Source organism: Pseudonocardia sp. TMWB2A (assembly GCF_017312135.1).
This window is the reverse complement of the sequence record NZ_QKQY01000001.1, coordinates 977,904-1,035,574: the sequence shown is the minus strand read 5'-3', so window position 1 is coordinate 1,035,574 and position 57,671 is coordinate 977,904. Positions and strand designations below refer to the sequence as shown.

General features: G+C 57.7%; 52 protein-coding genes and 1 tRNA gene (2 of these 53 cut by a window edge). 23 read left to right on the top strand and 30 right to left on the bottom strand.

Going from position 1 to position 57,671, the window contains the following annotated elements; genetic code table 11:
• Positions 1–182: the 5' portion of a hypothetical protein gene (locus DMP17_RS04775; RefSeq protein WP_337827917.1), read on the bottom strand. It extends 505 nt beyond the left edge of the window; only the first 182 of its 687 coding nucleotides appear in the window; the start codon lies at positions 180–182; its stop codon lies beyond the left edge, outside the window.
• Between the two features lie 129 nt (positions 183–311).
• Entirely contained in the window at positions 312–1,550 is a 1,239-nt protein-coding gene (gene argJ / locus DMP17_RS04770) for a bifunctional glutamate N-acetyltransferase/amino-acid acetyltransferase ArgJ (RefSeq protein ID WP_337827916.1), read from the bottom strand.
• Positions 1,551–1,601: 51 nt separating this feature from the next.
• Here argJ and DMP17_RS04765 point away from each other — a divergent pair, with 51 nt between their 5' ends.
• From DMP17_RS04765 to DMP17_RS04750, 4 genes are all read left to right on the top strand, one after another.
• Positions 1,602–2,201, top strand: coding sequence for a TonB family protein (locus tag DMP17_RS04765; RefSeq protein WP_337827915.1), 600 nt, complete (start codon positions 1,602–1,604; stop codon positions 2,199–2,201).
• 86 nt (positions 2,202–2,287) lie between these two features.
• On the top strand, positions 2,288–2,554 hold the full coding sequence (locus DMP17_RS04760; protein WP_337827914.1) for a hypothetical protein: 267 nt from the start codon (positions 2,288–2,290) through the stop codon (positions 2,552–2,554).
• A 58-nt stretch (positions 2,555–2,612) separates the two neighbouring features.
• Positions 2,613–5,438, top strand: a complete 2,826-nt coding sequence (secA, locus tag DMP17_RS04755) for a preprotein translocase subunit SecA (protein WP_337827913.1) — start codon at positions 2,613–2,615, stop codon at positions 5,436–5,438.
• 113 nt (positions 5,439–5,551) lie between these two features.
• Complete coding sequence (locus DMP17_RS04750; RefSeq protein ID WP_337827912.1) at positions 5,552–5,740, top strand: hypothetical protein; 189 nt, start codon at positions 5,552–5,554, stop codon at positions 5,738–5,740.
• A gap of 97 nt (positions 5,741–5,837) precedes the next feature.
• On the opposite strand, the gene DMP17_RS04745 is transcribed toward DMP17_RS04750, so the two are convergent.
• Positions 5,838–5,912, bottom strand: a tRNA-Asn gene (locus DMP17_RS04745).
• Between the two features lie 74 nt (positions 5,913–5,986).
• Positions 5,987–6,802, bottom strand: coding sequence for an NAD kinase (locus DMP17_RS04740; RefSeq protein ID WP_337827911.1), 816 nt, complete (start codon positions 6,800–6,802; stop codon positions 5,987–5,989).
• Positions 6,803–7,033: 231 nt separating this feature from the next.
• On the opposite strand from DMP17_RS04740, the gene DMP17_RS04735 reads away from it, so the two are divergent.
• The gene (locus DMP17_RS04735) at positions 7,034–8,206 is read left to right on the top strand and encodes an EAL domain-containing response regulator (protein WP_337827910.1); all 1,173 of its coding nucleotides are present in this window, start codon (positions 7,034–7,036) and stop codon (positions 8,204–8,206) included.
• A gap of 249 nt (positions 8,207–8,455) precedes the next feature.
• Here DMP17_RS04735 and mfd read toward each other — a convergent pair whose 3' ends face one another.
• Positions 8,456–11,932 (bottom strand): transcription-repair coupling factor, encoded by a 3,477-nt coding sequence (mfd, locus tag DMP17_RS04730; protein WP_337827909.1) that lies wholly within the window; start codon positions 11,930–11,932, stop codon positions 8,456–8,458.
• 162 nt (positions 11,933–12,094) lie between these two features.
• Positions 12,095–12,382, bottom strand: coding sequence for an FAD assembly factor SdhE (locus tag DMP17_RS04725; protein ID WP_337827908.1), 288 nt, complete (start codon positions 12,380–12,382; stop codon positions 12,095–12,097).
• Here DMP17_RS04725 and recG point away from each other — a divergent pair.
• Positions 12,381–14,516, top strand: a complete 2,136-nt coding sequence (recG, locus tag DMP17_RS04720) for an ATP-dependent DNA helicase RecG (protein ID WP_337827907.1) — start codon at positions 12,381–12,383, stop codon at positions 14,514–14,516. The genes DMP17_RS04725 and recG overlap by 2 nt on opposite strands.
• A gap of 1 nt (position 14,517) precedes the next feature.
• Here recG and DMP17_RS04715 read toward each other — a convergent pair whose 3' ends face one another.
• Positions 14,518–14,910 (bottom strand): PilZ domain-containing protein, encoded by a 393-nt coding sequence (locus DMP17_RS04715; protein ID WP_337827906.1) that lies wholly within the window; start codon positions 14,908–14,910, stop codon positions 14,518–14,520.
• A 73-nt stretch (positions 14,911–14,983) separates the two neighbouring features.
• Entirely contained in the window at positions 14,984–16,210 is a 1,227-nt protein-coding gene (gene tyrS, locus DMP17_RS04710) for a tyrosine--tRNA ligase (RefSeq protein WP_337827905.1), read from the bottom strand.
• Positions 16,211–16,251: 41 nt separating this feature from the next.
• Between tyrS and DMP17_RS04705 the strand changes: the two genes are divergently transcribed.
• Entirely contained in the window at positions 16,252–16,833 is a 582-nt protein-coding gene (locus DMP17_RS04705) for a DOMON-like domain-containing protein (protein ID WP_337827904.1), read from the top strand.
• Positions 16,830–18,038, top strand: coding sequence for an exo-beta-N-acetylmuramidase NamZ family protein (locus DMP17_RS04700; protein ID WP_337827903.1), 1,209 nt, complete (start codon positions 16,830–16,832; stop codon positions 18,036–18,038). Before DMP17_RS04705 ends, DMP17_RS04700 begins: the two co-directional genes overlap by 4 nt.
• Positions 18,039–18,042: 4 nt before the next feature.
• Here the strand turns inward: DMP17_RS04700 and ygiD are convergent, their stop codons facing one another.
• From ygiD to DMP17_RS04645, 11 genes are all read right to left on the bottom strand, one after another.
• Complete coding sequence (gene ygiD / locus DMP17_RS04695; protein ID WP_337827902.1) at positions 18,043–18,855, bottom strand: 4,5-DOPA dioxygenase extradiol; 813 nt, start codon at positions 18,853–18,855, stop codon at positions 18,043–18,045.
• Between the two features lie 164 nt (positions 18,856–19,019).
• Positions 19,020–19,394, bottom strand: a complete 375-nt coding sequence (locus DMP17_RS04690; RefSeq protein WP_337827901.1) for a hypothetical protein — start codon at positions 19,392–19,394, stop codon at positions 19,020–19,022.
• Positions 19,395–19,582: 188 nt separating this feature from the next.
• The gene (locus DMP17_RS04685; protein WP_337827900.1) at positions 19,583–20,761 is read right to left on the bottom strand and encodes a vWA domain-containing protein; all 1,179 of its coding nucleotides are present in this window, start codon (positions 20,759–20,761) and stop codon (positions 19,583–19,585) included.
• 12 nt (positions 20,762–20,773) lie between these two features.
• On the bottom strand, positions 20,774–21,481 hold the full coding sequence (locus DMP17_RS04680; RefSeq protein ID WP_337827899.1) for a glutathione binding-like protein: 708 nt from the start codon (positions 21,479–21,481) through the stop codon (positions 20,774–20,776).
• Positions 21,482–21,501: 20 nt separating this feature from the next.
• Positions 21,502–22,146, bottom strand: coding sequence for a hypothetical protein (locus tag DMP17_RS04675; RefSeq protein ID WP_337827898.1), 645 nt, complete (start codon positions 22,144–22,146; stop codon positions 21,502–21,504).
• A 5-nt stretch (positions 22,147–22,151) separates the two neighbouring features.
• Entirely contained in the window at positions 22,152–22,994 is an 843-nt protein-coding gene (locus tag DMP17_RS04670; RefSeq protein WP_337827897.1) for an AAA family ATPase, read from the bottom strand.
• A 123-nt stretch (positions 22,995–23,117) separates the two neighbouring features.
• On the bottom strand, positions 23,118–23,786 hold the full coding sequence (locus DMP17_RS04665) for a DUF6975 family protein (RefSeq protein ID WP_337827896.1): 669 nt from the start codon (positions 23,784–23,786) through the stop codon (positions 23,118–23,120).
• Between the two features lie 1,222 nt (positions 23,787–25,008).
• Positions 25,009–27,090, bottom strand: coding sequence for an RNA polymerase sigma factor RpoD (gene rpoD / locus DMP17_RS04660; protein WP_443217822.1), 2,082 nt, complete (start codon positions 27,088–27,090; stop codon positions 25,009–25,011).
• Between the two features lie 14 nt (positions 27,091–27,104).
• Positions 27,105–29,000 (bottom strand): DNA primase, encoded by a 1,896-nt coding sequence (gene dnaG, locus DMP17_RS04655; RefSeq protein ID WP_337827895.1) that lies wholly within the window; start codon positions 28,998–29,000, stop codon positions 27,105–27,107.
• Positions 28,997–29,401, bottom strand: a complete 405-nt coding sequence (locus DMP17_RS04650; protein WP_337827894.1) for an endonuclease domain-containing protein — start codon at positions 29,399–29,401, stop codon at positions 28,997–28,999. Before DMP17_RS04650 ends, dnaG begins: the two co-directional genes overlap by 4 nt.
• Positions 29,402–29,607: 206 nt before the next feature.
• Positions 29,608–30,060 carry a GatB/YqeY domain-containing protein gene (locus DMP17_RS04645; protein WP_337827893.1) on the bottom strand — a complete coding sequence of 151 codons (453 nt, stop codon included), beginning with the start codon at positions 30,058–30,060 and terminating at the stop codon, positions 29,608–29,610.
• A gap of 145 nt (positions 30,061–30,205) precedes the next feature.
• Between DMP17_RS04645 and carA the strand changes: the two genes are divergently transcribed.
• From carA to DMP17_RS04620, 5 genes are all read left to right on the top strand, one after another.
• Entirely contained in the window at positions 30,206–31,462 is a 1,257-nt protein-coding gene (gene carA, locus DMP17_RS04640) for a glutamine-hydrolyzing carbamoyl-phosphate synthase small subunit (protein ID WP_337827892.1), read from the top strand.
• Positions 31,459–31,677, top strand: coding sequence for a DUF4177 domain-containing protein (locus DMP17_RS04635; protein WP_337827891.1), 219 nt, complete (start codon positions 31,459–31,461; stop codon positions 31,675–31,677). Before carA ends, DMP17_RS04635 begins: the two co-directional genes overlap by 4 nt.
• 38 nt (positions 31,678–31,715) lie before the next feature.
• Entirely contained in the window at positions 31,716–35,051 is a 3,336-nt protein-coding gene (carB, locus tag DMP17_RS04630) for a carbamoyl-phosphate synthase large subunit (protein ID WP_337827890.1), read from the top strand.
• Between the two features lie 98 nt (positions 35,052–35,149).
• Positions 35,150–35,626: a transcription elongation factor GreA gene (gene greA / locus DMP17_RS04625; RefSeq protein WP_337827889.1), complete on the top strand. Its 477-nt coding sequence runs from the start codon at positions 35,150–35,152 to the stop codon at positions 35,624–35,626.
• 5 nt (positions 35,627–35,631) lie between these two features.
• Positions 35,632–36,291, top strand: coding sequence for a rhomboid family intramembrane serine protease (locus DMP17_RS04620; RefSeq protein WP_337827888.1), 660 nt, complete (start codon positions 35,632–35,634; stop codon positions 36,289–36,291).
• Positions 36,292–36,357: 66 nt separating this feature from the next.
• On the opposite strand, the gene DMP17_RS04615 is transcribed toward DMP17_RS04620, so the two are convergent.
• The 5 genes from DMP17_RS04615 to DMP17_RS04595 form a co-directional block, all read right to left on the bottom strand.
• On the bottom strand, positions 36,358–36,588 hold the full coding sequence (locus DMP17_RS04615) for a DUF4170 domain-containing protein (RefSeq protein WP_337827887.1): 231 nt from the start codon (positions 36,586–36,588) through the stop codon (positions 36,358–36,360).
• Between the two features lie 466 nt (positions 36,589–37,054).
• On the bottom strand, positions 37,055–37,486 hold the full coding sequence (locus tag DMP17_RS04610) for a hypothetical protein (RefSeq protein ID WP_337827886.1): 432 nt from the start codon (positions 37,484–37,486) through the stop codon (positions 37,055–37,057).
• Positions 37,487–37,536: 50 nt separating this feature from the next.
• Positions 37,537–37,902 carry a hypothetical protein gene (locus DMP17_RS04605; protein WP_337827885.1) on the bottom strand — a complete coding sequence of 122 codons (366 nt, stop codon included), beginning with the start codon at positions 37,900–37,902 and terminating at the stop codon, positions 37,537–37,539.
• Positions 37,895–38,479 carry a phage holin family protein gene (locus DMP17_RS04600; protein WP_337827884.1) on the bottom strand — a complete coding sequence of 195 codons (585 nt, stop codon included), beginning with the start codon at positions 38,477–38,479 and terminating at the stop codon, positions 37,895–37,897. Before DMP17_RS04600 ends, DMP17_RS04605 begins: the two co-directional genes overlap by 8 nt.
• A 135-nt stretch (positions 38,480–38,614) precedes the next feature.
• Positions 38,615–39,235 carry a hypothetical protein gene (locus DMP17_RS04595; RefSeq protein ID WP_337827883.1) on the bottom strand — a complete coding sequence of 207 codons (621 nt, stop codon included), beginning with the start codon at positions 39,233–39,235 and terminating at the stop codon, positions 38,615–38,617.
• 323 nt (positions 39,236–39,558) lie between these two features.
• Between DMP17_RS04595 and eno the strand changes: the two genes are divergently transcribed.
• The 4 genes from eno (at position 39,559) to DMP17_RS04575 (ending at position 44,023) form a co-directional block, all read left to right on the top strand.
• Entirely contained in the window at positions 39,559–40,836 is a 1,278-nt protein-coding gene (gene eno, locus DMP17_RS04590; RefSeq protein ID WP_337827882.1) for a phosphopyruvate hydratase, read from the top strand.
• A gap of 147 nt (positions 40,837–40,983) precedes the next feature.
• Entirely contained in the window at positions 40,984–41,295 is a 312-nt protein-coding gene (locus DMP17_RS04585; RefSeq protein WP_337827881.1) for an FtsB family cell division protein, read from the top strand.
• 224 nt (positions 41,296–41,519) lie between these two features.
• Entirely contained in the window at positions 41,520–42,614 is a 1,095-nt protein-coding gene (gene pdhA, locus DMP17_RS04580; RefSeq protein ID WP_337827880.1) for a pyruvate dehydrogenase (acetyl-transferring) E1 component subunit alpha, read from the top strand.
• Positions 42,614–44,023, top strand: coding sequence for a pyruvate dehydrogenase complex E1 component subunit beta (locus DMP17_RS04575; protein ID WP_337827879.1), 1,410 nt, complete (start codon positions 42,614–42,616; stop codon positions 44,021–44,023). Before pdhA ends, DMP17_RS04575 begins: the two co-directional genes overlap by 1 nt.
• Positions 44,024–44,075: 52 nt before the next feature.
• Here the strand turns inward: DMP17_RS04575 and DMP17_RS04570 are convergent, their stop codons facing one another.
• The 3 genes from DMP17_RS04570 to DMP17_RS04560 are packed head-to-tail and all read right to left on the bottom strand — an operon-like array spanning position 44,076 to position 46,956.
• A complete protein-coding gene (locus tag DMP17_RS04570; protein ID WP_337827878.1) occupies positions 44,076–44,771 on the bottom strand; it encodes a TadE/TadG family type IV pilus assembly protein in 696 nt (231 codons plus the stop codon).
• A complete protein-coding gene (locus DMP17_RS04565; protein WP_337827877.1) occupies positions 44,768–45,373 on the bottom strand; it encodes a TadE/TadG family type IV pilus assembly protein in 606 nt (201 codons plus the stop codon). The genes DMP17_RS04570 and DMP17_RS04565 overlap by 4 nt, the downstream gene beginning before the upstream one ends.
• The gene (locus DMP17_RS04560; protein WP_337829756.1) at positions 45,370–46,956 is read right to left on the bottom strand and encodes a Tad domain-containing protein; all 1,587 of its coding nucleotides are present in this window, start codon (positions 46,954–46,956) and stop codon (positions 45,370–45,372) included. Before DMP17_RS04560 ends, DMP17_RS04565 begins: the two co-directional genes overlap by 4 nt.
• A 343-nt stretch (positions 46,957–47,299) precedes the next feature.
• Here DMP17_RS04560 and DMP17_RS04555 point away from each other — a divergent pair, with 343 nt between their 5' ends.
• Together DMP17_RS04555 and DMP17_RS04550 are read left to right on the top strand one after the other, a co-directional pair.
• Positions 47,300–47,956 carry a squalene/phytoene synthase family protein gene (locus DMP17_RS04555; RefSeq protein ID WP_337827876.1) on the top strand — a complete coding sequence of 219 codons (657 nt, stop codon included), beginning with the start codon at positions 47,300–47,302 and terminating at the stop codon, positions 47,954–47,956.
• 101 nt (positions 47,957–48,057) lie between these two features.
• Complete coding sequence (locus DMP17_RS04550) at positions 48,058–48,507, top strand: hypothetical protein (protein WP_337827875.1); 450 nt, start codon at positions 48,058–48,060, stop codon at positions 48,505–48,507.
• Positions 48,508–48,510: 3 nt separating this feature from the next.
• On the opposite strand, the gene trmFO is transcribed toward DMP17_RS04550, so the two are convergent.
• Complete coding sequence (trmFO, locus tag DMP17_RS04545) at positions 48,511–49,875, bottom strand: methylenetetrahydrofolate--tRNA-(uracil(54)-C(5))-methyltransferase (FADH(2)-oxidizing) TrmFO (protein ID WP_337827874.1); 1,365 nt, start codon at positions 49,873–49,875, stop codon at positions 48,511–48,513.
• 88 nt (positions 49,876–49,963) lie between these two features.
• On the opposite strand from trmFO, the gene DMP17_RS04540 reads away from it, so the two are divergent.
• Both DMP17_RS04540 and DMP17_RS04535 read left to right on the top strand, forming a co-directional pair.
• On the top strand, positions 49,964–50,665 hold the full coding sequence (locus tag DMP17_RS04540; RefSeq protein ID WP_337827873.1) for a lysoplasmalogenase family protein: 702 nt from the start codon (positions 49,964–49,966) through the stop codon (positions 50,663–50,665).
• A 104-nt stretch (positions 50,666–50,769) separates the two neighbouring features.
• Positions 50,770–51,210 carry a DUF488 domain-containing protein gene (locus tag DMP17_RS04535; RefSeq protein ID WP_337827872.1) on the top strand — a complete coding sequence of 147 codons (441 nt, stop codon included), beginning with the start codon at positions 50,770–50,772 and terminating at the stop codon, positions 51,208–51,210.
• Here DMP17_RS04535 and gyrA read toward each other — a convergent pair.
• Both gyrA and yaaA read right to left on the bottom strand, forming a co-directional pair.
• Positions 51,201–53,996: a DNA gyrase subunit A gene (gene gyrA, locus DMP17_RS04530; protein WP_337827871.1), complete on the bottom strand. Its 2,796-nt coding sequence runs from the start codon at positions 53,994–53,996 to the stop codon at positions 51,201–51,203. The genes DMP17_RS04535 and gyrA overlap by 10 nt on opposite strands.
• Positions 53,997–54,203: 207 nt before the next feature.
• Positions 54,204–54,995, bottom strand: coding sequence for a peroxide stress protein YaaA (yaaA, locus tag DMP17_RS04525; protein ID WP_337827870.1), 792 nt, complete (start codon positions 54,993–54,995; stop codon positions 54,204–54,206).
• A 221-nt stretch (positions 54,996–55,216) separates the two neighbouring features.
• Here yaaA and DMP17_RS04520 point away from each other — a divergent pair, with 221 nt between their 5' ends.
• On the top strand, positions 55,217–56,437 hold the full coding sequence (locus DMP17_RS04520; RefSeq protein WP_337827869.1) for a hypothetical protein: 1,221 nt from the start codon (positions 55,217–55,219) through the stop codon (positions 56,435–56,437).
• A 201-nt stretch (positions 56,438–56,638) separates the two neighbouring features.
• Positions 56,639–57,671: the 5' portion of a sensor histidine kinase gene (locus DMP17_RS04515; protein ID WP_337827868.1), read on the top strand. It continues 500 nt past the right edge of the window; only the first 1,033 of its 1,533 coding nucleotides appear in the window; it begins with the start codon at positions 56,639–56,641; its stop codon lies off the right edge, out of view.

The following is a 57,671-nucleotide window of genomic DNA, read 5'->3' as shown; positions in this document are numbered from 1 at the left end:
TTCAATGCGATAGGCGTGCCGACTCGCAAGACATTGTCGGTCGATGTGCTGACGATCATCGCGGTTTGCGGTGCAGCAGGTAGCGATGCAGGCACCGGAACCGTGGCTGGTTCTGCGGTTTGTGCGACAACAGATGTTGCACTGACGAGCGCCAGCGCAAACGGCAAATAGCTATATTTCATAAAGTCCCCCTCATTGATGCCAAGATGGCAACGGCAAAGGGATTTACCTATTTTGAAATATTGTCAACTCTTGTCCGTACCATTTTGAATAACCGATAGTAAAATGCGGATTAGAAGAGCGGGATAGGTTCAGCTCCGGTAATCCGCATTGATGCTGATATATCCGTGGGTGAGGTCGCAGGTCCACACGGTCGCGCGGCCTTCGCCAAGGCCGAGATCGACGCCGATATCGACCTCCTTGCCTTTGAGATGCGCGGCCACCGGGCCTTCGTCATAGCCTTCGACGACCATCCCGCCTTCGGCCACAATGGTATTGCCGAAACGGATTGAAAGCCGGTCGCGGTCGGCGGGTTCACCGGCTTTACCGACGGCCATGACGACGCGGCCCCAATTCGCATCCTCGCCCGCAATCGCGGTTTTGACGAGCGGCGAGTTGGCGATGGACAGCGCGATTTTATGCGCGCTTTCGTTGCTTTGCGCGCCTTCGACCGCAACGCTGATAAATTTGGTCGCGCCTTCGCCGTCACGCACGACAAGTTGGGCAAGCTCCAGACACACCTGATCGAGCGCCGCCTGGAACGCATCCGCGCCATCCGAATGATAGCCGGAAATGCGGTGGTTGCCCGCCTTGCCGGTAGCGAACAGCAGTACGGTGTCGCTGGTCGAAGTATCGCTATCGACGGTGATGCAGGAGAAGCTGGAACGGTTCGCTTGCGCGAGCATTTCCTGCAAAAATTCGGGTGCGACTTCGGCGTCGGTGAAAATATAGCCGAGCATTGTCGCCATATCGGGCGCGATCATGCCGGACCCTTTGACGATGCCGACCAGATTGATGCGGGTGCCCCCGATGACCGCACTGGCATAAGCGGCCTTGGGGAAAGTGTCGGTGGTCATAATGGTCGCGGCGGCTTGCTCCCATGAGCAAGGTTCGGCATCCAATACGCCATCCAGCGCAGCCTCGGCCTTGTCGGCGGGAAGCGGCACCCCGATGACGCCGGTGGAGGAGACAAACACCTCTTCGCGCGCGCAGCCCAATGTGCCTGCTACCTTGTCGACAATCGCGTCCACCGCCGCCCGGCCCCTGCTGCCGGTAAAGGCATTGCTATTGCCCGCATTGACGACCAGCGCGCGCGCTTTGCCGTCTTTTATATGTTCGCGGCACAGTTCGACTTCGGGCGAGGGGCATTTGCTTTGCGTTGTCACGCCTGCAACCGCCGTTCCTTCGTCGAGCGTCACAAAGGTGAGGTCATGCCGCTCCCACGCTTTATAGCCTGCGCGCCGCGTGCGCAGCGTGACGCCTGCAATTTCGGGAAGCTCAGGGAAAGAAGTCGGGGCGAGGGGGGATTTATCGGTCATTGCCGCGTCCATATGGTCAGGTTATTGATGTAGGCGCTTTTACACAGGGGAGGAGAATTGCCAATGTCGATCTTGCTGATGCTAGCGATGCAGGCGAACACCGTCGATAGGTCGCGATCAGTCGAACCCATTACCAATCCATCGGAGTGGGTCTTGACGAGCGATTATCCTGCGGATGCGCTGGCGAATAATGAAGAGGGCACGTCGCAAGTTACGCTCGCAGTGAATGGCGAGGGAAAGGTAGAAAGTTGCTCCGCCAAAGGTGAAAGCGAAGCACTCAATATGGCGGCCTGCCTGTTGATCCGCGAGCGTGCCCGGTTCAAGCCTGCGCTCGACAAAGAGGGTAGGCCAACTAACGCCACTTTCACACGTTGGATCCGCTGGCGGATACCCCAGCCACAAAATGGGAGTGCAGTTGACGCTACGCAGGCAGGAGTTTCCACCAAGGTCACGACTTTACGTCTTGTCATTGAAAAAGATGGGAGTGTTTCCGATTGCCGTATAGCTGTAACGCAAGACGGCAAGGATATGCCTGCCTTCAATCGTTGTCCCAGCAGTTTCCGCGAGCGAGGCACGCCGATGATCAATGCCGCGGGCCAACGGATACGCACGGAGGTTGAAGTGCGCACAAACCTCACCCGCAAGCCCTTGTCAGAAAATTAACGTTTCCTTTGAGAGTTTCAGGCGGGAGGGATAGACTTTTTAACCAATCATCCCTATCTCCGCGCCTTGTGGAAAAACATACGTCCATGAAGCTGTTTCTTTACCTTGTCGCGCTCTTGACGGGCGTGGTTGGCGCGCAAAGTGCCGAGGCGTCGCCTGTTGCGGCGGAAACCTCTTATGCGCGTGTGCTGGAAAGTGTGCAGGCGCTGCAACAGGCAGGCCAGCAGGAGCGCGCAAAGGCGCTCGCAATCCGCCCCAAATGGAATATGCGCGCCAATCTGGTGGCCATGTTCCATCCCTTTTCGCTGCCGGTAGCGCCGGGCTATAGCGGCGCCGACCGTTTGCGCGAATAAGATCACTGAATTTGCAAGGGTAGCCGAGGGCTGCCCCGCTGCGCGCGCGGTATCGCCCATGCGCCTGATCGGGACCAATCGCGTTCCGCTTCCACCATTTTTGATTGATCCAAGCGGCCACAGCCAAGCGCCGCCTTATGCTATACAGGGAATTTTCGCCATGCTCGCAGGGCTTGCCAAATCCATTTTCGGTTCGTCGAACGAACGTTATGTCAAATCGCTGGGCAAGATTGTCCAGAAAATCGCTTCTTATGAACCCGCCATTTCGGCCATGTCCGATGAGGAATTGACGGGGCAAACCGCCCTTTTCCGCGAGCGGCTCGCAAGCGGGCAGACGCTTGACGATATTCTCCCCGAAGCCTTCGCCACCGTCCGCGAAGCGGCCAAGCGCACGCTTGGCCAGCGCCATTATGATGTGCAGATGATCGGCGGTATCGTCCTCCACCGCGGCGAAATCGCGGAAATGCGGACGGGTGAAGGTAAAACGCTGGTCGCAACGCTCGCCACCTATCTGAACGCGATTGAAGGCAAGGGCGTTCACGTCGTGACCGTAAACGACTATCTCGCCAAGCGCGACTGCGACTGGATGGGGCAGGTCTATCGCTTCCTTGGCCTGACCACGGGCGTTATCGTCCCCAATCTCAACGAATTTGAACGGCGCGAAGCCTATAATGCCGACATTACCTATGCGACCAATAACGAACTGGGTTTCGATTATCTGCGCGACAATATGAAATATAGCCGTGACCAGATGGTCCAGCGGCCGTTCAATTTCGCGATTGTCGATGAAGTCGATTCGATCCTCATCGACGAAGCGCGCACCCCGCTCATCATTTCAGGTCCGACCGATGATAAATCGGAAATGTATGTCGCGGTCGACCAGATTGTCCGCCAACTGGTCGAGGGCGATTATGAAAAGGATGAAAAGCAAAAGACCGTGACCTTGACCGAAGAAGGTCAGGAAAATGTCGAACGGTTGCTGGAGCAAGCGGGCCTTTTGGAAGGCTCGAACCTGTATGATTTTGAAAATACACAGGTCGTCCACCATGTGAACAATGCGCTGCGTGCCAATATCATGTTCAAGCGCGACATCGACTATATCATCAAGGACGACAAGGTTGTCATCATCGACGAATTTACCGGGCGTATGATGGATGGCCGCCGCTGGTCGGACGGTCTCCACCAAGCGGTCGAAGCCAAGGAAGCGGTCAAGATCGAGCCGGAAAACCAGACGCTCGCATCGGTCACTTTCCAGAATTATTTCCGTATGTATCCCAAGCTGGGCGGCATGACCGGTACGGCGGCGACAGAAGCGGCCGAATTTTACGATATTTACAAGATGAATGTCGTCACCATCCCGACCAACCTGCCGGTGCAGCGCATCGACGAGGATGACCAATTTTATAAAAATACGATGGATAAATTTGCCGCCATTGCAAAGGCCATCAAGGAAAAGGCCGATACCGGACAACCGGTGCTGGTCGGCACCGTGTCGATTGAAAAATCGGAATTGCTGTCGGACTTCCTTAACAAAGAACAGGTCCAGCATAATGTGCTGAACGCGCGGATGCACGAAAGCGAAGCGCATATTGTGGCGCAGGCGGGCCGCCTTGGTGCGGTGACGATTGCCACCAATATGGCGGGGCGCGGCACCGACATCCAGCTTGGCGGTAACTTGGAGTTCCGCGTCGGTGATGAGCTGGCCGATATGCCGGAAGGTCCGGAACGTGATGCCGCCATCGAGCGCATCCGCGGCGAAATCGTCGCCGAACGCGAGCAGGTCAAACAGGTTGGCGGGCTTTTCGTGCTGGGCACCGAACGCCATGAAAGCCGCCGCATCGACAACCAGCTTCGCGGTCGTTCGGGCCGTCAGGGCGACCCCGGCCTGTCGCGCTTTTACCTAAGCCTTGAAGATGATCTTCTGCGCATCTTCGGGCCCGACACCCTGTTCGCCAAGATGATGAACAGCAATCTGGAAGATGGCGAGGCGATTGGCTCCAAATGGCTCTCCAAAGCCATTGAAACCGCCCAGAAAAAGGTCGAAGCGCGCAACTATGATGTGCGTAAGCAAGTCGTCGAATATGATGATGTGATGAACGACCAGCGCAAGGTCATCTATGAACAGCGCGAAGATATTATGGATGCGGACACGGTGGATGACGTGCTGACCGATATGCGCGCCGAAACGGTGAACGCGATTGTCGGCGATGCTTGCCCGCCGGGAAGCTATCCCGAACATTGGGATGTGGTCGGCCTCAAACAGCGTGTCGTCGAGGTACTCAACCTTGAGATGCCGATTGACCAGTGGATGGACGAAGATGCGGTTGACCCCGAAATCTTCGAAGAACGCCTGCTCGCCGCTGCCGACGCGCATGTCGCCGAAAAATCGGGCGCGCTTGATCCCGACCAATGGCATTCGGCGGAAAAGAGCATTTTGCTGCAAACGCTCGACCATCATTGGAAAGAGCATCTGGCGACACTCGATGCGCTGCGTCAGGTCGTGTTCCTGCGCGCTTATGCACAGAAAACGCCGATCAACGAATATAAGCAGGAAGCGTTCAGCCTGTTTGAACGGATGCTGTCCAATATTCGCGAGGATGTGACGCGGATTGTCGCTTATGCCGACTTCCAAGAGCGCCCGCCTGAACTCATCGAACAGGATTTGCCCGAACTGCCCGATTTCCTCACCACCCATTTCGACCCGCTGACAGGCGAAGATAATAGTGGTGATTTCGACGCAGGCTCGGCTGGCCGGATAGCGGGCAATGCCCCGTTCCAGACCGCGCCGCTCGACAATCCTTATGCCGACCAACTGATCAGCCGCAACGCGCCTTGCCCGTGCGGGTCGGGCCGCAAATATAAGCAGTGCCACGGCGCTGTCTGATAGAGCAGACATGTGACAAAATTCACACGGGCGCGCGGGAGAAACTCTGCCGCGCGCCCGTGTCACAAAATGATACTTGTAACTATCGTTTTTCCGAATTAGCGCCTTAATCCATGTTGTTCTTATGGCGTGACCGTAAATATCGTCTCATGAAAGATCGGCGCGACGCCGATGAGCTCATCCGTGCGCACGGTGTGGATGCACTGGAACGTGCGCTTGCCAATGCCAAGGCATGTGAAAAAGGAAGCCGTGAAGAGCGGCACTGGTCGCGCATCGCTAAAGTCATCAAGCAGCGCCGTTAATAAGCGACGGCATTTTTTTATTTTCCGACGAAATTCGCCCATAAAAAAACGGCGCCGACCTTATTGTAAGGTCAGCGCCGTTTTTTATCCGAACGGATGGCTCCCCGAGTAGGATTCGAACCTACGGCCAAGTGATTAACAGTCACCTACTCTACCGCTGAGCTATCGGGGAACGGGTGGCGGTGAACCGCCTGTATCCGTTCGGAAGTGGCCCTATGCCGTGCTTTGGAGAGGATTGCAAGCCCCTCAAACGACAAATTGTTCCGCCGCGATCCGATCATCGAGAGCATGGTGCGGATCGAACAGCAGGGTGAGGTTGCGGGTGCGGTCCACCGCCATCGAAACCGAGCGCACATCGCGGATTTCGCGCTGGTCGGCGACCGCGCTGACCGGGCGTTTGGTGGCTTCGAGCACATTGATACGCACGCGCGAGCGTTCGGGAATGATTGCGCCATTCCAGCGGCGCGGGCGGAACGGACTTATCGGCGTTAGCGCCAGCATCGCCGAATCAAGCGGCAGGATCGGCCCGCGCGCGGACAGATTATAGGCGGTCGATCCGGCGGGCGTCGACAGCAGCGCCCCGTCGCACGATAATTCGGGAATCATCGTGCGGTCATTAATCTGGATTTCCAGCTTTGCCGCCTGCCGCGTTTCGCGCAGCAGCGAAATTTCATTGATCGCCGGAAGCGTGTGGCGCTCGCCGGTCATGGTTTCAATCTCGCCGACCAGCGGATGGATGGTGAAAGCCCTGGCCAAGCCGATACGGTCGAGCAAGCCATCGGTGCGCCATTCGTTCATGAGGAAGCCGACCGTGCCAAGGTTCATCCCGAACACCGGTTTGATCTGCCCCGCATCGAGCATCGAATGCAGCGTTTGCAGCATGAAACCGTCACCGCCGAGCGCGATAACAATATCGGCTTCATTCACCGGCACCCAATCGAGCGCGTTCGCCAACTGTTTTTCGGCTGCCCGCGCGGCGGGCGTCGGCGAGGCGACCAGCGCGAATTTCGCTTCCGAAGGCGGCGGAATCGCTGGGGTCGAAGGAGAGGGGGATGCAGACATTGTTACGCGCTACCCTGTATTACGGCTTTACCCTGTGAAGATATACTCCCGTCCGAACGGGGGCGTCGGGTTGCAACATTGGCTTTCGGGGGGAGCAGGCGCAAGGCAAATCTGTCCGGTCATCGCGGTGCATCACAGGGGATGCGCTGCAAAGCTGTTGGTAATCGTGCAAAGCTATGTAAAGGAAGCCCCGTGTAAAGGAACGGGCGATAACAGAAAGGTCCAGCGCGTTTGTCCATTGCGATTCCCGACCAGCTTGCGCCTTTGGTGATGCTCCTGTCGTTCCGGCACCGCGACCGGCTGGCAGCGACGCTGGAGGAATTGGGCGCGCATGTCGTCGCGGCACGGCGCAGCGAAGCGATTGTTGACCGCTTTGCAGGCTCGGGCGCTGCGATCCTCATCATTGATGCGCGCGATGCGCCGGTCGAAGCCTTGCACGCGGTCGAACAGGTCGGCCCGAAGGTCAAGGAACAGCGCGGCGCACTGGTATTGCTTCTGTCCAAAGTGGACGCCGATATGCTCCCTGCGTTCGAACAAGCGGGCATCAGCCATTTCCTGTCCGCGCCGTTCCGCAATAGCGAGCTTGCTGCGGTTATTCGCCTTGCGCGCCGGTCCGCGCGGCCCTGGGGCTCGCGGTCGGGCGACAGCGAGCGGCAGCGGGCAGGCGAAGATGTGGGCCGTGCGCTCGCCGATGATGAAATCCGCATTTTTTATCAACCGCAATTCGAAGCCGTCACAAACCGGTTGGTCGGGGCCGAGGCGCTGGCACGTTGGAACCATCCGCAATTTGGCGTGATGGGGGTGAACAGCCTGCTTGCGGCGGGCGATCTGACCGGCAAAAAACAGGATATTTCCGCCCGCATCCGCGCGCTGGTCTGCGCCGATATAGCGCGCTGGGACGCACGGCTTTCGGGGATAGGCGTTGCGCTTAATATCATTGCCGAAGATTTGCTCGATCCGGGCTTTTCGGCGGCGTTTTTGGCTGAACTCGACACCCATGCCATCGCGCACACGCGCATGACGCTTGAAATTACCGAGGGCAGTTTCGTGCGCAATTTCGACGAGGCAAGCGATGTGCTGGTGCATTTGCGCGAAGCGGGGGTGCGGATTGCGGTCGATGATTTCGGCACCGGCTATTCCAGCCTTGCCTATCTGAAATCGCTGCCGGTCGATTATCTCAAAATCGACAGCAGCCTGTCGCGCGACATTGCCGGGTCCGACCGCGAACGGATTGTCGTGCAGGCGGTGATAGATTTGGCCCATTCGCTACGGCTGGACGTGGTGGCGGAAGGTGTAGAAACCGAAGAGCAACTTGCTTTGCTCACCGAACAGGGATGCCGCTATTGGCAGGGCTTCCTGAAATCGGGTGCGGTGACAAGCGACGAATTGCTGCAATTTTTGTGAGGGGAAGGGGCGGAGGTTGTCTGAAAGATCCTCCCCGAGCTTGCTCGGGGAGGGGGACCGTCCGGCGTAGCCGGATGGTGGAGGGGTATAGCGATTGCTTTAGCAATCGCGCGCGCCGGTGGCGCGCATAACCCCTCCGTCACGCGCTTCGCGCGCGCCACCTCCCCGAGACAAGCTCGGGGAGGATCATAACATATGAGGCCCGAGACTAGCTTAGAAAGGAGCTTGTCGACAGACAAGTCGGGGCCATCACCCCGCCGTTTTCGCCAGTCCCTTCGACAATTGCAGCGCGCCGTTCAACCGGTGCTTGGCACTTGGCCAGGGCCGGGTGATTTGGAGCTTCATATCGGGGCGTAGTTTCGCGGTGCCTTCCAACCGCGCGACATAAGCGAGGAGGCCCTGCACATTCGGAAATGCATCCTTGAAGAAGCTCACCAGCGCGCCCTTGGGGCCGACATCCAGTTTGGAGATACATGCCTTGACCGCATTTTGCTTGATCTCCATGAGCGTGATGAGGTTTTCGGTCGCTTCCGGCAGTGCGCCGAATCGGTCGATCAGTTCGGCGGCAAAGGCTTCCAATCCCTGACGGTCCTCAATCTCGTTGACGCGGCGGTATAGCCCCATGCGCAGGCTCAAATCGGGGACATAATCTTCGGGAATGAGGATCGGTGCATCAACCGTGATTTGTGGCGAGAAGCCTTCTTGCGGCGCGGCTTGGCCCGCGCCTTCGGCCTTGGCGGCAAGGATCGCATCTTCGAGCAGCGATTGGTAGAGTTCAAAACCGACCTCGCGGATATGGCCCGATTGTTCGTCACCGACAAGATTGCCCGCGCCACGAATATCAAGGTCATGGCTCGCCAGTTGGAAGCCAGCACCGAGCGAATCGAGGTCGCCCAAAATCTTGAGGCGCTTTTCTGCGGTGTCGGTCATCAGCCGGTTGGGGGCGGTGGTGAGATAGGCATAAGCGCGGGTTTTCGAACGGCCTACGCGCCCGCGAAGCTGGTAAAGTTGCGCCAAGCCAAAACGGTCGGCGCGGTTGATAATCATGGTGTTGGCGCTCGGAATGTCGATGCCGCTTTCGATGATGGTGGTCGACACCAACACCTCATATTGGCGGTCGTAAAAGGCGCTCATCCGCTCTTCGACCTCGCTCGCCGCCATCTGGCCGTGGGCGACAACATAGCGCACCTCTGGCACTTCTTCGCGCAGGAATTTTTCAATGTCCGGCAAGTCCGCGATGCGCGGGGTCACAAAATAGCTTTGCCCGCCACGATAATGCTCACGCAGCAAGGCTTCGCGAATGACGATGGGATCCCAAGGCAGCACATAGGTTCGCACCGCTAGCCGGTCGACCGGCGGGGTCTGGATGACCGACAATTCACGCAGACCCGACATCGCCATCTGCAAGGTCCGCGGGATCGGGGTCGCGGTGAGCGTCAGGACGTGAACGTCATTTTTAAGCTGTTTGAGCTTTTCCTTATGGGTGACACCAAAGCGTTGTTCTTCATCGACAATGACTAGGCCGAGCCGTTTGAATTCGACGCTTTTGGCGAGCAATGCGTGCGTGCCGATGACAATATCCATCTGGCCGTTGGCTAGCGCTTCGCGGGTTTCCTTGGCCTCGCGCGCGGGCACAAGCCGTGACAATCGCCCGATATTGACGGGGAAGCCTTTGAAGCGTTCGGCGAAATTATTATAATGCTGGCGTGCGAGCAAGGTGGTGGGGCAGACGATCGCGACCTGCATCCCGGCCATTGCCGCGACAAAGGCGGCGCGCAACGCGACTTCGGTTTTGCCGAACCCGACATCGCCGCACACCAGCCGGTCCATCGGGCGGCCCGCGCCCAGATCGTCCAGCACTTCGCCAATCGCGCGCTCCTGATCATCGGTTTCCTGATAGGGGAAGCGGTTGACAAATTCGGGGAAGGCCGGGTCGGGCTGGGCAATTTCGCCCTGACGCAGCGCGCGGGCGGCGGCGGTCGCCATCAACTCGCCTGCAATTTCGCGGATGCGCTCCTTCATCCGCGCCTTGCGCCGCTGCCATGCCTCGCCGCCCAGACGGTCGAGCATCACACCATCGGCATCCGAGCCATAGCGCGACAGCACATCGAGATTTTCGACAGGCACGAATAATTTATCGCCGCCCGCATAAGTGAGCCACACGCAATCATGCGGGCTCTGGCCGACAGGAATGGAAATCAGCCCTTCATAGCGGCCGATGCCATGATCCTGATGCACCACCAGATCGCCGGGCGAGAGGGTGGCGAGTTCGGACAGGAAAGCATCGGCGCTTTTCTTGCGCTTTTGCCGTCGCACCAGCCGATCGCCAAGCATATCCTGTTCGGTGAGGAGCGACACGCTCGCGCTCGAAAAACCATGATCGAGCGGCAGCACAATGAGCGACACGGTCGAGCCTTTGGCGGCCTCGCCCAAGGCTTGCTGCCAATTATCGACCAGCGCGTTGTTCGATTGTCCATGTTCAGTAAGCAACCCGCGCAACCGTTCGCGCGAGCCGGTTGAATAGCTTGCAATCACGCATTTGCGGCCCAGATGCTGCTGGCCCTGAATGTGCGCGGAAACCGCATCATAGACATTCTGGTTATTCGCACGTTCGGGCGCAAAATCGCGCGCGCCTTGAACACCAAAGTCGATAACGCGCGCGCTGTCCGGTTCGGCAAAGGGCGTGGCGAGATGGACGGGCATATCGGCCACCCGCGCCTTCCAATCGTCCGCCGACAGATACAGCGCGGACGGGGCCAAGGGGCGATAGCTGCCGGGATCGGCGGTGCGCGCCGCCATGCGGTTCTGGTAATAATCGGCAATCGCATCAAAACGCGCGTCCGAGGCTGCATTGACGCCATGATCCCGTACAAAGAGCGTGCCATCGCCCAGATAGTCGAACAAGGTGCCGAGCTTTTCTTCGAACAAAGGCAGCCAATGGTCCATGCCCGCCAAGCGCCGCCCGTCGGACACCGCCTGATAGAGTGGATCGCCGGTTGCCGTCGCGCCGAACATTTCGCGGTAGCGCAAGCGGAACCGCTTGATACTGTCTTCATCGAGCAAGGTTTCGGCGGCGGGGAGCAGCAGAAATTGGTCAATGCGACCGGTGGTGCGCTGGTCCTGCGGATTGAAACGGCGGATCGAATCAATTTCATCGCCGAAAAAGTCGAGGCGCAGCGCCTCTTCCTCACCGGACGGGAACAGGTCGACCAAGCTCCCGCGCACCGCATATTCGCCCTTATCCGCCACCGTATCGGTGCGGACATAGCCATTATCCTGCAAAATCCGGGTGAGCCTATCGCGGTCGATGCGTTCGCCTTTGGCAAGGCGCACCGATGTTTGCCGCGTGCGGAACGGGGTCAGGGTGCGCTGGGTGATCGCATTGATAGTGGTGACAAGCAGTTCCGGCCCTTTGGGTTTGGCCTGCAACGCTACCAAGGTCGCGAGCCGCTCCGACGAAGCGCGCAGCGAGGGCGAGCTGCGGTCATAGGGGAGGCAATCCCATGCCGGAAAGCGGTGGACCAGCAGTTCGGGCGCGAAATATTGCGCGGCCTCTGCCACCGCCTGCATCGCATTTTCATCGGACGCGATATAGACCGCCCGCGCCGCTTCCGCGCCCCCCGCCGCGCGCGCAAGGTCGGCCATGAGCCAAGGCAGAAAGCCCGGCGGCACGGACGATAATGTGAGCGGCTCTGCGCTTTTGAGGATGCGGTTAAGGTCGGTCATGCGGTCTTGGATAGGTTGGAATTGGAAAATCCTCCCTGCTTGCGGGGAGGGGGACCATGCGTAGCATGGTGGAGGGGGCTTTCATATAAACGCAGCGGACCCGGATAGCCCCCTCCGTCTCGTCCTTCCGGACGATCCACCTCCCCGCAAGCGGGGAGGATTTTAAAGTTTCGCAAAACCCTTACGGGTTGGCAAATCGACATAATCGAGCGCGCGCATACTGTCCATCATCGCGCCTTCAAACTCGGCAGGGACGGGCATGGTTCCCATAGCCCAGCCCATAATATCGACATCCTGTTCGTCGAGCAGCCGCTCGAACAAGGCAAGGGCCGCTTCGTCAAGCCCCGCCCCATAATGGTCGAAAAAGCCGCCAATCATCATATCGGCCTCGCGCGTGCCGCGATGCCAGGCGCGATAGCTGATGCGTTTCAAGCGGGTGTCATGGTCCATGGGCTGCAATCCGGCTGCGATCAAGGAAGGCTGGCATAACGATACCAGCGGCGTTAGGAGTGCCTTAGCCATGCGCCCCGAGATACTCAATCCGCTCTTTGCCGAAATGACCAGCCTCAAGGGCGTGGGTCCGGCGCTGGCCAAGCCGATGGGGCGTTTGGGGCTGGAACGGGTGGTCGATGCGCTGTTCCATCTGCCGACCGGCCTCATCGAGCGGCTGCATGTTAAGGAAATCAGCGATGCCGATGTCGGGCGGCAGATTATCGTGGCCTTGACGGCGCAGGACTATCGCGCCTCGGGGAGCGCGCGCGCACCGTTCCGCATCAATGCCTATGACCGCACGGGCAATCATGTGAGCCTTGTCTATTTCGGGCGTAATTCGGGTTGGGCGCGCAAATTATTTCCGCTGGGTGAAGAACGTATCGTGTCGGGCAAGCTCGAACGCTATGGCGATATGCTCCAGATGATCCACCCCGATCAGGTGGTGGAACCGGGCAAAGAAAGCGAAATTGACACGCGCGAGGCGGTCTACCCCTTGTCCGAAGGGATGAGCAATGTGCGGATGAATGATTTTGTCGCGCAAAGTCTGGCGCGCGCACCCGATTTGCCCGAATGGATCGGTGCATCGGTGTTGGCACGTGAAAGCTGGCCGGGCTGGCGCGAGGCTTTGGCGACCGCGCATCGCGAGCCGCAAGAAAAATCCGCGCATGACCGGCTTTCTTATGATGAACTGTTCGCCAGCCAATTGGCGTGGCTGCTCATCCGTCAGGATGTGAAGAAACGCCGCGGGCGGCCCGTGCAAGGCGATGGCCATTTGCGCGACGCGCTCAAACTCCCGTTCGCGCTGACGGGCGCGCAGCGGCGTACCATATCGGAAATTGAAGGCGATATGGCGCAGGCCTCGCCGATGCTGCGGCTACTTCAAGGCGATGTCGGGTCAGGCAAGACGGCGGTGGCATTGATGACCTTATTGAACGCGGTCGAAAGCGGCGGGCAGGGGGCTTTCCTTGCGCCCACCGAAATATTGGCGCGCCAGCATTTTGAAACCCTGTCGAAAATGCTCGCCGGATTGCCGGTCAATATCGCCATCTTGACTGGCCGCGATAAAGGCCGCGCGCGCGAGGCGACGTTGATGGGGCTGGCCGATGGCAGCATCAACATTCTTGTCGGCACCCACGCGATTTTCCAGGAGGCGGTGAATTATAAGGATCTGGCGGTTGTCGTGGTGGACGAACAGCATAAGTTCGGCGTCGCGCAACGCTTGTTGCTCGCGCAAAAAGGGCGTTTGCCGCCGCATATGCTGGTGATGACTGCTACCCCGATCCCGCGGACCTTGCTCTTGTCGCAATATGGCGAGATGGATGTGTCGCGGCTCGACGAATTGCCGCCGGGCCGCTCGCCGGTCGAAACGCGGGTCATTTCTGTGCAGCGATTGGGCGAAGTTGTCGACGGACTGGGGCGGCATCTGGCGACCGGCGCGCAAGCCTATTGGGTTTGCCCGCTCATCGAAGAATCCGACAAGTCCGACCTTGCTGCCGCCGAAGACCGCGCCGCGGTGCTGCGCCAACGCTTTGGCGATATAGTGGGGCTGGTGCATGGCCGGATGAAGGGGCCGGAAAAAGATGCGGTAATGGCGCGCTTTGCCAGCGGTGAGCTAAAATTGTTGGTTGCCACTACGGTCATCGAGGTTGGCGTCGATGTCCCCAATGCCTCGTTGATGATTGTCGAAAGTGCCGACCGGTTCGGTTTGGCGCAACTCCACCAGCTACGCGGGCGCGTCGGGCGCGGGAGTGCGCAATCGGTGTGCCTCCTTTTGCGCGGAGAAAATCTGTCCGAAACCGCCAAGGCGCGGCTTGCCTTGATGCGCGAAACTAATGACGGCTTCCGCATTGCCGAAGAGGATTTGAACCTGCGCGGCGCAGGGGAGATATTGGGGACGCGCCAGTCGGGTGAGGCCGCTTACCGGTTGACCACGCCCGAACAGCTTAACCGCTTGCTCCCCGTCGCACGCGATGATGCGCGGATGTTGGTCGAACAGGATGGTGGGATTGAAAGCGCGCGCGGACAAGCGGCGCGTGTGTGCCTTTATCTGTTCGAGCGCGATGCAGCGGTGCCCTTGCTGCGCGGCGGATAATTTACTGGTCTTGGGGTGTCGCGCCGATGGCCTTTAGCACCGGCAGATAATCTTGCGGGCGGATCGACAGGTCGAATTGCACGCCCACCTGAAGCCCGGCCACCCAGATGACAAACGCATCGGTGCGCCCGATAATCGGGAATTTGATCGACACCAGATCGCCGGTTTCCACCGGCACCGGCGTGTTGAATTGCGCACCATCAGGCGAAATATTGGTGAGCGTGACGATATGCTGGATCATGTCCGGCATGGTGGCGGGCAAGCGCGCATAACAATCGGCGCGCTGCGCAACCCGGCGGTTGGGCAGCATATAGCCGGCGCGTTTGGGATCAATACGGCGTAGCATGGGCGATAGACTCCCGGCCAATTTCTTTAAAAAATTAACCTGCATCATGCGCCCAACCCCTTAAAAATCAATGAAGACGGATGGTTAAATCCGCCTTCATTTCTGCTGGATTTACAAGGCTTTACAGCGTGATAAGGCCGTGCTTTTTGGAGCCGAGACTGACCTTGACCGCATCCGTCGACGGCACAATCTGGTACTGCGGGTCGCGCACCACATCGCCATCCACCTTGACCGCGCCTTCTTCCAACTTACGCCGCGCTTCCTTGTTCGAGGCGACAAAGCCAAGGCCGGTGAGCGCCGCAATAATTGTCAGCCCTTCCGCGCCCGCCGCGACGCTCGGCAAATCGCCGCCAGTCGCGCCTTGTTCAAACACTTGCTGCGCGGTGTCGCGCGCGGCTTGTGCGGCCTCTTCGCCCCGGCACATGGTGGTCGCGGCATCGGCAAGGATTTTCTTCGCCTCGTTAATGTCCGAGCCTTGCAGGGCTTCGAGCCGCTCAATCTCGTCCAGCGGCACATCGGTGAACAGGCGCAGGAAGCGCCCGACATCGGCATCCTGCGTGTTGCGCCAAAATTGCCAATAATCATAAGAGGGGAGCGCTTCTTCATTGAGCCACACCGCGCCGTTCATGGTCTTACCCATCTTGCCGCCATCGGCAGTGGTGATGAGCGGGGTGGTGACGCCATAGACTTCATTGCCGTCCATGCGGCGCGCTAATTCCACGCCATTCACAATATTGCCCCACTGGTCCGACCCGCCCATTTGCAGGCGCACGCCCATGCCTTTGGCCATATGCGCAAAATCATAGGCTTGCAGGATCATATAGTTGAATTCGAGGAAAGAGAGCGATTGTTCGCGGTCGAGACGCAGCTTGACCGAGTCAAAGCTCAGCATCCGGTTGACCGAAAAATGGCGACCCACATCGCGCAGGAACGGGATATATTCGATACCGTTGAGCCAATCGGCATTATTGACCATCAGCGCATCGGTCGGCCCGTCGCCAAAGGTCAGGAATTTTTCAAACACCTTTTTGATGCCCGCAACATTGGCCGCGATGGTTTCATCGTCGATAAGCTTGCGCGCTTCATCCTTGAAGCTGGGATCACCAATCTTGCCGGTGCCGCCGCCCATCAGGACGATGGGTTTATGGCCTGCCTGTTGCAAGCGGCGCAGCAACATGATCTGGACAAGGCTCCCGACATGGAGCGAGGATGCGGTGGGATCAAATCCGATATAGCCCGGCACAATCTGTTTGGCGGCAAGGTCATCAAGACTTTGCGCATCGGTCATCTGGTGGATATAGCCACGGCTCGAAAGCAGGGTCAGAAGTTCGGATTTATAATGTGTCATAGCGTGAGGGCGCTTAGCACCGCTGCCGGAGGGAAGGAAGGGTGAAGATGGAAGCTTTTGAGGATGGTTATTGCGACCCTGTCCAAACCCTGTCGCTGGTGCCGCATCCCGATGGTCCTCCGAGCGCGGTCAGTGAAATCGAGGTGCAAATCTGGGCGGTAGCCGAGCGCCGCTTGCACCTGCGCTACATCGCGACCGGCGATATGGCGCGGGTGGTGTGGCCGGACAATGTTTCGCCGGAGCGCACCGATGGCTTATGGAAACATAGTTGTTTTGAAGCCTTCCGCCGCACGGGCAATGGTCCTGCCTATCAGGAATATAATTTTTCGCCGTCAACCGCTTGGGCGGCCTATGACTTTGCCGCTTACCGCAAGGGGGGCAAGGATTTGCTGTTGGTGGAGCGTCCCCAAATATGGATTGATACAGGCCATGACTGGCTCGCGCTGGAGGTCGAGGTCGCTGCGCCTGCGCTCGCCGCGCCTTGGCAGTTCAACCTTACCGCGGTTATCGAGGAAACAGGCGGGCATAAAAGCTATTGGGCGTTAAAACATGGCGATGGCGCGCCTGATTTTCACGACCCCGCTTGCTTTCTGTTTGAAGTCGGGGCACCGCTCGCAGCATGAATGATAGCATCCTGTTCGGCATTGACCGGTTGATCGCAGACCCCGCCCTTCGCGCGCCCTTAGAAGGCAAGCGCGTGGCGCTTTTGGCCCATCCCGCATCGGTCACGGCGGATTTGACGCATAGTTTGGATGCGCTGGTCGCGAGCGGACTGAACGTCTCGGCGGTGTTCGGCCCGCAACATGGGGTGCGCGGCGACCTTCAGGATAATATGATGGAATCGCCAGATTTCACCGATCCCACATACGGGATGCCGGTGTTCAGCCTCTATGGCGAAGTGCGCCGCCCGACATCGCAGTCGATGGGCACATTCGATGTAATGCTGGTGGATATTCAAGACCTTGGATGCCGTATTTACACCTATATCACAACGTTGCTCTATGTGCTGGAAGCAGCCGCCGAACATGGCAAGGCGGTGTGGGTGCTGGACCGCCCCAATCCGGCGGGTCGTCCGGTCGAGGGCCTCACCTTACGCGAAAGATGGGAAAGCTTTGTTGGCGCAGGACCGATGCCGATGCGCCACGGTCTCACTTTGGGCGAAATCGGGCGCTGGTTTATCGACCATTATGGACTTGATGTGGATTATCAGGTGGTAGCGATGCAAGGCTATGCGCCGGACGCTGCGCCGGGGTTCGGCTGGCCGACCGAGCGTGTGTGGATCAATCCAAGCCCCAATGCCGCCAACGTCAATATGGCGCGCGATTATGCGGGGACCGTAATGGTCGAAGGCGCAACCCTTTCCGAAGGGCGCGGCACCACGCGCCCGCTCGAACTGTTCGGCGCGCCCGATATTGACGCCAAGGCGGTGATTGCGGAAATGAAACGTTTTGCACCTGAATGGCTTACCGGCTGCACTTTACGCGACATCTATTTTCAGCCGACCTTCCATAAACATGAGGGCCAGCTTTGCGCAGGTGTGTTCGTCCATGCCGAAGGCCCGGCTTATGACCATCAGGCATTCAAGCCTTGGCGCGTGCAGGCCTTGGGGTTCAAGGCCATCCGCCGCCTCTATCCCGACTATGATTTGTGGCGCGATTTTCCCTATGAATATGAGTTCGACAAGCTTGCGATAGACGTCATCAACGGCTCGCCCTTGCTGCGCGAATGGGTGGATAACCCGGACAGCACAGCCGCCGACCTTGATGCGATCACCGTGCCGGACGAGCAGGCTTGGGTCGCATTGACCACGCCCTATCGCCTCTATTGACCTGTCAGGAAGCGAGCGATTGGTAGGGCGCGATGTCGGGCGCGAATAAATAGCTGGTCATCGACAGGCTGCCGTCCACATCATTGTTGAACCGCAACAATTGGTCATCCTCGCGCGTAGCACCGAGCGTATAGAGCAAGGGTAGATAATGTTCGCTGCTGTTGATCGCAGCGTCTGCCGCCGCGCCAAGCGCACGGAAATCGGCGAGCGGGGCATAGTCGCGGTCGGCGATCATCTGGTCGACCTCCTGCTGGAATGTGACCGCCCAGTCGGGCTTGGTCCCCATCGTTTGCCGGTAGAGCCGCAAATTATGCACCACATCGCCGCTGCCGATAATGAGGACGCCCTGTTCGCGTAACGGGCGCAGCCTCTCGCCGAGCGCGAGATGCTGTGCGCCGCTTAAGTCCATATCCAGACTGAGCTGGAGGACCGGAATATCGGCATCCGGATACATGGGCTGGAGGACGCTCCATGCCCCATGATCAAGCCCGCGCGCCACATCCTCGCGCACCACGCCTTGCGGGAATAAAGCCGCAATCTGCGCGGCAAGCTCCGGATCGGCGGGGGTGCGATATTCGACATCGAACAAGGCTTGGGGAAATCCGTAAAAATCATGGATGGTTTCGGGCGGCTCGCCGCCATTCACCCACGTCCCTTCGCTCTCCCAATGCGCAGAGATGCACAAAATCGCGCGCGGGCGGGGGAGGAGCACGCCCAGCTTCTGCCAATTTTGCCGCCAGACATTGTCGGTAATGACATTCATCGGCGATCCGTGGCCGAGGAACAGGAGGGGGAAGGGCGGAGATTTCTGCGTCATCGCGCCTAAATGGGGAGCGCTGAGACCGGTGCAAGATAGTATCCTGCGCGTTACTGCCCTTAAATTGTAGGGCTTAAACGGCGGTTTCTTAAAATAGTCCGCCCCGCCAAAGCTTGGGGCCTTGGCGGGGCGGTGGACCATCAGCACATTGGCTTAGGCAAAGCTTAGCGGCGGTTCCAATGGTTACGGTCGTTGCGATCATGACGGTCGTTGCGGTCCCAGCGGCCATTATCGCGCAATTCCTTCTGAACCTTGACGTTCAGCGAGGACAGGCGGCGATTAATATCGGCGCGCTCGCGCTGGGTGTAACGGCGGTCGGACCGCTGATACTGGTTTTCCAGACGGTCGATCTGGTTAAGCTGCGAACGGAAGTTGCGGGCTTCCGAATTGCTGATCTTACCCTGACGCAGGCCGCGGTTAATATCATTCTGGATCTGCGATTCCAGACGGTTGCTATTGCTATAGGGAGCGGCCTGTGCCGCCATCGGGGTGGCGATTGCAGCGATAACAGCGACAGCCGCGAGAATATTCTTTTTCATCTTCTAATCCTTCCGGTTCCACTGGACCATTCCCTCTTGGAACAGGATCAGAATTAGGGGCGGGCTGTGCCGAGCCTGTGCCAACAGACGCAGAAAACTGTCAAAAATTGTCGCAACCTGTCGCAAAAGCTTGGCAAATGGGCGAAATATTTGCGCGCGCATGAACCGCGCGCGCAGGGAAATGAAAGCTATTGCTTGCGGCTCAATTCGCGCATCGCATCGTCCAGCCCTTCGAGGCTGAGGCTATACATCCGCCCGTTCATGAGTTGCTTGATGAGCTGGACCGATTGCGCATAGGCCCAATGCTGTTCGGGCGAGGGATTGAGCCACACGGTCGCGGGGTAGGTATTGGTCACGCGCTGGAGCCACACCGCGCCCGCTTCTTCGTTGAAATGCTCGACCGATCCGCCCGGATGGCTGATTTCATAAGGGCTCATCGCCGCATCGCCGACAAAGATGACCTTATAATCATGGCCATATTTGTGAAGAATATCCCAGGTCGGGATGCGTTCGGAAAAGCGGCGGCGATTATCTTTCCACACGCCTTCATAAAGGCAATTGTGGAAGTAGAAAAATTCAAGGTTTTTAAACTCGCTGGTCGCCGCGGAAAACAGTTCCTCGCATAGTTTGATGAACGGGTCCATTGATCCGCCAACGTCAAGGAAGAGCAGCAATTTGACCGCATTATGCCGTTCGGGGCGCATCTGTATGTCGAGCCAGCCCTGCCGCGTGGTGCCCGCAACCGTGGCGTCAATATCCAGCTCGTCCGCAGCCCCTTCGCGAGCGAAACGGCGCAGACGTCGTAGCGCCACCTTGATGTTGCGCGTGCCTAGTTCGCGCGTGTGGTCGAGATTTTTAAACTCGCGTTTGTCCCACACTTTAATCGCGCGCTTATGCGTGCTTTCGCCGCCGATGCGCACGCCCTCAGGATTATAGCCCGAATTGCCATAAGGCGAGGTGCCGCCGGTGCCGATCCATTTATTGCCGCCCTGATGCCGCCCATGCTGTTCTTCGAGCCGCTTTTTGAGCGTCTCCATAATCTCGTCCCAACTGCCGAGCGATTTGATTTCTTCCATCTCCTCCGGCGTCAGGAATTTTTCGGCAACCGCTTTAAGCCAGTCTTCAGGAATGTCCTGCGCTTCGGTGCCATAGCTGGTTTCGATGCCTTTAAAGACTTTGGCGAACACCTGATCGAACCGGTCGAGAAGCCCTTCATCTTTCACAAAAGTCGCACGCGCGAGATAGTAAAATTCTTCCGGACTGCGCGTGATGACATCGGCGTCGAGCGCCTCCAAAAGGATCAGATGCTCCTTAAGGCTCGCCTGTATCCCGGCAGCGCGCAATTCGTCGATGAAGTTGAAGAACATAGGCGCGCTTCCTCAGTCCGCTCGTGAGGGAATGGCCAGCCCGCGCTGGACGGCGGGACGGGCGAGGCCGCGCTCTAACCATGCGGCGACATGGGGGAAGCCATCGAATCCGACCAAATCGCGCGCTTCGTAAAAGGTGATGAGGTTGCGCACCCAGCCCAAGGTCGCAATATCGGCGATGCTATACTCGTCGCCCATAATCCATGTGCGTCCATTAAGCCGCGTATCGAGAACGCCCAGCAAGCGTCTTGCTTCGGCAACATAACGATCGCGCGGGCGCTTATCCTCATAATCCTTGCCCGCAAATTTGTGGAAAAAGCCGACCTGCCCGAACATCGGGCCGATGGCGGCCATCTGGAACATTACCCATTGGATAGTTTCAAAGCGTTTGGCGGGGTCGGCGGGTAAAAATTGGCCGGTCTTATCCGCCAAATATATCAAAATCGCGCCCGACTCCCATAAGCCGAGCGGCTTGCCGTCCGGGCCATTGGGATCGAGGATTGCGGGTATCTTGCCATTGGGGTTGAGCGAGAGAAATTCCGGCGTCCATGTTTCATCGTCGGAAATGTCGACAAAATGCGCCTCATAAGGGAGGCCCGTTTCTTCGAGCATGATCGACACTTTGACGCCATTGGGCGTGTTCAGCGAATAAAGCTGGAGCCGGTCGGGATGCGCGGGCGGCCAACGCTTGGTAATGGGGTGAAGGTTGATTTTATTCATAGGTAAGGGGATAGGCATATTTAGTGTCGCTCAAAGTTTGAAATATTCGGCGTCACAATTAACTGAACCAATTTTTGCTGACCAGATGATAGCGCGTACCCCCAAAAAAGCGAACCCAATAATAAAATTCCGATTAAGAAAGCTCCCTTTGAGCCATCATTTATTGCTTCACCTTCGCTGCTATCACCTTCTATTGTGCTTCGCGCCCAGTCTTTTGCGATAGTCTCCGCATTAATGCCAAAAAATATTATAACAATTCCCCAATAAATCAAATCGATCATTGGACTGGCTAGCCTCCCATTCGAATTGGTAGCCGACAGCATAAGTAAGTGTCGTACCGGAAGCATGGTGACAGCAACAACGAATATAGAAAGTAGGATTGAAATACAAAATCCGCCTACGGATGACATTAGATAGACTTGCTTGGCAATTAAAGCAGCAATCGATGAAAGGAGAAGCATCAATGCTAGGGCGAGCGCGACAGCCGAAACATCGTCTGCCATCACGTTAACGTTGGGCAATTGAGGAACTGATATCCAGCCAAAAAAGACAGCAAGAGGAGGGATTGCAATTATCAACGTGAGGAATTGAAAGATCAACGTCAACGGTTGCTTGGCAAATTCTCTCCTAATACACTTGAAGATAGAAATTTTGGCTTCATTCATTCGCCTTAACCCTGCCGCCGCGCCATGAAGGCGAGCCGTTCGAACAGCATGATATCCTGTTCGTTTTTGAGCAACGCGCCGTGGAGCGGCGGGATCGCCTTGGTCGGGTCCTGGTTTTGCAGCACGTCGAGTGGCATATCTTCATGCAACAACAGTTTCAGCCAATCGAGCAATTCGCTGGTCGAGGGTTTCTTCTTCAAACCCGGCACTTCGCGCACATTATAGAAAATTTCGAGCGCCTTGGAGACGAGGATTTTCTGGATGCCGGGGAAGTGGACGTCGATGATTTCCTGCATCGTCACCCGGTCGGGGAATTTGATATAGTGGAAGAAGCAACGGCGCAGGAAGGCGTCGGGCAATTCTTTTTCATTGTTCGAGGTGATGACGACAATCGGGCGTTCGGCGGCTTTGACCGTCTCGCCGGTTTCGTAAACGAAAAATTCCATGCGATCGAGTTCCTGCAACAGATCGTTCGGAAATTCGATGTCAGCCTTGTCGATTTCGTCGATGAGCAGCACCGGCAAGGTCGGCGAGGTGAACGCCTCCCAAAGCTTGCCCTTGCGGATATAGTTGCGGATGTCATGCACCCGCTCGTCGCCCAACTGGCCATCGCGCAGGCGCGCAACCGCGTCATATTCATAGAGGCCCTGATGCGCTTTGGTGGTGGATTTGATATTCCATTCGATCAGCGGCGCGCCGGTCGCTTTGGCGATTTCATGCGCGAGGACCGTCTTGCCGGTGCCGGGCTCGCCCTTGATGAGCAGCGGACGGCGCAGCGTTACCGCCGCATTGACCGCGACCTTGAGGTCGTCGGTGGCGACATAATCTTTGGTGCCTTCAAAGCGCATATTTCACTTATCCCTATGCCAGAAAAACGCGTGTCCGGACCTGCGATAGGGTAGCAAAATGCTGCTGGCAAGCGCCGCAACGCGCGCTTTTCGGGGTGCCGTTACGGCAGCCGATGATTGGGTTCAACTATCGCCACGGGCTTCGGCGCGGCTGCGGAGCAAATCCCACAGCCCGCGATGCTGGGTCAAAATCTGTTCGGCCCCGAAATGCATCGCGCGTTCGGCCCCGGCTGTTCCGGAAAGCGCGTTGGCAAGGGCCGCGGTGCGGCGCACATCGGGCAAGGTGCAGGCCGGCGGCACCAGATTGACGCGCTCGGCGGCCATATCCAGTACGGCGCGCACGGTGAGCCAATCAAGGCAGAGCGCAATTGCCGCGCCAATGGCGCAGCCTTTGCGGTCGGATTGGGCGAGCATATCGAGCGCATGGCGCTGCGCTGCCACGGCGGCCTCGCACTGGACCTGCCCCGGCGTGCCGGGAACCGGGCCGATGGCGACCGCAAGGCGTGCGAGATAGGCGCGCTCGCCCGCAAAGGCATCGGCAGCGGTGAGCATCCAGCCGCGCGCTGCGCCATCGGCGGTCTTGGTCGCGGCATGATCGACGACGCCCGGATAACGGCCATGAAGCACACCGAGATAATGGACCGCATCGGCAAGGTTACGGCCCCCGTGCGGCGGGGCGAGCAACGCGCCGGACACGACATAATCATGCGAGCCGGTGCCATCCTGCGCGACCAGAAGGTCCAATATATCGGCCATGCCGGGCTTGGCGTCGAGATGCTGTTGCTGCTGCATGGTCTTTAGTCAAAACCTCTTTGTCGCACGCTTTTGCGCGCCTGATCCGGTGAGGCATCCGCTATAGTTACAAGGCGTAAACAGCCCGTTTACATTGCCGTTGATTTTAGCGGATTTTTTATGAGCCGCACGGCGAGGGACCAAGCCCGAACACACAATATATTGTGCTTGCCAAGCCCATGCAAGAAAAGCCTGTATTTCTGCCAAAAATAGCCTCTTAGATTCGCAAAGTCCGACCTTCTTCGCAATGGCCGGGACCACACTATGTTGATTTTACAAATGCCTAAACGGGTCGCCTAATTATGCTGCGCGCGGATGGTGGGGCGTGTTTTTACGCTGCTTTAACGGAGCGACTCGGAGCGGTTGACTGTTTCTTATGGGGGGCGTGTAGGACAGGGGTATTGATTGATGGGCGGAGGCGGTGGCGAGGTTTTTTGGGGTTCGCGCGGAGGCGCGGAGAGAGCTAGAAGTCGAGAGTAAAGAGGGGGCACGCAGAGGCGCAGAGGAAGGGGAGGCGCAGAGGGGTTGCGGGATTTGGAGGGGTCGGAGATTTCTGGATAGGGTAGTTTTACGGTTGCCGTTCCGGCGGGGTGAGCTTGGAAATATCGTTTGGTTGCATAACTGGCCCTTCGATACGCCTCCTTGCGGAGGCTACTCAGGGCGAACGGTGTTTGAAAAAATGCCATTTTTTCATCACTATAATAGCGATTATATCTTCATGAAGTCCGATAAGTTCTCATAAATTCCTATAAATCCGTTTCAACGCTGCCGGTAGGGCCGCAAGCGCACTCCCAAATTCATAAATCTCGCAAACTTTACAGAGACGCAGTTTCTGCAAACCGCAAAACTTCAAAAACCTCACCAATCCCGCAAAGCCCTCGCAGCCTCCCAACCGGAAACCTCTGCGCTCTCTCCACCTCTCCTCCTCTGCGTGAAATCTTCCCGACTCCCGTTTCAGTTTTCAGCCATCCCTATGCGTGACCCCTAAACGGACCGCCCAATTCTTGGCACCTCCGCATGAACCTAAAATCGGCCAATCTCCGCGCCTTCGCGCCTCCGCGTGAACCGTTAAAGCAGGCCGCCCCACGCCTCCCTGCCTGTGCAAAAAAAACGCTCCGTCCGCAGCAGCAATGGCCCCTCTCTCCGCAACGCGTAAAGGGTATAAAAAAAACGCCCCTCCCGATGGTGCGAGAAGGGCGTTTCTAACTGTTTATTGCGAAGCTTATTGGTCGAGGAACGACCGCATTTTGCGGCTGCGGCTCGGATGTTTGAGCTTGCGGAGCGCCTTGGCTTCAATCTGGCGGATACGTTCGCGGGTCACGCTGAACTGTTGGCCGACTTCTTCCAGCGTGTGGTCGGTGTTCATGCCGATGCCGAAGCGCATACGCAGCACGCGCTCTTCACGCGGTGTCAGCGACGCCAACACGCGGGTAACGGTTTCCTTAAGGTTCGCCTGAATCGCGGCATCCACGGGGATGATCGCATTTTTATCCTCGATGAAATCGCCGAGATGCGAATCCTCCTCGTCGCCAATCGGCGTTTCGAGGGAAATCGGCTCCTTGGCAATTTTCATCACCTTGCGCACTTTTTCGAGCGGCATGGAGAGGCGTTCGGCCATTTCTTCCGGGGTCGGCTCGCGGCCCTGTTCGTGGAGGAACTGGCGGCTGGTGCGGACAAGCTTGTTGATCGTTTCGATCATATGCACCGGAATACGGATGGTGCGCGCCTGATCCGCGATCGAGCGGGTAATCGCCTGACGAATCCACCAGGTCGCATAAGTGCTGAACTTATAGCCGCGCCGATATTCGAACTTATCGACCGCTTTCATCAGGCCGATATTGCCTTCCTGAATTAAATCAAGGAATTGAAGGCCGCGGTTCGTATATTTTTTAGCAATGGAGATGACGAGGCGCAGATTGGCTTCGACCATTTCCTTCTTGGCAATACGCGCTTCACGTTCGCCTTTTTGCACCATGTTGACGATACGGCGGAACTCGCCAAGGCCCATGCCGGTGGCTTGCGCAATTTCGCTGACTTCGGTGCGGATGCGTTCGACCGCCGCGCCTTCATTGGTCGCAAAAGCGGCCCATTTCTTGTCGATGGTCGCGACGCGCTCCAGCCAGCCATCGTCCAGCTCATGATTGACATATTCGTCGAGGAACGACTTGCGCGACACTTTGTGGCGCTCGGCCAAGCGCAGCATCTGGCCACCCAGCGCGGTCAGGCGGCGGTTATAGCTGTAAAGCTGGTCGACCAGATATTCGATTTTCGCGCCGTGGAACTGGACGCTTTCAACCTCTGCGGTCAAATCTTCGCGCAGTTTCTGGTATTTCTTTTCGTCGGACGCGGAAAATTCATAGCCCCCGCTCATCGCTTCAAGACGCGACAGTTGGAGCTTGGAAAATTTCTTGAAAAGCGAAGTGATATTGGCGAATTTTTCCAACGCACCGGGCTTGAGCAATTCTTCCATTGCCGCAAGGCTGAGCGTATTATCTTCGTCATCATCGTCCGATTGCCGCGGGGTGCGGCGTTCGGTCATATCATCTTCATCATCGTCGGCGGACTGTTCTTCCTCGACATCCTCCTCTTCCTTATAGGAAGGGCCGGCGGTCTTTTCGGAAATTTCGCCATCATCCTCTTCGCCATCTTCATTGAGGCTTTCGGGCGCGGGGTCTTTGGACAGCATCGCGTCGAGATCGAGAATTTCGCGGAGCTGCATTTCACCATTGTTGAGCGCGTTCGACCAGTCGATGATCGCATGGAAGGTGATCGGGCTTTCGCACAGCCCCAAAATCATCGTGTCGCGGCCCGCTTCGATGCGCTTGGCAATCGCGATTTCGCCTTCGCGGCTCAATAATTCGACCGCGCCCATTTCGCGCAAATACATACGGACGGGATCGTCGGTGCGATCAACCGTTTCCTTTTTCTTTTCCGCGACATTGGGGGCAGCGCCCATCGAAGAGGTGTCGATATCATCATCGACCGGCGCCTGCTCGTCGGCTTCTTCCTGCGCATCTTCGTCGCTTTCGACGATATTGACGCCCATTTCGGAGATGGCCGACATGATGTCTTCAATCTGCTCCGAAGACATTTGGTCCTGCGGCAGCGCCTCGTTCAGCTCGTCATAAGTGATGTAGCCGCGCTTCTTCGCCTTGGCGATGAGCTTTTTTACCGATGCTTCATTGAGGTCAAGCAGCGGTGCATCGCCGCCATTCTTCTCGTTACCGTCCGCCATAAGTTTCTTGTTCACCTTCGTTCGACCGGCTATTTCCTTTAAAGGAAGCCGCAGGCCGTCAAAATTCACACACGCTTCAAAACTTACTCGCCCGCCTGCATCAAATCGCTGAGGCGGCGGGTTAGTTCCGTTTTCATTTTCAAAAGCCGTTGCTGTTCGGCAAAGCTTTCGTCGTCCATCCGGCTGGCCATGCGGCGCGTTGCCGCTTCCAGCGCTTCATCCATTTCCGGCCAGGCAAGGGCCATGTCGATAGCTTCATCAAGATCCGATTGCGCCCGCGCGGCCAAGTGGCTGGCATCATCCAGTCCATCAAGATTGCGCGTAAAGGAAAATGGCATTCGGTCGGCCCTGAGCAGCGTCAATGCCTTATTATACACCACTGACGGCCCTAATATGGTAAGGAGGCCCGCAGTATCAAGCCTTTCTTTCATAATTGTCGCGTCAAGCATTTCGCCGAGCAGGCGCGCCAGCTCCGAATCGGCGACAGCTAGTCCGGTAAGCTGTTCTCCATGTTCGGACAATTTGGCGGGATAGCGCAGTAATCCGCCAATCAGCGCTTCCATAATCGGTGTCGCAAGCCCATGCCCGCCCACGCGCCGCGCATCGTCTGAGGGGGGAAGAAAACGCGGGTCAGGCTGCCAGCCGCGCTTGCCGCGTATTTGGGGGGCGCGCGGAGTCCAGGCGCGGTTTTGCGATTGCGGCCCTGTTTTGCTGCGTCCGGCGAAGAATAGTTCGTCATAACGCTCGCGATAGGCGGCGCTGTAATGGGCGGCGATGTCCTTGTCAGCGATGGTCGCAACAATGTCGGCAAGGCGTTGTTTCAAGGCGGCGCGCTCTTCGGGCGTGTTCAGCGGCGAGGCGGTGAGCGCGTCGTTCCACAACCGATCAACCAACGGCTCGGCGCTATCGAGCAAGGCTTCGAACGCGCCCGCACCTTGGCGTGAGACAATATCGTCGGGGTCTTGCCCGGCCGGAAGGTGGACAAAGCGCACGCTATGGCCGGGGCGGAGCAGGGGAAGCGCCCGCATTGCCGCGCGCATCGCCGCTTTCTGCCCCGCTGCATCGCCATCGAAACAGAGGATCGGCGTCGGCACCATGCGCCACAGCATTTCGATCTGCTGTTCGGTAAGCGCGGTGCCTAATGGCGCGACCGCATCCTCTATCCCAGCCTGTGCGAGCGCGATCACGTCCATATAGCCTTCGACCACGATAATCCGGTCGCTCTTGCGCGAGGCTGGCGAGGCGCGGTCGAGATTATAGAGCGTGCGCCCTTTGTCGAACAAAGGCGTGTCGGGGGAATTGAGATATTTCGGCTCGCCATCGCCCAAAATCCGCCCGCCAAAGGCAATCACCCGCCCGCGTGCATCCTTGATCGGGATCATCATGCGCCCGCGGAAGCGGTCATAAGGCTCTTTGTCGTCAACCTTGATGAGCATCCCCGTTTCGACCAGTTGGCCGAGCGGATGCTTGTCCTCCAGTGCGCCTTTCAACCGCCCACGCGCGTCCGGCGCAAAGCCGAGGCCGAAATTTTTGACGGTGGCCGGGTTTAACCCGCGCCGGTCAAGATAGGCCGCCGCCTGCCGCCCGTCTAACCCGTGTAGTTGCTCGACAAACCAGCTTTGCGCCGACGCCATGACGTCGAGCAAGGTCGAATTGCGCTCCGCCTTTTTGGCCGCGCGCGGATCGGGGGCGGGGACATCCATGCCTGCGGTTGCGGCCAATTCCTTGATCGCGTCCATAAAAGACAGCCCGCGCTGCTCGGTCATCCACCGGATCGCATCGCCATGCGCGCCGCAGCCAAAGCAGTGATAGAAACCCTTTTCATCATTGATCGTGAAGCTGGGCGTCTTTTCATTATGGAACGGGCAACAGGCCTTAAACTCGCGCCCCGCACGCGTGATCTTGACCGTCTTGCCGATGAGGGTCGACAAAGTGGTGCGCGCACGCAGTTCGTCCAACCATTGCGGGGTGAGGGTCATTTAATTCCCCTCCCGCAAGCGGGAGGGGTTAGGGGAGGGCCTGTCACCACCGGATATGCAGCGATCACACGCTCAATCTCCAAAACACCACCGTCCAACCGCTCCAACACATCATTATTCCAGAAACGGATCACCCGATAGCCTTGCGCAGCCAGATAAGCGGTGCGCCTTTCATCCTTGGCACGCGCAACATCATGTTGCCCGCCATCGACTTCGATAACCAGTTTCAACGAACGCGCAACGAAGTCGCAAATAAACGGGCCTATGGGGACTTGGCGGTTAAAGCGAACGCCCGCAATTTTACGCGCGCTGAGCTGCGCCCATAATTTCTGCTCTGCCAGGGTCGCGTTCAGTCGCAAGTCGCGTGCGCGGGCGGTTGGTCGCTGATAGGCTTTGTCCAACGATGTTTCCCTGTCGATTTTCGCTTGTGCGCGGCATGGATGCGGTTGTTGTAGTGGTGAGGCAACATGCCCTCCCCCGACCCCTCCCGCAAGCGGGAGGGGAGACTTTTTACGCCGCGCCATTCCCCTCCCATTCATGGGAGGGGTTAGGGGAGGGCCTGTGAATAAACGGAGAGCCTGTCAATCAACGAACGCGGCGCGGCCTCTCACCCCAAAGCCGCCTTAACCAGCGCGCTCGCCTTGCTCATATCAAGCTCGCTACCGTGGCGTTCTTTAAGGACCGCCATCACGCGGCCCATATCCTTGACCGAGCTTGCACCAATCTCCGCCTTGATCGCTTCAATCGCTGCCGTCGTCGCCGCATCATCCATTTGTGCGGGCAGGAACGTCTCGATGACCGCGAGTTCGGCTTTTTCCTGTGCGGCCAGTTCGTCGCGACCGCCTTGTTCGAACATGGTGATCGACTCGCGGCGCTGCTTCACCATTTTCTGCAGCACTTCGACGACCAGCGCGTCATCGTCGGGCTGCGTCGTCGCCGTGCGCAGTTCGATGTCGCGGTCTTTTATCTTGGCAAGGATCAGGCGGACGGCCGCCAAACGGTCCTTTTCGCCCGCTTTCATGGCGCTAATCTGGGCAGCTTTAATGTCGTCGCGAATCATGCGCGCACCTCTTGTCATGGAACTATTCGGAAAAAAGCACCTTTAGCTGTAACATTTGTAATTTGATAGATTGTGCAATAATTTTTTGCGGCATAACTGTCCGGCCGTTTAACCCGCAGAAATCTGACGTAAACGGAGCCTCCCCATGGTCGATGCCACTACCCTTACTGTGCCCGCTGGAGCGACCGGCTTGCTATTGCTCGCCGATGGCACCGCCATTTGGGGCCGGGGATTCGGAGCCGAAGGGGCTGCGGTAGGCGAGGTTTGTTTCAACACCGCGATGACCGGCTATCAGGAAGTGATGACCGATCCCAGCTATGAAGGGCAGATTATCACCTTCACCTTCCCGCATATCGGCAATGTCGGCACCAATTTGGAAGATGTGGAAGCCGATGCCGCCCATGCGCTTGGCGCGGTGGTGCGCGAAGATGTGACCGCGCCCAGTAATTTCCGTAATGTCCAGCCGTTTGACGAATGGATGAAGGCCAATGGCCGCATCGGCATTTCGGGTGTCGATACGCGCGCACTGACACGTCGCATCCGCATGGTTGGCGCGCCCAATGCGGTGATTGCTTATAATGCAGCGGGGCAGTTCGATATGGACGAGCTCATCGCGATGGCGCGCAACTGGCCGGGCTTGGAAGGCATGGATCTTGCCAAGGTCGTGACACAACAAGGCGACAGCGAGTGGACCGGTGGCCCGTGGGTGTTGGGTGAAGGCTATGTGTCCCCCTCCCATTTATGGGAGGGGCTAGGGGAGGGCCTGTCAGCCTCTTCCACAGCCATGCGTTCTAACGAAACAAGCCCTCCCCCAACCCCTCCCGCAAGCGGGAGGGGAGATTTGCCCCACGTCGTCGCGATCGATTATGGCGCGAAGCATAATATCTTCCGCAACCTCGTAAAAGCGGGCGCACATGTGACCGTGGTTCCGGCAGAAACTTCTGCAGAAGCCATCCTTGCGCTCAACCCCGATGGCGTGTTCCTGTCGAACGGCCCGGGTGATCCGGCGGCGACCGGCGATTATGCGGTGCCGGTCATCCGCACGCTGCTCGACAAGGATATTCCGATTTTCGGCATTTGCCTTGGCCACCAATTGCTCGGCCTTGCGGTGGGTGCGACCACGAGCAAGATGCATCAAGGCCATCGCGGCGCAAACCATCCGGTCAAACGGCTGGAGGATGGACTTGTCGAGATTACCTCGATGAACCACGGCTTTGCTGTTGAAACCGCAAGCCTTCCCGCCAATGCCCGCGCGACCCATATCAGCCTGTTCGACGGCAGCAATTGCGGCATCGAACTCACCGACAAGCGGGCATTCAGCGTGCAATATCACCCCGAAGCCTCGCCGGGGCCACAGGATAGCTTCTATCTGTTCGAAAAATTTGTGGGGATGCTCAAATGAGCAACTCCTCCTTCGAATATCTGGTTGTGACCTTCAAGGGGAGCATTTGGGGCGGCGACGGTGAATGGGGCCGTCCGGAACTGGAAGGCTTTTCTACCGAGCAGGTCTTCAATCATTTCGGCGCGCAAGGATGGGAACTGGTAACGCTCGGCCCCGTGCATGGCGAGACCACTGCGGTTTCCTATATTTTCAAGCGGGTCGTGGCAGCAGCCTGACCAACCCACGATGACAAGACGGAACATAAGAGACAATAATGCCTAAAAGAACTGACATAAAATCCATCCTCGTCATCGGTGCAGGGCCCATTGTGATCGGGCAGGCGTGCGAATTTGACTATTCGGGGACGCAGGCGGTGAAGGCGCTTAGGCAAGAGGGCTATCGCATCGTTCTGGTGAATTCCAACCCGGCGACGATCATGACTGACCCGGAGCTGGCGGACGCGACCTATGTCGAGCCGATCACGCCGGAAATCGTTGCGCGCATTATTGAAAAAGAGCGGCCGGATGCGGTGCTGCCGACGATGGGCGGGCAGACCGCGCTCAATACCGCGCTCGCGCTCGCGCAGGATGGCACGCTGGAAAAATATGGCGTCGAAATGATCGGCGCGGATGCCGAAGCCATCGACAAGGCGGAGGACCGCCAAAAGTTCAAGGTGGCGATGGACAAGATCGGCCTTGAAAGCGCGCGCTCGGCGATTGCGCATAGCGAAGCGGAAGCCTTGGAAGGCCTTGAAAAAGTCGGCCTCCCCGCGATTATCCGTCCGTCCTTCACACTGGGCGGCACGGGCGGCGGCGTTGCCTATAATCGCGAAGAATTTCTCGATATTGTTCGTAAGGGCCTCGACGCATCGCCCACTACCGAAGTGCTGATCGAAGAATCGCTGTTGGGCTGGAAAGAATATGAGATGGAGGTGGTCCGCGACCGTGCGGATAACTGCATCATCATCTGTTCGATTGAAAATGTCGATCCGATGGGCGTGCATACGGGGGACAGCATCACTGTTGCGCCCGCGCTCACGCTGACCGACAAAGAATATCAGATTATGCGTAACGCCTCGATTGCGGTGCTGCGCGAAATTGGCGTGGAGACTGGCGGGTCGAACGTGCAATTTGCGGTGAACCCCAAAAATGGCCGCTTGGTTGTGATCGAGATGAACCCGCGCGTGTCGCGTTCCTCGGCATTGGCCTCCAAAGCAACGGGTTTCCCGATTGCCAAGGTGGCGGCGAAGCTGGCGGTCGGCTATACGCTTGATGAGATTACCAACGATATTACCGGCGCGACGCCGGCATCGTTCGAGCCGACAATTGACTATGTCGTCACCAAAATTCCGCGCTTTGCCTTTGAAAAATTCAAAGGATCGGAGCCGGTCCTGTCGACCGCGATGAAATCGGTCGGCGAGGTGATGGCGATTGGCCGCAACATTCATGAATCGATGCAGAAAGCGTTGCGCGGCCTTGAAACGGGGCTTGCCGGGTTCAATGATGTTCCGCACCTTAAAGGCGCGCCCAAGGATGATATTTACGCCGCGCTCTCCAAGGCAACGCCCGACCGCTTGCTCTATGTCGCCCAAGCGATGCGCGAGGGCTTTACCAATGCGGAAATCCACGCGGTCACCCATTATGATATGTGGTTCCTCGACCGCATCGCCGAAATCGTAGCGGCGGAAAATGAAGTGCGCGCCAATGGCTTGCCGCAGGATGCGGACGGGATGCGCCGCTTGAAAGCAATGGGCTTTTCCGACCGCCGTTTGGCATGGATGGCCTTGGAAAGCGCAAATCTGCGCCCCGGCACCGAGCGCGTCCATGCACGCGGCTCAGGCCTTATCCATGAAGCGATCAAGGCGATGACCGGCGGCGTCACCGAAGATGAAGTCCGCGCGCTGCGCCACAAACTCGGCGTGCGTCCGGTGTTCAAGCGCATTGATACTTGTGCGGCGGAATTTGAAGCCAAAACGCCTTATATGTATTCGACCTATGAAGCGCCGAGCTTCGGTGTGGCTGAAGATGAAGCGCAGCCGTCCGACCGCAAGAAAATCGTGATTTTAGGCGGCGGTCCTAACCGCATCGGGCAGGGGATCGAGTTTGACTATTGCTGCTGCCATGCCTGTTTCGCGCTGAGCGATGCAGGGTTTGAAACCATCATGGTCAACTGCAACCCGGAAACGGTGTCGACCGATTATGACACCTCCGACCGCCTCTATTTCGAGCCGCTGACCGCTGAAGATGTTCTCGAAATTTTGGCTGTCGAGCAGCAGTCGGGGACGTTGGTGGGTGTGATTGTGCAATTTGGCGGGCAGACCCCGCTCAAGCTTGCGCAAGCCTTGGAGGATGCGGGCATCCCGATCCTCGGCACCTCGCCCGACGCGATTGATTTGGCGGAGGATCGCGAACGCTTCGCGGCGCTGGTTAACAAACTCGGGCTTCTCCAGCCCAAAAACGGCATTGCAAGGAGCCGCGAGGAAGCTATCGCGGCGGCCAACCGCATCGGCTATCCGGTGCTGATGCGCCCCTCTTATGTGCTGGGCGGCCGCGCGATGGAAATTGTCGATGGCGAAGCGCAACTGGAAGATTATATCCAGACCGCAGTGCAAGTGTCGGGCGACAGTCCGGTGCTCATCGACCAATATCTGCGCGATGCTATCGAGGTTGACGTCGATGCTTTGTGCGACGGCGATCAGGTGGTGGTCGCGGGCGTCCTCCAGCACATCGAGGAAGCGGGCGTCCATTCGGGCGATAGTGCCTGCTCGATCCCGCCCTATAGCCTGCCTGCCGAGATTATCGCTGAAATCGAGCGGCAAACCGAATTGCTCGCGCGTGGGCTTAATGTGCGCGGCCTGATGAACGTGCAGTTTGCGGTCAAGGACGGGCAGGTGTACCTCATCGAGGTCAACCCGCGCGCCTCGCGCACCGTGCCGTTCGTGGCAAAAGCGGTCGGCTCGCCCGTCGCCAAGATTGCCAGCCGCGTGATGGCAGGCGAAAAGCTGGCCAACTTGCCCAGCATCAACCGCGACATCGACTATATCGCGGTCAAGGAAGCCGTCTTTCCGTTCGCGCGCTTCCCCGGCGTTGACCCCGTGCTGTCGCCGGAAATGAAATCGACCGGTGAAGTGATGGGCATTGACGATGATTTCCCCACCGCCTTTGCCAAGTCGCAATTGGGGGCAGGGGCGCCGCTTCCCGACAATGGCACGGTGTTCATCTCCGTGAAGGATGGCGACAAGGCGCATATCCTCCCCGCTGCGCAGAAATTGCAGGAATTGGGCTGGGATATTATCGCGACCACAGGGACGGCGGCCTATCTCGCATCGTGCGGGCTGAAGGTCGAAACCGTCAATAAGGTTGCGCAAGGCCGTCCGCATATCGTCGACCGCATCATTGATGGCGGGGTGCAGATGATTTTCAACACAACCGAAGGCTGGCAATCCTTGAAGGATTCGCAATCCATCCGTCAGGCGGCCCTTTCGGCAAAGGTTGCGATATTCACGACCGCGCCTGCCGCCGTTGCCGCAGCGCACGCGATTGAAGCGACAAGAGGGCAAATACTTGAAGTTCGTTCGCTTCAGTCTTATTATTCAACTTCGCACGGCTAGCTCCCCCACATTCAGGACAGCTCGCGATAGGGCAGCTCCGCGTCATCATGGCGATGATCGGGGCACCCCAAAATATTGATTTGAAAAGGGATAATGGCATGGCATCCGTCGAAAAAATGCCGATGTTGCAAGAGGGTTTTGAAAAGCTTCAGGAGCAACTCAAAAATTTGAAGGCCGAGCGCCCCGAAATCATCGACGCGATCGAAGAAGCGCGCGCGCACGGGGACTTGTCCGAAAATGCGGAATATCATGCGGCCAAGGAACGGCAGGGACAGGTTGAAGCGTCGATTGCCGACCTTGAAGACAAGCTGAGCCGTGCGCAGATCATTGATCCGGCGGCGCTTTCGGGCGACAAAATCGTGTTCGGTGCGACCGTCACTTTGCTCGACGAAGATGACAAGCCGGTGCGTTACCAGATTGTCGGTCAGGCCGAAGCGGATGCGAAAGAGGGTAAAATCTCGTATAACTCGCCGCTCGGCCGCGCGCTCATCGGGCGCAAGGTCGATGACGAGGTGGAAGTCACCGTTCCGTCAGGCGACAAATTCTACCTTGTGTCGAACATCGAATTTATCTGACCTTCATGCAGTCCAATCCCGCACTGAAACGCGCGTGGGGCCAGTTTCCGGCAACCCACGGCGTTGCGGTTTTGACGATTGCCATCTCGCTCGGCGCGATGGTGTGGCCGGGGCTGAATGTAGCAGCGAGTGAAAGCGGGTTCGTTCCGGCCGCTTTGGATAGTGCAAGCGGTATTACACAAGCCGTGCCCGCGTGGCTGACGCCGCTTAGCTCGGCCTTTTTGCACAGCGGTTTCCTGCATCTTGCGTTCAACCTTATCATGCTCGTCTATTGCGGGCGGCAGGTAGAGGCGGCGCTGGGGAGCCGTTTATGGCTGCTCCTTTATGGCCTTGGCATTTATGCCGCCGCCGCCGCGCAATGGATCGCCGATCCGGCTGGCACCATTCCGATGATCGGCGCAAGCGGGGCCATTTCCGCGATAGTCGGGGCCTATGCCGCGATGTTCAACCAGCAGCAAGTATCTGCGGTCGGGCCGTTATCAAGCTATTGGGTGCGGATATTGTGGCTCGCCGCCGCGTGGATCGGCCTACAACTGCTTATTGCGCTGGCATCGGGCGGGGATATGGGCGGGAGCAGCATTGCGATCTGGGCGCATATTGGCGGTTTCGTGATCGGGCTTCTGCTCGCGCGGCCCTTGCTCAAGCATCGCTATCGGGCGCGTTAACCGCCACCCTCATATATTTTCACACCCACCCCCTCCCGCAAGCGGAAGGGGCGGATGGCATTGCGCTTAGGCCGCGCCGCCTTCGGGGAGATGGGGTTCGAGCAAGCGGTGGAGGTGGACCACCACATATTTCATTTCGGCATCATCGACGGTGCGCTGCGCAGCCCCGCGCCAGGCTTTTTCAGCCGAAGCCATATCGGGATAAATGCCGACCACGTCGATATTGTTGAGGTCGGTAAATTCAAGGCCCTGCGGATCTTTGACGCGCCCACCGAAAACAAGATGCAATTTGCTCATAAACTCGCTCGCAATAAGAAGAAAAGGGAGCGGACCATCGCTCTCCTGATGTTGGAGAGGCCGCTAGCATCAAAGCCCGCAAACCGCAACGGCAAAGCCTTCAGCGGGGTAGGGTAATGCTCCTGTTCCTGTGTCGCGACAGGGTAGGTTGGTTGAATTTGGTTCTCGCGGAGGCGCGGAGGCGCGGAGATTGGGAATGGGGTTTACGCAGAGGCGCAGAGGCAAGGAGGTTAAAGTGCCGAAGGCGGATAATTTTTGTCTCAACCCATATTTATAAAGCTTCGCGCCTCCGCGCCTCCGCGTGAACCTTCAAACCTCCCAATCGCGCCACAAGCTTCTCGTTGTCAGACACTGCGTAAAGCAAATGACGCACCGGCCACGAAAAAAAAGAGCGGCTTACCATCAGGCAAACCGCTCCTTTCTATTTCACTATAAGCCAGCGCTATCGGCGGCTTTTTACGGCGCCTTACGCATCGCGGTCGCGGCGGTTTCCTTTGGGGATCAGGAAAGCGGCGATAGCGCCGACTGCAAATGCGCCGACAACAGCCGCCAGCGGCTTGTCGTTTATCTGTTCGACGGTTTTGTCGGCAAGCTTACCGGCTTCGACCTTGGTGACGCCATAAGCATGGGTCGCCTTGTCCTTGCCGACGCGATAGGCTTCTTCGGCCTTTTCCTTGCCCACAACATAGGCTTCGCCCGCTTTTTCACGGCCCTGTTCAATCAGGCGTTCGGAGGTGTCGCGCGCATTGCCATAGGTCGTGGCGACGCGGGCGCGGGCGGCTTCGGCGGTTTCGCGCGCGCTGGACGATGCCGTGTCGAGCGCGTCGGCAGCACGTTCGCGCAAACGGTCAAAATTTTCGGTTACTTTATTGGCCATGACATTCTTCCTCTTGATCATATTTTTATCGGGTAAGCGTTTAATCCACCCGTTTTCATTTGGTGCGACCCTTATGCCTTTGGCGTCCAATCATCCGGGGCAACCCAATCGCGCATCTTTTCCAGCATCGCGCCGAGGCGGTCGAGCGCATCGGGGCTGCGCTGTTCAATTTCGCGCGACAAAGGCATGCGGTACCAGAACGCCAATGTCCCCAAAAAGGATGCACCAAAGACGACAGGATGCTCTTTTACCGTGGCAATCGTAACATCTTTGGCATCTTCGACATAATGGTTGACCGCGTCGGTCGCGTCCTGCTTGAGCCGCGCAGGGCGCACGCGGTTGGTCGTTTCGGCCAGTTGCTGGCGGAAATTGGCGCGCGCAATCTGCGCTTCCTGCTTGGCGATCTCAAAGGCGTGGTCGGCGCGGCGATTACCCATCAATACGCTCCCAGATCGCGCCGGTGATACGGTCAAACTGGCGCTTGCCGAACCAGGCGGTAATGCCGGTGAGAAGCGCAAGCGCGCTCACGACTATGGCGACGGCTTGTGTGTGGGTGAGGAAATCGGCGAGAATGAAGATCGCGCCAAAGCCGATGGCGAGCAAGGTGACTAGCCCCGCGGCGGCACTGATCGACACAAAAACGGCGGCTTTTTTGGCGGCAGACGCGATCACATCGGCGCGCGCTTTCAACAATGCAATTTCGGCTTCATAAGCCGCGCGGCCTGTATCAATCAGGCTTTCGATATTATTGCTGATATCTTCGACGATGGTCGCGGGATCGGTGGGGTCCGCCGGTTCAAGCGGGGCCTCGTGCATCGCGTCCAAAGCCGCTTCGTCCGCATCATTCGGCGCTTCGCCCGATTGCTGGTAAGGCGCATCGGCAAAGCCGAACGCAACATCTTCGGCGCGGGTTTCGTTATGATGGGGGGGAACCACACGGTTCTGTTGGCGCGGAGGCGCATAGCCGTGCCGCACATCATCAAATTCCGTATCGGTTCCCGTCCCGTAATTCATCCCTATCGCCTGTTCAAAGCCTGTTGCCGGCTATCATGATGGCCGGTGTGGCCGGAACATTGCGGTCCAAGGACACGCTGTTCAAAATAAGCTGTTCAAAATGCGGGGTGCGGTCAGCCCGCGCCCTGCATTTGCTTAGGCGTCATCATTAGACGACTTGAACATGCGTGCAAGGACAAAGCCCACAACGGCTGCTGCGCCAATCGCAACTGCCGGACTTTTCTTGACGAAATCGCGCGTGTTGTTGACGAGTTGGTCGACATCCTGCTGGTCAAGTGTCGAGGCCATGCCCGATACGGTTTTGGCCGCCGAACGTGCGAAATCGCCATATTGGGTGCCGAGTTTTTCATCGACCTGCGGCGCTGCATCTTCGATCATCTGGGCAAGGCTGCCCATTGCGCCTGCGGTTTTGGTCTTGCCTTCCGTGGCAAGTTCCTTGGCGCGGACCGAAGCCTGATCGGTATATTTGCTGGCTTCGTCCTTCCACTGGCTGGCTTTGGCCTTGGCGTCGGTGGTCATATCCGAAAGTGACATTTTGAAACCCTTCGCAGTGTTGGTGGTGGTGTTTTTGGGAGCCGCCTTTTTAGTTGCGGGCTTTTTGGCCGCAGGCTTTTTCGGCGCGGCCTTGCTGCTGGCGACGGCCTTGCTTGCCGCGGTCTTGGCGGTAGGCTTTTTGGCAGGCGCCTTTTGCGTAGCCGATTTGGCTGCGGGCTTTTTGGGCGCAGCCTTGGTCGTTTTTGTTGGTTCTACAGCCATGAACTTACCCCTTTTCTAAATAAGGCGGGAACATCGACAAGAGCGTCACAAAAGGAGCGTTGCCGCTTGCGATGGATAACATATGGGGGCGCTATCGGTTCCCGACAAGCTGTGTTGCAATGGTGGGACAGCAAAATTTTGTAATGCGTAAAAATAGGGGCAAAAAGCGGTGGGCAAAAAAGCTTGCCGCAATTGCCTCCTCAGTTGTTCCCCATAGTTGCCCCCACAGTTGCCATGCGCGTGTGCGCTCGCTAAGGGCGGCGGCATTAGTTTTCCGACCCTTTCCATCCGCCGTTTTCCGGCCTGCTCAAAAGGATAAGCCCATGACCGCGATCATCGACATTCACGCCCGCCAGATTATGGACAGCCGCGGTAATCCGACCGTCGAGGTGGATATCATGCTGGAAGATGGCAGCTTTGGCCGCGCGGCAGTGCCTTCGGGCGCGTCGACCGGCGCGCATGAAGCGGTCGAACTGCGCGACGGCGACAAGAAACTCTATATGGGCAAAGGTGTTACAAAGGCGATTGATGCGGTGAATGGCGAGCTTGCCGAACTGCTCATCGGCCTTGATGCCGAGGACCAGCGCGAAATCGATCTTGCGATGATTGAGGCCGATGGCACGCCCAACAAGGGCCGCATCGGCGCGAACGCAATTTTGGGCGTGAGCCTTGCCATCGCAAAAGCTGCCGCCGATGCGCGGGGCTTACCGCTCTACCGCTATGTCGGCGGGGTCGCGGCGCATGTGCTGCCGGTGCCGATGATGAACATCATCAATGGCGGTGAACATGCCGATAACCCCATCGACTTTCAGGAATTCATGATCATGCCGGTCGGCGCGGACAGCCTTGCCGAAGCGGTGCGCTGGGGTTCGGAAATTTTCCATACGTTGAAGAAGGGTCTGCACGATAAGGGCCTCGCGACCGCTGTGGGCGATGAAGGCGGCTTTGCGCCCAACCTCGCCTCGACCCGTGACGCGCTCGATTTTGTCATGGCCTCGATTGAAAAAGCAGGTTTCAAGGCAGGCAGCGAAGTCGTCCTCGCGCTCGATTGCGCCGCGACCGAATTTTTCAAAAACGGCAAATATGAAATTTCGGGCGAAGGCCTGTCGCTTTCGCCGGTAGAAATGGCCGATTATCTGGCGGCGCTGTGCAAGGATTATCCGATCAAGTCGATTGAAGACGGCATGAGCGAAGATGATTTTGAAGGCTGGAAGGCACTCACCGACAAGATTGGCGACAAGGTGCAGCTGGTCGGCGATGATCTGTTCGTCACCAACCCCGCGCGCCTTTCGGACGGCATCAAGCGCGGTCTTGCCAATTCGCTGCTCGTCAAGGTGAACCAGATCGGCACGCTCACCGAAACGCTGGAAGCGGTCAGCATGGCGCAATGTTCGCGCTACACCGCCGTTATGTCGCACCGTTCGGGCGAAACTGAAGATGCGACGATTGCGGACTTGGCCGTCGCGACCAATTGCGGCCAGATAAAAACCGGTAGCCTTGCGCGCTCGGACCGGCTTGCAAAATATAACCAGCTTATCCGTATCGAAGAAGAGTTGGGATCGATGGGCCGTTATGCAGGCGCCGGGATTTTCCGCGCCTGACAAGGGACGTGAGAAGCAATGCCGGGCCGGTGATTTTACGCGAAATTACCGGCTCCGCCGTAGCGTGCTTCAACTAAACGCATTTTTTCACGGCTTTGCGTAAAATTGGCTTGCATCCGTGAGTCGCTTGTGATTCAAACAGATTCCATGACGAGCGGCGCAAAATTGAAAAAAGCGATGGCGATGGCATGGGGCCCGACCTTGGCGGTGCTGTTCGTGCTGGCGATGATCGGCTATGCCGTATTCGGCCCGACCGGCCTTTATGCGTGGGGGGATTATACCCAATCGCTCGAAGTCAAAAAGGCCGAACTTGCCAAGCTCAAAAAACGCGAAGGCATTTTGCAGAACCGCGTGACCTTGCTCGATCCCAACCATGTCGACCCCGACCTTGCCGATGAATTTGTCCGCAAGGATTTGAACGTGGTGCGCGCGGACGAGGTGGTTATTCCGCTCAAATAACGGGGCGGCAGACTGCGCATCGCATAGGCGTATCTCCTCAGTCTTTTGTTGCGCACATCTTTCGGCTGGCCTTCCTATTGCAGTCCGATTGCAGTTGCAATTTTTGCAATCGTTAATTCCGGCAAAATGAAAAAACCGCTACGTTTCCGCCGACGTAACATTGCATTGCGCGCACATTCGGTCCTATAGCAAAGATAACAGTAATTGCCGAACAGGAGTGGATCTTGGCGAAAACCCCTGCACGACGCACCCCCAAGGCAGCCGCGAAACCGGCTGCGAAAACGCCCGCAAAAGCGGCGGCGGTGCCTTCGATTTCCAACCGGGAACGTCCCGAAGAACCGCAACCTTATGATGCGTCCAAGGAAGAGATGCTCGCCTTTTACAAGGAAATGCTCCTCATCCGCCGCTTTGAAGAAAAAGCGGGCCAGTTATACGGCCTTGGTCTGATCGGCGGTTTCTGCCACCTCTATATCGGTCAGGAAGCGGTCGCGGTCGGTCTCCAGTCGGCGCTCGATTCCGATAAGGATAGCGTCATCACCGGCTATCGCGATCACGGCCATATGCTCGCTTACGGCATTGACCCCAATGTCATCATGGCGGAATTGACCGGACGCGGCGCAGGGATTTCCAAGGGCAAGGGCGGCTCGATGCATATGTTCAGCGTCGAGCATAAATTTTACGGCGGCCACGGCATTGTCGGCGCGCAAGTCTCGCTCGGCACCGGCCTCGCTTTCGCACATAAATATCGCGACGATGGCGGTGTGTGCATGGCCTATTTCGGTGACGGTGCGGCAAACCAGGGCCAGGTCTATGAAAGCTTCAACATGGCCGAGCTGTGGAAGCTTCCGATGATCTATGTCATCGAAAATAACCAATATGCGATGGGCACCAGCGTCAACCGCGCATCTGCCGAGGACCAGCTTTACCGGCGCGGGGAAAGCTTCCGTATTCCGGGACTTCAGGTCGATGGCATGGATGTGCTTGCGGTGCGCGGCGCCGCCGAAGAGGCGCTCGCATGGGTGCGCGCGGGCAAGGGACCGATCCTGCTCGAACTCAAAACCTATCGTTATCGCGGCCACTCCATGTCGGACCCGGCCAAATATCGCTCGCGCGATGAAGTGCAGGCGGTGCGCGATAAATCCGATCCGATCGAGGGCCTCAAGAAATTGCTCGAAAAAGCAGGCGTCAAGGAAGAGGAACTCAAGACGATCGACAAGGAAATCCGCCAGATTGTCAATGCTTCTGCCGATTTTGCCGAAACATCGCCGGAGCCTGATCCTTCCGAACTATATACCGACGTCTTGGTGGAGACCTATTAATGGCGATTGAATTGAAGATGCCCGCGCTTTCCCCGACCATGGAGGAAGGCACGCTCGCCAAATGGCTCGTCAAGGAAGGCGACGCCGTCAAGTCCGGCGATATTTTGGCCGAAATCGAAACCGACAAGGCGACGATGGAATTTGAAGCGGTGGACGAAGGCACGGTCGCGCAAATTCTTGTGCCTGCCGGAACCGATAATGTGAAGGTCGGCACGGTCATTGCGATGATTGCAGGCGAGGGCGAAGATGCGTCTGCGCCAGCCGATACTCCCGCCGCTGCTCCGCAAAGCGCGACCGACGACAAGGCGGAAGCCCAAGCGGCCTCGGCTGCGCAGGAAAAGACGGTCGATGCGGAAACACCGGTTCTGCCCAACGCGACCCCGCGCGCCGATGTGCGCGATCCCGATATTCCGGCAGGCACCGAAATGGTCAAAGTGACGGTGCGCGAAGCTTTGCGCGATGCAATGGCCGAAGAAATGCGCAAGGATGACCGCATCTTTGTGATGGGTGAGGAGGTCGCCGAATATCAGGGCGCCTATAAGGTCACGCAAGGCCTGCTCGAAGAATTCGGTCCCAAGCGCGTCATCGACACGCCGATCACCGAATATGGCTTTGCAGGCGTCGGCACAGGCGCTGCGATGGGCGGGCTTAAGCCGATTATCGAGTTTATGACCTTCAACTTCGCGATGCAGGCGATTGACCATATCATCAACTCGGCGGCCAAGACCAACTATATGTCGGGCGGCCAGATGCGCTGCCCTATCGTGTTCCGCGGCCCCAATGGCGCAGCGAGCCGTGTCGGCGCGCAACATAGCCAGAATTATGGTCCTTGGTATGCGAACGTCCCCGGCCTTATCGTCATTGCGCCTTATGACGCCGCCGACGCCAAAGGCTTGCTGAAAGCGGCCATCCGCAGCGAAGATCCGGTGGTGTTCCTTGAAAATGAACTCCTCTATGGCCGCAGCTTCGACATTCCCGATATGGACGATTATGTCCTCCCCATCGGCAAGGCGCGGATCATGCGCGAAGGCGCGGATGTAACCATCGTGAGCTACTCGATCGGCGTCGGCATTGCGCTGGAAGCAGCGGAAACGCTGGCGGGCGAGGGGATTGAGGCCGAAGTCATTGACCTGCGCACCTTGCGTCCGCTCGACCGTGAAACGGTGCTGGCAAGCCTTGCCAAGACCAATCGCATGGTCGTGGTCGAAGAAGGCTGGCCGACCTGTTCGATTGCATCGGAAATCATGGCGATTGCGATGGAGGACGGGTTCGACAATCTCGACGCGCCGGTGCTGCGCGTATGCGACGAAGATGTGCCGCTGCCTTATGCCGCGAACCTTGAAAAGCTCGCCATCGTCGATGCGCCGCGTGTTGTCGCTGCGGTCAAGAAGGTATGTTATAAGGATTAAGCGCGGAAGCATAAAAACCCGTCATAAAAGGCGGGTTTTTATATCTATTGTATCAGGAACAGCGGCTCACCGTAGCCGTAGGGCTAGGGTTTGTAACACCCGAGTCCAGATCACGCGCATCGCGAATTTGGAACGCGGCCGTGGCTTGCATCCTTTTTGCATCGGGAGACATCCAACTGGCATATAATATCGGGTCATAATTATATAGAATTTCGACGAACATGACCGCCGTTCCCGAAGCGGCTTTGATTTTATTAGTGCTTGGCCCCATTCCGCTTGAAGGTAATGATGAAGACGGTGTTCCGAATGAAGACGTAAACGGTCCGTTGCCGAAGCAACGCTGCCAGCGGATAAATTGGTTTCCCGAACTATTCACTTCTAGACTGGAAAGTATAACTTTTCCGCGAAGCTTGAAATCAATGGATGAACTTTGAAGCTCGGCGCCTTTGAAAATATCGTTGATGTCAATTTCACGCATTTGTGGAAGGGCAAGCACTGTACCCGTCTGTGACCGTGAAGCATTATCGGCTACCGTAAGGGCAAGCTGGCTTATCCGCGTCTGGGTGGTAACATAATTGATAAACTCTGCTCCGCCGAACCCTAAAACCATGAAAAAGGAAAGTCCGGCCGCAAATTCTATAAGAACGGTCGCTTCCTGATCTTTAATAAGTCGAACAGGCGGACAGGGACGACCCCAAAGATGGTGGAGACGTCGCCCAAAAGGACGCAAGAATATCATATATTTCATGTGCAGGTTCCGGTGAGCGGCTGCGCTTGGGCGGCAAATGGCTGGTTACGCAGGACCGTTTGTGCGGCCATGAGCTGGACTTTATCCCCCCCGATGAAGGCTGTTAGGGGGAAAAAACGGGGGAAACGTACTCTTACAGTGTAGATAACGGCGTCAGACGCGCCCCCTTGGCCTGCACTGCCTGCGTCGGCATCCCATTCAGTGTTCCCGTTGGCATCCTCAAATTGTTCGCCTGCGTCACACTGGCCATTCCTGTTGCTGTCCGTAAATTTTTCTGGAGAATTGGCGTTACTGAAATGTTTGTAAGACCGCCGTTCAAAAGTTACCTCGGCAGAAGGGTTAACGGCCAATATGCGTTGACGGACGCGCTCATCGACAGCGGTCTGATCTTGGTTGTTACGCTCCAAAGTTGAAGAACGTGCTGCGTCATTGACGGCCCCCACTAAAACGGCGTTTCCATAATACATATGGCCTAAATCGAAAATGCCGACCAAAAACATGAAGAACGGTGTGAAAATCAAACCGAATTCAACCGCCGAGACTCCCTGCTCGTTCCTTTTGATGCCGCGCCAATGATGGCTTAGGAAAGTGGAGAGCTTCATTGCGAGAGCCTCAGGAAAGTGATGCGCTGGGCAATTTCTTTAAATTTTTGCTCAAGTTGGGCTGAACTGTCTGCCTTGAAAGCAAGACCGGACGTCGCACAATTTTGCAAATTGCTACCCAATGTGACTTCGTCACCAAAACCCACTACCCAAAGCGTTGCCTGTCCATCTTTTTTAACGGCACTGCACGCAGCGCTGAATCGCGCAAGATGGCGTGCTTTCAATTCCGTATCGCTGGTCGAATTGGTGCCGCCTGTTACCCGCCTGTCCATCGGTTCGACACCATAAGCAGAATAGCGATACGCATTAGGCAACATTTCTCCGTCGGTCATGAAGATAACATGACGCGATTGCGGAAGTCCGTTAGTGGGCAATCTTTTATTGTCGTCAGCGAAAATGCCAACAGGTGCTATCCAGCGCCCGCCCCAGATCATACCTATATCAAGATAAGTACCGCCTGTTGCGGCCAGATTTTTGATGTAAAGTTCAAAGCTACTGCGGTCTGTCTTTGTCATTTCCTTAAGACGCATCGCTTGAGAGGGGCAGGCTGCATATGTCCCTGTCCCTTCGAAATTTTTTACATTTTCGACAGTCGTGTTAAGGACGTCTGCATATTGCGATAAATTTGACGAATCAATTTTTGTCCTAGGCCGGGCGTAGGTAAGCCGCGGAATTGCGGGCTTCCATACATTGCTTCCGGACGGAACGAATTTCAGATTGAGGTCATTGGCATTGGCCGGCACCGATGCGCCGCTGGAAAATGCAACCGTAGGCAATTCTTCAATACAGCCTTCCCACGCCGGTACCGTAATATTGCTTCCATTGGGTCCGAGGGGCGCAACGAAAGTGCTGCCGGTTTTAAAGCCCGACAGGCTTGGGCTGGTGAGCTTTTTATAATTATAGGTCGCCGGATAAAAAACACCTCTTACAGTTTTTTCGGCGGTATTGAGCTGCCGCGACTGATATTCCGCGCTACTCGCGACCCAGTTGCTATTTTCGCTTACAAGCAGCTTTCCGACATTCACATTTTGTGAAAAAGGTACAACGCCGATGCGAATTCTTGAGTTAGGCGTGCGGGCCTGCATGATAGTATCAAAAAAGCTCATGACAGCATTGCGCATACCGGTCATCCGGTCTTGCGTGTCGCCATAATTTTTGTCGAGCATGGATCCGGTCGTATCCAGAACGAACACAATATCGACATTTGACACTTCGAGACGTGCATTGCACGACACATCAATCTTATTGTTCCCGAATTTGAACATCCGCATGATGGTGGCAGGCATTGTCGTGGAGGCAGTCCCGGAAATTTCCGTGCTACTCCCGTCAATGGCTGCTGGTGTGAAACTGGTATTTTGGGATTCGAACAACCGGTTGGGAAAGTTGAACGCGAACATGCGTTGCCCTTCTGCCTTGGCAGTGTCGTTCAAGGAACCTGAATTGGCCATGGATTTACGGGCGGCCAAAATGCCGGCATCGCAGGCTTGTTGCAGTCGAGTCTTGGCGGCATAAAAGCGCGCCATATCCACACCTGCGCCGATCATGGCAAGCATAGGAAATAAGGATATCGCAGTTATCCACATCACATTGCCTCCGTTTTCCCGGAGAAGGCCTCCGTTTTCCCGGAGAAGGGATGCGCTATAACTTTTCGTATTGCCCCATATACCCACGGCCACATTGCCCCTTTGCCACCAATTGCGGTTTGTCATTTTATTCTTTGTCGAGCCGGGCACGCGCTATTCAAACCTGATACCCAAGGGAAATAGCCTCAAATAATATGAAACAAATATTGTGCTGGGCCGCAATTTTGCTCCTGTTTGCGTTATTTTCGCCTATTACGTGTTACAATCCCGTCAATGGATGGTCTTAATGGCAGTTAATGCTTAAAATTATGTTTAAACCAACATCGCGCAAACTGCTTTCGATATGACGCAGAACCGTCCTTTTGCCCTTGATATGGGAAATCCGCTGATCCGGGTCATGGTAAAACCACGGGACCGCCAAGACGTATATAATTTATGGCAGTATGACGCCGAATTGGGTCAGATCATGCGCGCTGTACGTGATCCTACGTTGAGAGCCATGCGTTATATATGGTGGAGGGACCAGATTGATGGGCTGGCGGACGGCATTGAAGCTGCACATCCTGTATTGGAGGGCCTTAAGCAGATATTTTCGCCTAATGACTTGCGCCGCCTCGCCTGCCTTGCCGATATTTGGGCGGATTTTTCCGAATATGTCCCCTTGGGATTGCCGGAAGTGATAGATTTTTCCACTAAGCGGGGACATTTATTATTTGCGACCTCTGCGCAATTGATGGGCAGCGGGGGGCAACAGGCGCACGCTTCTGGTGGACAAATATGGGCGCTTGGAGATGTTGCGTCACAATTGTCAGATGCCGAACTTTCCCGATCCATCTGGGCCCATATTAGAGCGGAAGAAAAAAACGCAGAGGAAACATCGTTACCTTATGCGCTTCGTGCGCTTACCGCTTTATCGAGAAAACGTGCCGAAAGTGCAGGGAAAATTTGTCCCTTGTCCGAGCAGATGTTGCTGTTCCGGATGGGAATGAAGGGAGGATAAGTCTCCAATATGCTTTGCTATTTTCCTAACCCAATTTCTACTGTATAAATCATTCAAACAGGCAAGGGATGGGGATGAAAAGCTTTCTGGGTGGAGCCGTGGTGAGCCTGTTGCTGATGCTGGGCGGATGGTTGATCTGGCAGGGGCGCACCGAAGCGCTTGCGGATCAAGCCAATAGCCGCTTGGTCGGCGAACCGGCACCTGAACCATTGAGCCTGCCCGAAGGGGAAGCGGGGTTGCGCGGCAAAGCCCCGCCGGGCCTGCCTTCGCCGCCCGAAGCTGCACCCAAAAGCCGCGAGGAAAAGCGGTTCAACCGCTATGACAAGGATCGTGACGAGGTTATCACCCGCATCGAATTGATGGCGAGCCGCAGCAAGGATTTCAAGAAACTGGATACAGACGGCAATAATCTGCTGAGTTTCGAAGAATGGGCGGTCAAAACGTCCGACAAATTTGCAGGCGCAGACGCCGACAAAAATGGCAAGCTCACCCGCGCCGAATTTGTGACCACTGCGCCCAAAAGGCGGCCGCAAGCCGCGTGCCGCTGTTAGCGTTTAACCCAAGCCCTGCTGCGTTATCCAGCTTGCAAGATCAGCGCGCGCGCGAGCGGTGACGGCCTGTTTGCGCTGTTTTTTGTGGACCTTTTCATCCAAGGGCGCGAACAGACCGAAATTGACATTCATTGGCTGATAGCTACTCGCATCCGCGCCGCCGGTAATATGGCCGAGCAGCGCGCCGAGAGCTGTGGTTGAAGGCGGCGGAGTAAGCGCGCGCCCGGCGATTTCGGCAGCGGCAAAGCGCCCGGCCATAAGGCCCACCGCGCTCGATTCCACATAGCCCTCGCACCCCGTAATCTGCCCGGCAAAGCGGATATGCGGCGCGGCGCGCAGCCTCAGGCTCGCATCGAGCAATTCCGGCGATTTGATAAATGTATTGCGATGCAATCCGCCCAGCCGCGCAAATTCGGCCTTTTCCAGCCCCGGTATGGTGCGGAATAATTCAACCTGCGCGCCATGTTTGAGCTTGGTCTGGAACCCCACCATATTCCACAACGTGCCAAGCTTATTATCCTGCCGCAACTGGACGACGGCATAAGGCCAGCGACCCTTGGGATATTCGGGTGTTGCCCAATGCGGATTGTCGAGGCCGACCGGCTTCATCGGGCCGAAGCGCAAAGTTTCCACCCCGCGCGATGCCATCACTTCGATCGGCATACAGCCTTCGAAATAAGGCGTGTTTTCTTCCCATTCCTTGAATTCGGTTTTCTCGCCGTCCATCAACCCTTGGTAGAAAGCGAGATATTGCTCCTTGTCCATCGGGCAGTTGATATAATCTTTGCCATCGCCTTCGGGGCCGACTTTGTCCCAGCGGCTCGCCATCCAGCAAATGTCCATGTCGATACTGTCGCGGTAAACAATCGGCGCAATCGCGTCGAAAAAGGCGAGGCTGTCCTTGCCGGTGGCGGCGCCGATCTGCCCTGCAAGCGACGGTGCGGTGAGGGGGCCGGTGGCGATGATGGTCAGGCCTTCTGACGGGAGCCTATCCACCCGTTCGCGGATAATCTGGATATTCTCATGGCTTTCCAGAGCCTCGGCGACATTGGCGGAGAAAATGTCGCGGTCGACCGCAAGCGCGCTGCCAGCGGGCACTTTGGCGGCATCGGCGGCGCGCATGATGAGCGAATTGAGGCTGCGCATTTCCTGATGCAGCAGGCCCACCGCATTATTGTCGGCATCGTCCGAACGGAAACTGTTCGAGCAGACCAGTTCGGCAAGCCCGTCGGTCTGGTGGGCGGGCGTCATGTCGCCGCTGCCGCGCATTTCGCTGAGGCGCACCTTGACGCCGGACTGGGCGAGTTGCCACGCGGCTTCCGAACCGGCGAGGCCGCCCCCGATGATATGAACCTGATAATCGTGCATGACGCACGCCCTATGCGCGTGATAAGCATTTGGCAATCTATCGGGTGGAATGAGCGCCGGTAGCAGCAGAAAAAGGGGGCTTAGCGGCATGGAAAATCAGGAAAATATGGTGGTGGAGCGCCGGTCGGCCGTGATTCCGCAAAGCTGGATATTCTGGGCCGCGATTGGCGCAGGGATTTCCTATATGATTCCGGTTTTGTTGGAAGTGAGTGGCGCGCTTTACGTTACGGTATGGAAGGGTTTGGGCGTCGGGCTGCTTGCGTTTTGGGCGGCGCGTAATGCGAGCGGGCGCAATGGCTGGCTGTTCGCCGCGGTGCTGGCGTTCGGAGCCTTGGGCGATGTGGTGCTGGAGACCGATCTGGTGACGGGCGGCATCGCCTTTGCCATCGGCCATATGCTCGCCATCTATTTCTACCTCAACAACGGGCGCGCGAGCCTGTCTGCAAGCCAGAAGCTGCTTGCGGTGGCCGTGGTGCTGGTCGCGCCGCTGATCGCTTGGGCGCTGCCCTATGACCGCTCTCTGGTATGGCAGCCGACGCTCTACACCTTGTTCGTCGCCGCAATGGCCGCAGCGGCTTGGATCAGCCGCTTCCCGCGCTACCGCACCGGTCTAGGCGCGATGCTGTTCGTGGTGAGCGACCTGTTCATCTTCTCGCGCTTCGGACCGCTCGAAGTCTCTTTTCTGCCGACCCTATTTGTCTGGCCGCTCTATTTTGGCGGGCAGGCGCTGATTGCATGGGGTGTGGTCGACACGCTGACCGCAGAGACAGGGCAAAGGGAGAATTATTAATTCAACGGGTTAGGCAGGACGCGCGCCCGGCGATTAGTTCCGCACGAGCGGTTTAGCGCGCGCAAAGCTTGCAAAACCGGCCCTGCACGCCCCATATTGATGCCATGACCAAGCCGCATATCTTTACCATCGGCTATGAAAAAGCAGCGCAGGGCGATGTGATTGCCGCGCTCCATGATGCGGGCGTGACACAGTTGGTCGATGTGCGCGCGCGGCCCTTGTCGCGCCGCCCCGGCTTTTCCAAAAAGGCGCTGGCGGGCGCGCTGGAAGAGGAGGGGATTGCCTATATCGGCTTGCCCGCGCTCGGCACCCCGCCCGATGGCCGCGCCGCCGCGCTCGACCACCGGCTTTCCGACCTTCAACGCATTTACAGCGCGCAGCTTGATACGCCCGAAGCGATTGTTGCGGCAGAACAGTTGAAGGAATTGGTGGCAGAAAAGCCGACCGCCTTGCTCTGTTACGAGCGCGACCCGACTTTCTGCCACCGGACCCAATTACGCGAGGCGGTGTTGAAGAATTATCCCTTCACCAATCTTTACCCCTGATCGTCGCCGCCTTCGCTGTCTGCGCCATCACTGGCTGACGCATCGGGCGTGTCCGTCGTCTGATCTGACGTCATGGCGTCATCCGCGACTTCGCCATTTTCCGTAATATCTTCGGCAGTTGCTTCAACTTCTTCATCGCTTTCCTCAATCTTGGCCGCCGACACGACATGTTCATTATCGGCCACATTGAAGAGACGCACGCCCGCCGAATTGCGGCCAATCACGCGCAGGCTGCCAAGGCCCATGCGGATCATCTTGGCCTGATCGGTGACGAGCATAAGCTGGTCGGTCGTAAGCGCAGGGAAGCTCGCGACGACGGGACCGTTGCGCGCAATATTGTCGATATTGGTAATTCCCTGACCGCCGCGCCCTGTGCGGCGATATTCATAGGCTGAGCTTAGCTTGCCATAGCCATTGCCGCACACAGTGAGGATGAACTGTTCGCGCTCGGCCAGTTCGGCAAAGCGTTCTGCCGCCATGTCGGGCGCGCCTTCCTTTTCGGCCTTCCACGGGGCGTAGCGCAGATAATCTTCGCGCTCGTCCTGATTTTTCATGCCGCCGCGATGGAGGATCGAAAGCGAGATAACCTCGTCATCACCCTTCAACGAAATGCCGCGCACACCGGTCGAGGTGCGGCTCTGGAATTCGCGCACATCGGTCGCGCCAAAGCGGATCGCCTTGCCGTTGCGGGTTGCGAGCAGTACATCATCGCCTTCGGTCAAAAGCTCGGCACCGACTAAATGATCGTCGCTACCGTCTTCAAATTTCATCGCAAATTTGCCGTTGGACGGAATATTCGCAAACGCATCCATGCTGTTGCGGCGGATATTGCCCTTGGCGGTGGCAAAGACGACATGGAGCGCGCCCCATTCGGCCTCATCTTCGGGCAGCGGCAGGACGGTCGAGATAGTCTCGCCTTGCGCGAGCGGCAACAGGTTGATCATCGGACGACCGCGTGTGGCGGGGCCACCTTCGGGCAAGCGCCACACTTTCATGCGATAGACTTTGCCGTGGGTTGAAAAGAACAAGACCGGCGTATGGGTCGAGGTCACGAATAATTCGGTGACGACATCCTCATCCTTGGTGTTCATACCCGCTCGGCCCTTGCCGCCGCGACGCTGCGCACGGAAAGTGTCGAGCGTGGTGCGCTTGATATAGCCGTCCATCGTGACGGTCACGACCATATCTTCGCGTTCGATAAGGTCTTCATCGTCAATGCCGTCTGCGGCCGGTGCGATTTCGGAGCGGCGCGGCGTTGCGAATTCGTCGCGGATTGCAGTCAGTTCCTCGCGCATCACCGCATAAAGTTTCACGCGGTCGGCAAGGATGCTCAACAACTCTTCAATATTGAGCGACAATTCTTTGAGTTCATTGCCGATTTCATCGCGACCCAATGCGGTCAGGCGATGCAGGCGCAGTTCAAGGATGGCGCGGACCTGGATTTCCGAAAGCTGGTAGCTGCTGCCTTCAACCTCTTCGTCAATCGCTTCGACCAAGCGGATATAGGGCGCGATTTCGGCAATTGGCCATTCGCGGTCGAGCAGGGCCACACGCGCTTCGGCAGGCGAGGCCGAGCCGCGAATGATGCGGACCACTTCGTCAAGATTGGTGACGGCGACGACAAGACCGAGCAAAATATGCGCGCGGTCGCGGGCCTTGTTGAGCTCGAATTTCGTCCGTCTTGTAATGACTTCTTCACGAAACTTCACAAAAGCTTCGATAATGTCGCGCAAGGTCAGAATTTCCGGACGACCGCCGCGAATGGCGAGCATATTGGCCGGGAAGCTGGTCTGCGCGGGCGTGTGGCGCCACAATTGGTTCAGCACCACATCGGGTGTTGCATCGCGTTTCAGGTCGATGACGATGCGCACGCCTTCGCGGTTCGATTCGTCGCGAATGTCGGACACGCCTTCGATGCGCTTATCCTTGGCCGCTTCGGCAATCTTTTCGACAAGGCCGGACTTGCCGACCTGATAGGGAATTTCGGTAAGGACGATTGAGCGCCGGTCGCCGCGGCCTTCTTCAATATCAAAACGGCTGCGCATCATGATCGAGCCTTTGCCCGTCATATAGGCGTTGCGCGCGCCGCCAAGGCCGAGGATTTGCGCGCCGGTGGGGAAATCGGGCGCGGGGATAATTTCGATCAGCTCTTCATTGGTGATGCCGCCATTTTCCATATAGGCAAGGCAGGCATTGATGACTTCGCCGAGATTATGCGGCGGGATGTTGGTCGCCATGCCGACCGCGATGCCGCCTGCGCCATTGACCAGCAAATTGGGGAAGCGCGCGGGCATAACCTGCGGTTCTTCGCGGCTGCCGTCATAATTGGGCTGGAAATCGACCGTGTCCTGATCGAGATCTTGCAGCAAGGTCATCGCCGCTTTGGACATGCGCGCTTCGGTATAGCGCATCGCCGCTGGCGGATCGGGGTCCATCGAGCCGAAATTGCCCTGACCATCCATCAGCATAACGCGCATCGACCAGTCTTGCGCAAGGCGCGCCATCGCATCATAAATCGCACTGTCGCCATGCGGGTGATAGTTACCCATCACGTCACCGACAATCTTCGACGATTTACGGTAAGGGCGGCCCGGAACGAATCCGCCTTCCTTACAGGCGAACAGGATGCGGCGGTGAACCGGTTTCAAACCATCGCGCACATCGGGGAGCGCGCGGGCCACAATCACCGACATCGCATAGTCGAGATAAGATGTTTTCATCTCGTCAACGATGTTGATCGGGCGGATATCGTCTATGTGCGGAATTTCGGGCGTTTCGGTGGTCAAAATCGGCTCTTTTTTGCTGTTTTTATCGCTAGCTCCGCTCTAGCCGAGCCGGCATCCGATTGCCAGTAAAACGCGCCTGTAATGCTGATTTTTACACTTTTTATGACAGGTGTTGCGAAGGGGCAGGAGAAGGGGCGCGCGCAAGCCTTTGTCCGGACGCGGATAGCGGGCGGAATAGCGAGCAGATTATGCGGGGAATAGAGTGACTTATTTGCGTTTGGGCGGCGGCGCGGTGCGGGTGAACAACCAATGGTCGGCTTGGCTTTCTTGCGCGTCAAAGGCGTAACCGTCGCTGTCGAAACCCCTTAACGCTTCGGGGTCGGTGAAGCGATGCTCGCACAGATAGCGCGCCATCATGCCGCGCGCGCGTTTTGCGGCGAAACTGTTGAAGCGCAAGCCTTTGGGACCATGTTCGCGGAAATCTATGGTGATGACGCGGGTGGCGGGGGAAAGTTTCGGTCCCAAAGCCTGCCAATATTCCTGACTGGCGAGGTTGATGAGGATGGTGTCGCCGGACGCCGCCATGTCCGCTTCGATCGCGCGTGCGATAAGATCATCCCACCATTGGTAGAGATTTGCCGCTTTCGAGCCGCGTGCAGGCGGCGCCCAACGTGTCCCCATTTCAAGCCGGTAGGGCTTGATTCTGTCGAGCGGTTTCAGCAAGCCGTAGAGGCCGGACAGGATGCGCACATGGTCCTGCGCAAAATGGACGGCGGCCTCGTCGAGCGTTTTGGCCTCGAAACCATGATATACATCGCCGTTAAAGGCGAACAAAGCGGGCCGTTCGGGCGCGTCGGCAAAATCGCGGTAACGCGCGGCGTTCAACGTCCCCAGCGCGTCGGATATATGCATGAGCGCGGACAATTTCTTGCTGCCAAGCTTGGCCGCTTTGGCCGCTGCAGCCTCGGCCCGTTCTGCAAAAACCGGTTCGGTTGGTGAAAAATCGGGTAGCGGACTTTGGTAATCGAGCGATTTGGCGGGGGAGAGAATGGCAAACATGAAGGGGCCATAGGCGGCGCATGGCGCAGCGTCAAAGCGGTTCGGCTAAGCCGTTCAAAAATAATCCTGCCGATATTATTGCGGTCCTTTGAGCAAATCCCCCTGCAAATCGGCGCGCTTTTGCCTACATAAAGGGGCGGGCATTGCGGGGGGCCGGTTTTGGCTGGCCGTGATGGCGCTCCGCTCTTGGCCTATCGGACAGAAAGTCTTATCAAAAACGCATGGCACTGGTTGCACTGATTATCGCAAGCGAACGGGTGGACGGGGACGAAGGGCAGTTGCGCGCCGCTTTGCCAGTGGCAGGCGTGCCGCTGCTTGAACGGCAGGCCGAGCGTGCAATGACTGCGGGTGCGCAGCATATCTTCATCCTTGTGAGCAATTTGCCGCAACCGGTCATGGCGGTTATCGACCGTATCAATGCGCGCGGAACAGAGACACTCGCGGTGCGCTCGCTTGCCGAAGTGGTCGCGCGCATGGCCCCCGAAGACCGGTTGCTGCTCGTCGGTGACGCGCTCCACGCTGCGCCCGGCCAGTATCGCGCAATCAGCGCTGCGCCCGCCCCGACCTTGCTGGTCGCACCGGACAAGCAGACGAGCATCGGCTTTGAACGGATTGATGCGGGCGCGCGCTGGGCGGGGCTGGCGATATTGCCTTATCGCCTGCTCGCCGACCATGTCGATTTGCCCGATGATTGGGAGCCGGGATCGACGCTGGTGCGCGCGGCAGTGCAGGCGGGCGCACGGCGGATGCCCTGCGATCCCGGACTGTTCGAACGCGGCGAAATCGCGCTGGTGGGCGACAGGGAGCAGGCCGCTGCGATTGAAAGCCGCTTGCTGCAAAATGTCGATTTTGCAGGCGGCGGCATGGGGCAAAGCCTCCTATTTGCACCTTTCGCGCGGCTTGTCGGGCCAGCCTTGCTGCGCCAGCAATTGCCCAGCGGCGCGGTGATGGGGGGCGGCATAATCCTCCTCCTCGCCTGCCTGTTGCTCACCGCAATGGATATGCCGCTGGCTGGCGCGCTTACCGGCATAGCGGGCGCAATGGCGGCGGCGCTCGCGCGGTTCCAGATGACCTTGAAACGCAGCGGCAACGCGGAAAAGCGCCTGTCCCAAGTCTTTGACGCGCTCCTCACGGGCCTCCCGCTGGTGGCCGCGGGTGCGGCGCTGGTGCCTTGGCAAGGGTTCAGCCTGTCGGGCGCGATGCTCGCGGCGGTTGCGCTATCGCTCACTTTGACGCTGATACTGTCGCGCCTTTTAGGGCACCTCGCCACGGACGAGGATGGCAAGCCCGCTTCCGCGCTGCTGCCTGATGGTGAAATCTTCCTGTTGGCGAGCGCGATTGCCGCTGCGGCAGGTGCGTCTTTATTTGCGCTTCCCGCGACATTGCTGACCGGCTTGGCCGCGATAATGTGGTGGGTGAAGCGGCTGATTACAAAGCCGTAATAGGCGCGCAGCATATGCGCACCCTTGGCGCAGCCATGATGTAAAACATCGCCAACCGGTTTAGAGCAAATTAACCTTATTTCGCTACCGCATGAAGCTGATGATGAAGAAGCCTTGTTCTGGCGCGGAATTTCGACCGCATCTCGCCGTGCGCATCTTGTGCGTTTACGGGGCGCGCGCTGATGGCCGGAGCATCGCGCGATGATGGCGCAATCTGTCATCCGCGCCGAAGTCGATAGCCATGCGCGGTTGATGCGCGGCGATGCGGCGCTGGTCGGCTTGCAAGCACGGGCAGGTGGCATTGCCGATGGCCCGCTTGTCATTCCGCAGCTTGCGCGGCTCACCAAATTGGCGATCCGGCTCGGCACACCGATCAGCCGCCCGGTGCTGGCGGGTGATGATGATTGCGATATTTCGATGTGGGTGCGGGTCGTGCCGCATGATAGCGGCGCGTCGCTGGAAATTGTCGATTGGACAGAGACCGAGCGGGCAGGGCGCGTGTTCCGCAGCGACGCCGCAATTGCCGCGACCCCGCCGCTCACGCTTGCGACCGTTTTGGTGCCGCAGAAAAGCTGGCAATGGAGTTGCAACGCGCAGTTGCGGATGACGCGGCTTGTGCTTGCCGATGGGCAGGAAGATACGGCATTGGGTCGTTGGCTGGGGCGTTCCTTGTCGGAATGTTTCAAGCTTCAACCCGATGAAAACGGCCAATTCCCGCTGCTCACCGCACTGGCGGGCCAGCAGGGCTTTGAAGCGCAGTCGGTCAAGGCCGTGCTGGACGAGGACCGTATCGTCCAGCTTGAAGGGATGCCGGTCACGGACAGCCGCGGACAATTTGCAGGCTATGCCGGGACGGCGGCAGCAGCCGTCGAGGCCGCGCCGGACAATGCGCGCGCCGAACAGGCCACTTCGCCTGAAGTTGCCCCTGTTGCGGGTGATAATCCGGCGGCGGGTGATGATGATGACGAATTGATGCTGACCGACATAGTGCCGGACGGTGAGGCGGGCGATACTGCGCCGGACCATGAAGATTCGAGCAGCCTTTTGGGCTTCGGCTCGCGGGTCGGGGATTTTTCGCGGCGGATTGACGGGGCCTTGCGCCGTCCATTGGGCCGCATTATCGCCAATGCCGAAACCATTTCCGGCAAGCTGGAAGGGCCGATCCGGCAGGATTATGCCGATTATGCGTCCGATATTGCCGCCGCCGGTCGTCATCTTATGGGGCTGATCGACG

Coding starts and splice junctions, on each gene's coding strand:
- argJ (WP_337827916.1), bottom strand. CDS start 1,550: ATGGACGCGGCAATGACCGATAAATCCCCCCTCGCCCCGACTTCTTTC.
- DMP17_RS04765 (WP_337827915.1), top strand. CDS start 1,602: ATGTCGATCTTGCTGATGCTAGCGATGCAGGCGAACACCGTCGATAGG.
- DMP17_RS04760 (WP_337827914.1), top strand. CDS start 2,288: ATGAAGCTGTTTCTTTACCTTGTCGCGCTCTTGACGGGCGTGGTTGGC.
- secA (WP_337827913.1), top strand. CDS start 2,613: ATGCGCCTGATCGGGACCAATCGCGTTCCGCTTCCACCATTTTTGATT.
- DMP17_RS04750 (WP_337827912.1), top strand. CDS start 5,552: ATGTTGTTCTTATGGCGTGACCGTAAATATCGTCTCATGAAAGATCGG.
- DMP17_RS04740 (WP_337827911.1), bottom strand. CDS start 6,802: ATGTCTGCATCCCCCTCTCCTTCGACCCCAGCGATTCCGCCGCCTTCG.
- mfd (WP_337827909.1), bottom strand. CDS start 11,932: ATGACCGACCTTAACCGCATCCTCAAAAGCGCAGAGCCGCTCACATTA.
- recG (WP_337827907.1), top strand. CDS start 12,381: ATGGGCTGCAATCCGGCTGCGATCAAGGAAGGCTGGCATAACGATACC.
- DMP17_RS04725 (WP_337827908.1), bottom strand. CDS start 12,382: ATGGACCATGACACCCGCTTGAAACGCATCAGCTATCGCGCCTGGCAT.
- DMP17_RS04715 (WP_337827906.1), bottom strand. CDS start 14,910: ATGATGCAGGTTAATTTTTTAAAGAAATTGGCCGGGAGTCTATCGCCC.
- tyrS (WP_337827905.1), bottom strand. CDS start 16,210: ATGACACATTATAAATCCGAACTTCTGACCCTGCTTTCGAGCCGTGGC.
- DMP17_RS04700 (WP_337827903.1), top strand. CDS start 16,830: ATGAATGATAGCATCCTGTTCGGCATTGACCGGTTGATCGCAGACCCC.
- ygiD (WP_337827902.1), bottom strand. CDS start 18,855: ATGACGCAGAAATCTCCGCCCTTCCCCCTCCTGTTCCTCGGCCACGGA.
- DMP17_RS04690 (WP_337827901.1), bottom strand. CDS start 19,394: ATGAAAAAGAATATTCTCGCGGCTGTCGCTGTTATCGCTGCAATCGCC.
- DMP17_RS04685 (WP_337827900.1), bottom strand. CDS start 20,761: ATGTTCTTCAACTTCATCGACGAATTGCGCGCTGCCGGGATACAGGCG.
- DMP17_RS04680 (WP_337827899.1), bottom strand. CDS start 21,481: ATGAATAAAATCAACCTTCACCCCATTACCAAGCGTTGGCCGCCCGCG.
- DMP17_RS04675 (WP_337827898.1), bottom strand. CDS start 22,146: ATGAATGAAGCCAAAATTTCTATCTTCAAGTGTATTAGGAGAGAATTT.
- DMP17_RS04670 (WP_337827897.1), bottom strand. CDS start 22,994: ATGCGCTTTGAAGGCACCAAAGATTATGTCGCCACCGACGACCTCAAG.
- DMP17_RS04665 (WP_337827896.1), bottom strand. CDS start 23,786: ATGCAGCAGCAACAGCATCTCGACGCCAAGCCCGGCATGGCCGATATA.
- dnaG (WP_337827895.1), bottom strand. CDS start 29,000: ATGACCCTCACCCCGCAATGGTTGGACGAACTGCGTGCGCGCACCACT.
- DMP17_RS04645 (WP_337827893.1), bottom strand. CDS start 30,060: ATGATTCGCGACGACATTAAAGCTGCCCAGATTAGCGCCATGAAAGCG.
- carA (WP_337827892.1), top strand. CDS start 30,206: ATGGTCGATGCCACTACCCTTACTGTGCCCGCTGGAGCGACCGGCTTG.
- DMP17_RS04635 (WP_337827891.1), top strand. CDS start 31,459: ATGAGCAACTCCTCCTTCGAATATCTGGTTGTGACCTTCAAGGGGAGC.
- carB (WP_337827890.1), top strand. CDS start 31,716: ATGCCTAAAAGAACTGACATAAAATCCATCCTCGTCATCGGTGCAGGG.
- greA (WP_337827889.1), top strand. CDS start 35,150: ATGGCATCCGTCGAAAAAATGCCGATGTTGCAAGAGGGTTTTGAAAAG.
- DMP17_RS04620 (WP_337827888.1), top strand. CDS start 35,632: ATGCAGTCCAATCCCGCACTGAAACGCGCGTGGGGCCAGTTTCCGGCA.
- DMP17_RS04615 (WP_337827887.1), bottom strand. CDS start 36,588: ATGAGCAAATTGCATCTTGTTTTCGGTGGGCGCGTCAAAGATCCGCAG.
- DMP17_RS04610 (WP_337827886.1), bottom strand. CDS start 37,486: ATGATCAAGAGGAAGAATGTCATGGCCAATAAAGTAACCGAAAATTTT.
- DMP17_RS04605 (WP_337827885.1), bottom strand. CDS start 37,902: ATGGGTAATCGCCGCGCCGACCACGCCTTTGAGATCGCCAAGCAGGAA.
- DMP17_RS04600 (WP_337827884.1), bottom strand. CDS start 38,479: ATGAATTACGGGACGGGAACCGATACGGAATTTGATGATGTGCGGCAC.
- DMP17_RS04595 (WP_337827883.1), bottom strand. CDS start 39,235: ATGGCTGTAGAACCAACAAAAACGACCAAGGCTGCGCCCAAAAAGCCC.
- eno (WP_337827882.1), top strand. CDS start 39,559: ATGACCGCGATCATCGACATTCACGCCCGCCAGATTATGGACAGCCGC.
- DMP17_RS04585 (WP_337827881.1), top strand. CDS start 40,984: ATGACGAGCGGCGCAAAATTGAAAAAAGCGATGGCGATGGCATGGGGC.
- DMP17_RS04575 (WP_337827879.1), top strand. CDS start 42,614: ATGGCGATTGAATTGAAGATGCCCGCGCTTTCCCCGACCATGGAGGAA.
- DMP17_RS04570 (WP_337827878.1), bottom strand. CDS start 44,771: ATGAAATATATGATATTCTTGCGTCCTTTTGGGCGACGTCTCCACCAT.
- DMP17_RS04565 (WP_337827877.1), bottom strand. CDS start 45,373: ATGAAGCTCTCCACTTTCCTAAGCCATCATTGGCGCGGCATCAAAAGG.
- DMP17_RS04560 (WP_337829756.1), bottom strand. CDS start 46,956: ATGTGGATAACTGCGATATCCTTATTTCCTATGCTTGCCATGATCGGC.
- DMP17_RS04555 (WP_337827876.1), top strand. CDS start 47,300: ATGACGCAGAACCGTCCTTTTGCCCTTGATATGGGAAATCCGCTGATC.
- trmFO (WP_337827874.1), bottom strand. CDS start 49,875: ATGCACGATTATCAGGTTCATATCATCGGGGGCGGCCTCGCCGGTTCG.
- DMP17_RS04540 (WP_337827873.1), top strand. CDS start 49,964: ATGGAAAATCAGGAAAATATGGTGGTGGAGCGCCGGTCGGCCGTGATT.
- DMP17_RS04535 (WP_337827872.1), top strand. CDS start 50,770: ATGACCAAGCCGCATATCTTTACCATCGGCTATGAAAAAGCAGCGCAG.
- yaaA (WP_337827870.1), bottom strand. CDS start 54,995: ATGTTTGCCATTCTCTCCCCCGCCAAATCGCTCGATTACCAAAGTCCG.
- DMP17_RS04520 (WP_337827869.1), top strand. CDS start 55,217: ATGGCACTGGTTGCACTGATTATCGCAAGCGAACGGGTGGACGGGGAC.